Source organism: Streptosporangium sp. NPDC048047, from assembly GCF_040653115.1.
Lineage (GTDB): Bacteria > Actinomycetota > Actinomycetes > Streptosporangiales > Streptosporangiaceae > Streptosporangium.
The window spans coordinates 58151-115821 of the sequence record NZ_JBEZNH010000004.1 but is presented as its reverse complement, the minus strand read 5'-3'; the positions used below and the strand labels follow the sequence as shown (position 1 = coordinate 115821).

The 57671-nt window shown below is 73.3% G+C and carries 52 protein-coding genes, 1 tRNA gene and 1 pseudogene (2 of these 54 running past the window's edge); 42 read left to right on the top strand and 12 right to left on the bottom strand.

Annotation, left to right across the window (positions count from 1 at the left end):
* The 3 genes from AB0D67_RS05125 to AB0D67_RS05115 all read left to right on the top strand — a co-directional run.
* Positions 1-3135 carry the 3' portion of a BTAD domain-containing putative transcriptional regulator gene (locus tag AB0D67_RS05125; protein ID WP_362930074.1) on the top strand. The gene continues 264 nt to the left of window position 1, outside the view, so 3135 of the gene's 3399 nt are visible here — the last part of the coding sequence; its start codon lies beyond the left edge, outside the window; the stop codon is at positions 3133-3135.
* A 411-nt stretch (positions 3136-3546) separates the two neighbouring features.
* The gene (locus tag AB0D67_RS05120; RefSeq protein WP_362930072.1) at positions 3547-4089 is read left to right on the top strand and encodes a VTT domain-containing protein; all 543 of its coding nucleotides are present in this window, start codon (positions 3547-3549) and stop codon (positions 4087-4089) included.
* An 89-nt stretch (positions 4090-4178) separates the two neighbouring features.
* Entirely contained in the window at positions 4179-5150 is a 972-nt protein-coding gene (locus tag AB0D67_RS05115; protein WP_362930070.1) for a D-alanyl-D-alanine carboxypeptidase family protein, read from the top strand.
* 171 nt (positions 5151-5321) lie between these two features.
* Here AB0D67_RS05115 and AB0D67_RS05110 read toward each other — a convergent pair whose 3' ends face one another.
* Complete coding sequence (locus AB0D67_RS05110) at positions 5322-5717, bottom strand: helix-turn-helix transcriptional regulator (protein WP_362930068.1); 396 nt, start codon at positions 5715-5717, stop codon at positions 5322-5324.
* 164 nt (positions 5718-5881) lie between these two features.
* Here AB0D67_RS05110 and AB0D67_RS05105 point away from each other — a divergent pair, with 164 nt between their 5' ends.
* Positions 5882-6988, top strand: coding sequence for an NADH:flavin oxidoreductase/NADH oxidase (locus tag AB0D67_RS05105; protein WP_362930066.1), 1107 nt, complete (start codon positions 5882-5884; stop codon positions 6986-6988).
* A 206-nt stretch (positions 6989-7194) separates the two neighbouring features.
* Positions 7195-7512: a hypothetical protein gene (locus tag AB0D67_RS05100; protein ID WP_362930064.1), complete on the top strand. Its 318-nt coding sequence runs from the start codon at positions 7195-7197 to the stop codon at positions 7510-7512.
* Positions 7513-7676: 164 nt separating this feature from the next.
* Here AB0D67_RS05100 and AB0D67_RS05095 read toward each other — a convergent pair whose 3' ends face one another.
* Positions 7677-8492, bottom strand: coding sequence for an RNA methyltransferase (locus AB0D67_RS05095; protein WP_362930062.1), 816 nt, complete (start codon positions 8490-8492; stop codon positions 7677-7679).
* A 119-nt stretch (positions 8493-8611) separates the two neighbouring features.
* On the opposite strand from AB0D67_RS05095, the gene AB0D67_RS05090 reads away from it, so the two are divergent.
* The 15 genes from AB0D67_RS05090 (at position 8612) to AB0D67_RS05020 (ending at position 28888) form a co-directional block, all read left to right on the top strand.
* Positions 8612-9253: a cation transporter gene (locus AB0D67_RS05090; RefSeq protein WP_362930060.1), complete on the top strand. Its 642-nt coding sequence runs from the start codon at positions 8612-8614 to the stop codon at positions 9251-9253.
* A gap of 196 nt (positions 9254-9449) precedes the next feature.
* Positions 9450-11228 carry a substrate-binding domain-containing protein gene (locus AB0D67_RS05085; protein WP_362930058.1) on the top strand — a complete coding sequence of 593 codons (1779 nt, stop codon included), beginning with the start codon at positions 9450-9452 and terminating at the stop codon, positions 11226-11228.
* Positions 11229-11569: 341 nt separating this feature from the next.
* On the top strand, positions 11570-13348 hold the full coding sequence (locus tag AB0D67_RS05080) for a sigma-70 family RNA polymerase sigma factor (protein WP_362930324.1): 1779 nt from the start codon (positions 11570-11572) through the stop codon (positions 13346-13348).
* Positions 13349-13518: 170 nt separating this feature from the next.
* On the top strand, positions 13519-13890 hold the full coding sequence (locus tag AB0D67_RS05075) for a hypothetical protein (RefSeq protein ID WP_362930056.1): 372 nt from the start codon (positions 13519-13521) through the stop codon (positions 13888-13890).
* An 11-nt stretch (positions 13891-13901) separates the two neighbouring features.
* Positions 13902-15095 (top strand): GNAT family N-acetyltransferase, encoded by a 1194-nt coding sequence (locus AB0D67_RS05070; RefSeq protein ID WP_362930054.1) that lies wholly within the window; start codon positions 13902-13904, stop codon positions 15093-15095.
* Positions 15096-15275: 180 nt separating this feature from the next.
* Positions 15276-16106 carry a glycosyltransferase family 2 protein gene (locus tag AB0D67_RS05065; RefSeq protein WP_362930052.1) on the top strand — a complete coding sequence of 277 codons (831 nt, stop codon included), beginning with the start codon at positions 15276-15278 and terminating at the stop codon, positions 16104-16106.
* Positions 16107-16108: 2 nt separating this feature from the next.
* Positions 16109-17050, top strand: coding sequence for a glycosyltransferase family 2 protein (locus AB0D67_RS05060; protein ID WP_362930050.1), 942 nt, complete (start codon positions 16109-16111; stop codon positions 17048-17050).
* Positions 17047-17871 carry a polysaccharide deacetylase family protein gene (locus AB0D67_RS05055; protein WP_362930048.1) on the top strand — a complete coding sequence of 275 codons (825 nt, stop codon included), beginning with the start codon at positions 17047-17049 and terminating at the stop codon, positions 17869-17871. The genes AB0D67_RS05060 and AB0D67_RS05055 overlap by 4 nt, the downstream gene beginning before the upstream one ends.
* Positions 17864-20011, top strand: a complete 2148-nt coding sequence (locus AB0D67_RS05050; protein WP_362930046.1) for a hypothetical protein — start codon at positions 17864-17866, stop codon at positions 20009-20011. Before AB0D67_RS05055 ends, AB0D67_RS05050 begins: the two co-directional genes overlap by 8 nt.
* A gap of 72 nt (positions 20012-20083) precedes the next feature.
* Positions 20084-20992, top strand: coding sequence for a glycosyltransferase family A protein (locus tag AB0D67_RS05045; protein WP_362930044.1), 909 nt, complete (start codon positions 20084-20086; stop codon positions 20990-20992).
* Positions 20993-21274: 282 nt separating this feature from the next.
* Positions 21275-22399 (top strand): glycosyl hydrolase, encoded by a 1125-nt coding sequence (locus AB0D67_RS05040; protein ID WP_362930042.1) that lies wholly within the window; start codon positions 21275-21277, stop codon positions 22397-22399.
* A 530-nt stretch (positions 22400-22929) separates the two neighbouring features.
* Positions 22930-26586 carry a glycosyltransferase gene (locus AB0D67_RS05035; RefSeq protein ID WP_362930040.1) on the top strand — a complete coding sequence of 1219 codons (3657 nt, stop codon included), beginning with the start codon at positions 22930-22932 and terminating at the stop codon, positions 26584-26586.
* Positions 26583-27008: a hypothetical protein gene (locus AB0D67_RS05030; protein ID WP_362930038.1), complete on the top strand. Its 426-nt coding sequence runs from the start codon at positions 26583-26585 to the stop codon at positions 27006-27008. The genes AB0D67_RS05035 and AB0D67_RS05030 overlap by 4 nt, the downstream gene beginning before the upstream one ends.
* A gap of 201 nt (positions 27009-27209) precedes the next feature.
* Positions 27210-27794, top strand: a complete 585-nt coding sequence (locus tag AB0D67_RS05025) for an RNA polymerase sigma factor (protein WP_362930036.1) — start codon at positions 27210-27212, stop codon at positions 27792-27794.
* A gap of 2 nt (positions 27795-27796) precedes the next feature.
* Positions 27797-28888 carry an LCP family protein gene (locus tag AB0D67_RS05020; RefSeq protein ID WP_362930322.1) on the top strand — a complete coding sequence of 364 codons (1092 nt, stop codon included), beginning with the start codon at positions 27797-27799 and terminating at the stop codon, positions 28886-28888.
* Between the two features lie 201 nt (positions 28889-29089).
* Here AB0D67_RS05020 and AB0D67_RS05015 read toward each other — a convergent pair whose 3' ends face one another.
* Together AB0D67_RS05015 and AB0D67_RS05010 are read right to left on the bottom strand one after the other, a co-directional pair.
* Entirely contained in the window at positions 29090-30160 is a 1071-nt protein-coding gene (locus AB0D67_RS05015; protein ID WP_362930034.1) for a phosphotransferase family protein, read from the bottom strand.
* 44 nt (positions 30161-30204) lie between these two features.
* Positions 30205-31755: a PLP-dependent aminotransferase family protein gene (locus tag AB0D67_RS05010; RefSeq protein WP_362930032.1), complete on the bottom strand. Its 1551-nt coding sequence runs from the start codon at positions 31753-31755 to the stop codon at positions 30205-30207.
* A 34-nt stretch (positions 31756-31789) separates the two neighbouring features.
* On the opposite strand from AB0D67_RS05010, the gene AB0D67_RS05005 reads away from it, so the two are divergent.
* From AB0D67_RS05005 to AB0D67_RS04965, 9 genes and pseudogenes are all read left to right on the top strand, one after another.
* Positions 31790-32437, top strand: a complete 648-nt coding sequence (locus AB0D67_RS05005; RefSeq protein WP_362930030.1) for a pyridoxamine 5'-phosphate oxidase family protein — start codon at positions 31790-31792, stop codon at positions 32435-32437.
* A 246-nt stretch (positions 32438-32683) separates the two neighbouring features.
* Complete coding sequence (locus tag AB0D67_RS05000; RefSeq protein WP_362930028.1) at positions 32684-34453, top strand: protein kinase; 1770 nt, start codon at positions 32684-32686, stop codon at positions 34451-34453.
* A complete protein-coding gene (locus tag AB0D67_RS04995; protein WP_362930026.1) occupies positions 34450-35862 on the top strand; it encodes a hypothetical protein in 1413 nt (470 codons plus the stop codon). The genes AB0D67_RS05000 and AB0D67_RS04995 overlap by 4 nt, the downstream gene beginning before the upstream one ends.
* Positions 35863-35914: 52 nt before the next feature.
* Positions 35915-37132 carry a DUF2510 domain-containing protein gene (locus AB0D67_RS04990; protein WP_362930024.1) on the top strand — a complete coding sequence of 406 codons (1218 nt, stop codon included), beginning with the start codon at positions 35915-35917 and terminating at the stop codon, positions 37130-37132.
* 22 nt (positions 37133-37154) lie between these two features.
* Positions 37155-37757 (top strand): oligoribonuclease, encoded by a 603-nt coding sequence (gene orn, locus AB0D67_RS04985; protein WP_362930022.1) that lies wholly within the window; start codon positions 37155-37157, stop codon positions 37755-37757.
* A 154-nt stretch (positions 37758-37911) separates the two neighbouring features.
* Positions 37912-37987 (top strand) — tRNA-His (locus AB0D67_RS04980).
* A 208-nt stretch (positions 37988-38195) separates the two neighbouring features.
* A pseudogene (locus AB0D67_RS04975) lies at positions 38196-38405 on the top strand (LuxR C-terminal-related transcriptional regulator); the annotation flags it as partial.
* A gap of 4 nt (positions 38406-38409) precedes the next feature.
* Positions 38410-38631, top strand: coding sequence for a hypothetical protein (locus AB0D67_RS04970; RefSeq protein ID WP_362930020.1), 222 nt, complete (start codon positions 38410-38412; stop codon positions 38629-38631).
* 277 nt (positions 38632-38908) lie between these two features.
* Positions 38909-39784, top strand: coding sequence for a metallophosphoesterase (locus AB0D67_RS04965; RefSeq protein WP_362930018.1), 876 nt, complete (start codon positions 38909-38911; stop codon positions 39782-39784).
* Between the two features lie 102 nt (positions 39785-39886).
* Here the strand turns inward: AB0D67_RS04965 and lat are convergent, their stop codons facing one another.
* The 5 genes from lat to AB0D67_RS04940 all read right to left on the bottom strand — a co-directional run bounded on the left by lat (position 39887) and on the right by AB0D67_RS04940 (position 44720).
* The gene (gene lat, locus AB0D67_RS04960; protein ID WP_362930016.1) at positions 39887-41188 is read right to left on the bottom strand and encodes an L-lysine 6-transaminase; all 1302 of its coding nucleotides are present in this window, start codon (positions 41186-41188) and stop codon (positions 39887-39889) included.
* A 189-nt stretch (positions 41189-41377) separates the two neighbouring features.
* On the bottom strand, positions 41378-41938 hold the full coding sequence (locus tag AB0D67_RS04955; RefSeq protein ID WP_362930014.1) for an HdeD family acid-resistance protein: 561 nt from the start codon (positions 41936-41938) through the stop codon (positions 41378-41380).
* Positions 41939-42096: 158 nt separating this feature from the next.
* Positions 42097-42993, bottom strand: coding sequence for a universal stress protein (locus tag AB0D67_RS04950; protein WP_362930012.1), 897 nt, complete (start codon positions 42991-42993; stop codon positions 42097-42099).
* A gap of 153 nt (positions 42994-43146) precedes the next feature.
* Complete coding sequence (locus AB0D67_RS04945) at positions 43147-43746, bottom strand: hypothetical protein (protein ID WP_362930010.1); 600 nt, start codon at positions 43744-43746, stop codon at positions 43147-43149.
* Positions 43747-44045: 299 nt separating this feature from the next.
* Positions 44046-44720 (bottom strand): hemolysin III family protein, encoded by a 675-nt coding sequence (locus AB0D67_RS04940; RefSeq protein ID WP_362930008.1) that lies wholly within the window; start codon positions 44718-44720, stop codon positions 44046-44048.
* Between the two features lie 337 nt (positions 44721-45057).
* Between AB0D67_RS04940 and AB0D67_RS04935 the strand changes: the two genes are divergently transcribed.
* The 7 genes from AB0D67_RS04935 to AB0D67_RS04905 all read left to right on the top strand — a co-directional run bounded on the left by AB0D67_RS04935 (position 45058) and on the right by AB0D67_RS04905 (position 51798).
* A complete protein-coding gene (locus tag AB0D67_RS04935) occupies positions 45058-45621 on the top strand; it encodes a carboxymuconolactone decarboxylase family protein (RefSeq protein ID WP_362930006.1) in 564 nt (187 codons plus the stop codon).
* A 161-nt stretch (positions 45622-45782) separates the two neighbouring features.
* A complete protein-coding gene (locus AB0D67_RS04930; RefSeq protein WP_362930004.1) occupies positions 45783-46631 on the top strand; it encodes a fused MFS/spermidine synthase in 849 nt (282 codons plus the stop codon).
* 149 nt (positions 46632-46780) lie between these two features.
* The gene (locus AB0D67_RS04925) at positions 46781-47101 is read left to right on the top strand and encodes a hypothetical protein (RefSeq protein WP_362930002.1); all 321 of its coding nucleotides are present in this window, start codon (positions 46781-46783) and stop codon (positions 47099-47101) included.
* Positions 47098-48048: a hypothetical protein gene (locus AB0D67_RS04920; protein WP_362930000.1), complete on the top strand. Its 951-nt coding sequence runs from the start codon at positions 47098-47100 to the stop codon at positions 48046-48048. Before AB0D67_RS04925 ends, AB0D67_RS04920 begins: the two co-directional genes overlap by 4 nt.
* 84 nt (positions 48049-48132) lie before the next feature.
* Positions 48133-49104 carry a pirin family protein gene (locus AB0D67_RS04915; RefSeq protein WP_362929998.1) on the top strand — a complete coding sequence of 324 codons (972 nt, stop codon included), beginning with the start codon at positions 48133-48135 and terminating at the stop codon, positions 49102-49104.
* Between the two features lie 209 nt (positions 49105-49313).
* On the top strand, positions 49314-50477 hold the full coding sequence (bioB, locus tag AB0D67_RS04910) for a biotin synthase BioB (protein ID WP_362929996.1): 1164 nt from the start codon (positions 49314-49316) through the stop codon (positions 50475-50477).
* On the top strand, positions 50470-51798 hold the full coding sequence (locus AB0D67_RS04905) for an adenosylmethionine--8-amino-7-oxononanoate transaminase (RefSeq protein WP_362929994.1): 1329 nt from the start codon (positions 50470-50472) through the stop codon (positions 51796-51798). The genes bioB and AB0D67_RS04905 overlap by 8 nt, the downstream gene beginning before the upstream one ends.
* Positions 51799-51864: 66 nt before the next feature.
* On the opposite strand, the gene AB0D67_RS04900 is transcribed toward AB0D67_RS04905, so the two are convergent.
* Entirely contained in the window at positions 51865-52575 is a 711-nt protein-coding gene (locus tag AB0D67_RS04900; protein WP_362929992.1) for a hypothetical protein, read from the bottom strand.
* Between the two features lie 89 nt (positions 52576-52664).
* On the bottom strand, positions 52665-52955 hold the full coding sequence (locus AB0D67_RS04895) for a 4a-hydroxytetrahydrobiopterin dehydratase (protein ID WP_362929990.1): 291 nt from the start codon (positions 52953-52955) through the stop codon (positions 52665-52667).
* A 103-nt stretch (positions 52956-53058) separates the two neighbouring features.
* Between AB0D67_RS04895 and AB0D67_RS04890 the strand changes: the two genes are divergently transcribed.
* From AB0D67_RS04890 to AB0D67_RS04865, 6 genes are all read left to right on the top strand, one after another.
* Entirely contained in the window at positions 53059-53706 is a 648-nt protein-coding gene (locus AB0D67_RS04890) for a class II aldolase/adducin family protein (RefSeq protein WP_362929988.1), read from the top strand.
* Positions 53707-53740: 34 nt separating this feature from the next.
* Positions 53741-54952 carry a DUF4032 domain-containing protein gene (locus tag AB0D67_RS04885; RefSeq protein ID WP_362929986.1) on the top strand — a complete coding sequence of 404 codons (1212 nt, stop codon included), beginning with the start codon at positions 53741-53743 and terminating at the stop codon, positions 54950-54952.
* 163 nt (positions 54953-55115) lie between these two features.
* Positions 55116-55493, top strand: coding sequence for a roadblock/LC7 domain-containing protein (locus AB0D67_RS04880; RefSeq protein WP_362929984.1), 378 nt, complete (start codon positions 55116-55118; stop codon positions 55491-55493).
* 4 nt (positions 55494-55497) lie between these two features.
* Positions 55498-56481, top strand: a complete 984-nt coding sequence (locus AB0D67_RS04875; RefSeq protein WP_362929982.1) for a hypothetical protein — start codon at positions 55498-55500, stop codon at positions 56479-56481.
* Between the two features lie 58 nt (positions 56482-56539).
* Positions 56540-57202, top strand: a complete 663-nt coding sequence (locus AB0D67_RS04870) for a roadblock/LC7 domain-containing protein (RefSeq protein WP_362929980.1) — start codon at positions 56540-56542, stop codon at positions 57200-57202.
* Positions 57203-57214: 12 nt separating this feature from the next.
* Positions 57215-57586 (top strand): hypothetical protein, encoded by a 372-nt coding sequence (locus AB0D67_RS04865; RefSeq protein ID WP_362929978.1) that lies wholly within the window; start codon positions 57215-57217, stop codon positions 57584-57586.
* A gap of 47 nt (positions 57587-57633) precedes the next feature.
* Here AB0D67_RS04865 and AB0D67_RS04860 read toward each other — a convergent pair whose 3' ends face one another.
* A protein-coding gene (locus AB0D67_RS04860) for an alpha/beta fold hydrolase (protein WP_362929976.1) crosses the window boundary here: on the bottom strand, positions 57634-57671 show its end. It continues 820 nt past the right edge of the window; the window shows 38 of its 858 coding nt (coding positions 821-858); its start codon lies off the right edge, out of view — the gene reads right to left on this strand; it ends in the stop codon at positions 57634-57636.

Here is a 57671-nt window from a genome sequence, read left to right as displayed (position 1 = left end):
CGGCTGCTGGTGACCGTCGCCTCGGGGTACGCCCTGCGGGCCGGACCCGACCAGGTGGACGCCCTGCGGTTCGAGGCCCTGGTCCGCACCGCCGGGGAGCAGCTGGAGGGCGACGACCCCGTCTCGGCCCGGGCGCGCCTCACGAAGGCGCTGGCGCTGTGGCGCGGCACGCCCTACTCCGACTTCGCCGACCAGCCGTGGGCCGAGGCCGAGGTCAACCGGCTGGCCGAGCTGCGCCTGGTGGCGCTGGAACGGCACGCCGACAGCGGCCTGCGCCTGGGCATGCCCGCGGAGTCGGTGCCCGACCTGGAGGCGCTGACCGCGCGGCATCCGCTGCGCGAGGAGGGCTGGCGGCTGCTGGCCCTGGGCCTGTACCGCTGCGGGCGGCAGGGCGACGCGCTCGCCGCGCTCCGCCGGGCCCGCGCGATCCTCGCCGACGAGCTGGGCATCGACCCCGGCCCGGCGCTGCGCAAGCTGGAGTCCGACATCCTCGCCCAGGACCCGGGGCTGGAGCTGGCCGTGCCGGTCGTCCGGCAGCGCGCCGCGGTCCCGGCCGACACCTGGCCGCCCAGGCCCGCGGCGGGCGCGGGCGGTACGGCGGGCGCGGTGGAGCCGCCGCCGCTGGAGACCGAGCCGTTCGTCGGCCGGGACGCCGAGCTGGGCCGGTTGACCGCGGCCGCCGCCAGGACCGCCCGCTTCACCGTCTCGCTGGTCGGCGGCGACGCGGGCGCGGGCAAGACCACGCTGGTCCGCCGGCTGGCCGCGCGGCTCACCGCCGACGGCTGGGTCGCCGCCTCCGGCGCCTGCCCCGACAGCAGCGCCACCCCGCCGGGCTGGGCCTGGGTGGAGATCCTGCGGACCCTGGTGGACGCGGCCGGGCCCGGCGAGTACGCCCAGCTGCTCGCCCCGCTGCTGGACGACGCGGCCCCCGAGCCGGACGACGACCAGGCTTCGGGGGGTTTCCGGTTGCACCGGGCGGTGGGCGGTTACATCGCCGCGGCCGCCCGCTCGGCGCCGATCCTGCTGACGCTGGAAGACCTGCACTGGGCCGACGACCAGACCCTGGCGCTGCTGCGCGCGCTGCCGAGCCTGCTGTCCACCAGCCGCGTGCTGCTGGTGGTGACCTGCCGCGACAGCGAGCTGAGCGACCGGCAGGCCGAAGTGCTGGCCGCGCTGGCCCGGCTCGGACCGGTCCGGGTGGGCCTGGACGGCCTCGACGCCGACGCGGTCGCCGAGCTGGTCCGGGCGACCTGTGTGCGGGAGGTCGACGAGGACGCGGTCGGCACCATCGCCGAGCGGACCGGCGGCAACCCCTTCTTCGTCCGGGAGACCGTACGCCTGCTGGACGCCGAGGCGACGCGCGACCGCGCGACGGCCGCCGAGGTGCTCTCCGGCGTGCCGTCCGGGGTCCGCGACGTGCTGCGGCGGCGGATCTCCCGGCTTCCCGCCCCGGCCCAGCAGATCCTGCTGCAGGCCGCGGTGATCGGCCGTGACGTCGACGTGGACGTGCTGGTGGACGTCGCGGGCGACGAGGACGCCGTGGTGGACGCGGTGGAGGCGGCGCTGCTGGCCGGGCTGGTCACCGAGCCGGGGCCGGGCCTGCTGCGGTTCGACCACGACCTGGTCCGCGACACCGTCTACTCCGACGCCTCCCGGCTGCGCCGTTCCCGGCTGCACGCCGCGGTGGCCGCGGTGATCGAACGCAGGAACCCCGGCGACGTGGCGGCCCTGGCACACCACTACGACGCGGCGGGCACCACGGAGACGGCGGGCAAGGCGGTCCACTACGCCCGGCTCGCCGCCGCGCAGGCCGAGCGCCGCTTCGCCCACCGCGAGGCCGCCACGCTGTGGGAGCGGGCCGTGGCCGCCTTCGACCGTTCCGGCGTGACCCACACCCCCGAGACCACCCGCGAGCGGCTGTTGCTCACCCTGAACCTCATCAAGGCGCTGGCCCTGTGCGGGGACATGGCGGCGGCCCGCAGGCGGCGGCGCGAGGCGATGGACGCGGCCCGGCCGCTGGGCGACCTGGAGCTCACCGCTCGGGTCGCGGCCTCGCTGGCCGTACCGCACAAGGGCATGGCCCGCGACTTCACCCGCACCGCGTGGGAGATCGTCGATGTCGCCGAGCAGGCGCTGGTGGAGCTGCCGGCCGCCGAGCAGTCGCTGCGGGCGAGCCTGCTGGCCACGCTCGCGCTGGAGCTGGAGGGGTCGGCCACGCCGCGCGGCGAGCAGGCGTCGCTGGAGGCCGAGGAGCTGGCCCGGCGGACCGGTGACCCGGCGCTGCTGGCGACCGCGCTGAGCGGACGGCTGCGCCAGTCCTACGGCATCACCCCGGTCGGCGAGCGCGAGGTCATCGGCCGGGAGCTGCTGGAGGTCGGCGAGGCGAGCGGGCAGGTCTCGGTCCAGGCCCTGGCGCACCTGGTGCTGATGGAGTGCGCCGCCGCGTCGGGCGCGTTCGCCGACGCCGACGCGCACGTCGCCGCCGCCGAACGGCTGGCCCGACGGTACGGCCTGCCCGCCCCGGCCGCCGTGGGCGCCTGGTACGCCGGGCAGCGCCTGATGATCGCCGGTGACTTCGCGGGCGCGGAGCGCGCCTACCGCGACGCCGCGCGGCTGACCGCGCGGGCCGGGATGCTGGAGGGCCGCCAGGACCTGCCGCTGATCACCGCGTTCTGCCTGCGGCTGGTGAACGGCCGGGCCGCCGAGATGGTGGAGCCCCTGGCCGAGGCCCACCAGCGCGGGGCCAAGTGGACGACCGACGCCTACGCGGTGGCGCTGGCCTCGGCCGGGCACGCCCGCGACGCCGGGGCGGTCATCGCGGTGAAGACGCCGGTGCGGCCCGACTTCCTCTACGAGCTGGCGATGATCTGGCGGGCGCTGGCGGGCATGCTGCTGGACGACCGGGAGCGGATGACCGAGGCGTACGACACGCTCAAGCCGTTCTCCGAGCGGATCGCCGGGGCGGGCACCGGCGTGGTGGCGCTGTGGCCGGTGGCGCTGACGCTCGGCGACCTGGCGCTGCGGCTCGGGCTCACCGACGCGGTGCGGCCGCACTACGAGAAGGCGCTCGCGGTGGCGCGGCGGGTCGGGGTGACCCGGTGGATCGAGGCGGCGCAGCGGTCGCTCGACGGCTGACCCGGCAGAGGGGCTCCGGCCGCTCGTCCGCGGTGAAGACCGCCGCGCTCGGGACGGAGCCGGTGCGGCGGACCGTCGTTCCCGGAGCGGGGCCGGTGTGGCGGGCCGTCACGCCCGGGGCGGAGCCGGCGTGCTCCAGGGTCGTGCCCGCGTAGGCTCCGGCGAAGGCGAGGCTCGCCACGAGCAGTTTCGCGACGTTCGCGGTTCCGCTCGCCAGCACCGTGACCCAACCGCTCCGCGGACCCATGACCGCACACCTTCCTCTCCTCGTATCAGGTGTACGCGGGTACGGTTGATCTCTGCTTGACGTCCGCTTGCAGGGGTTCCGTAGTATCGAACAGGTAAGCCTGACCTAATATCCGACATATCCGTCGTGTGTCGACGATGCGAGCGTGAGGGGGGTGTTCACCGGTGCGATCTCCGGCGGCGGGCATCCCCGATCCCACCTCCGCCGCGCTGTGGGGCCTGCCGCTGTGGCTGTGGGTCGTCCTCGGCGGCATCGGGCTGTTCGGGGTGTTCCAGGTCTACTACTGGGTGGGCCACCGTCTCGGCTCCCGGCTCTACGCCTCCCGCCTGGGCCGCAGGCTCGGCCAGGAGAACATCCGCAGGGTGGAGGACGCCGTCCGGAAATGGGGGGCGCTCGCCGTCTACGGCTGCTTCTGGGTCCCCGGACTGCGGCACACGCTGCCCTGGACGGCCGGGGTGCTGCGGATCTCCTACCCCTGGTACGTCGTGGCCAGCGCGCTCGGCTGCCTGACCTGGGTGCCGGTGACGTCCTTCGGCCTCTACTCGGTGATCTGGGGCTGGCTGCGACTGGCCGCGCGGTCGCCCGCGCTGGCGGCCGTGGCCGCGGTCATGGTGGTCGCCGCCGTCACCGTCCTCGTCATGCGGCGCCGCCGTCGCCGTCGCCGCGAGGCCGAACGGCGGCCCGAGGACACCCTGACCGCCGTCTGACCGGCCTTACGGCGGTCACCGGAAAGACGTCTCACCCGAAAAACGGTCAAGGGTCGTATGCCGGCCGCCGGTTCTGTCACCATGATCCCATGCAGATCGGGGGAATCCGCCTGGGCGCCTGCGCCGCCCTCGCCGCACTGACCGTCCTCGGTGCCGGCGTGACCGCGCCCGCCCACGCCCAGCCGGGGCCCGCGCCCGCCCACGCCCAGCCAGGGCCCATGCGGGCCGGTGGCGCCGCGCCCGCCACCGCGCGGGCCGGTAGCGCCGCGCCGGCGGTCACCGGGAAGGCGGCCTACCTCTTCGACGCGGCCACCGGGACGGCCTACTTCGACAGGCAGGCGAGCAGGCGGCTGCCGGTCGCCAGCCTGACCAAGGTCATGACCGCCTACGTCGTGCTGCGGCAGGCGAGCCTCGACTCCGTCGTCAGGATCGACGCCTCGGACGTGCGGCACGCGCGGACCAACGACGCGACCTCGGCGGGACTGCGGGCCGGTGAGCGCCTGACCGTCAGGGACCTGCTCTACGGCGTGATGCTCCCCTCCGGGGCGGACGCCTCGCACGCCCTGGCCCGCGTCTACGGGCCGGGAGCGACCCGGTTCACGGCCAAGATGAACGCCGCCGCGCGTGCCCTCGGCCTGTCACTGACCCGCTACGCCAACCCGGACGGCCTCCCCAAGCCGGGCGGCGGCTACTCCACCGCCATCGACCAGGCCAAGCTGGCACAGACCGCGCTGAACGACCCGGTGCTGCGGACCATCGCCTCCACCAGGCGTCACGTCGTGCGGGCGTCGAAGCTTCACCGGGCGCACACCTGGACCAACAGCAACAAGCTGCTCGGCAGGACCCCCGGGGCACTGGGCGTCAAGACCGGTTACACCCGGGCCGCCGGGTACTGCCTGTCGTTCGCCGCCGAGCGCGACGGGCACCTGCTGATCGGCGTCGTCCTGGGCGAGCCGAGCTCGGACCGCCGGTTCAGCAGCGCCGGCCGCCTGCTGGACTGGGCGGCCGTACAGGCCGCCGGGTCACCGGACATGGACTCCGGGACCGTCGGGGACCTCTGAGCTCATTGCGACGCTGCGCGTCGCGGCTCGGGGGCTGATAACCGGTGCCTTCCCTCGTCGTTCACTCGCTACGCTCGCTCTCTCCTCAGTCCAGACACCGGCGCCCCCTCGCGGGCTCATGGCGACGCTGCGCGTCGCGGCTCGGGGCTCTTGACCCGATGTCTTCCCTCGTCACTCCGCCGCTCCGCGGCTGCGCTCCTCAGTCCAGACACCGGCGCCCCTCGCGGGCTCACGGCGACGCTGCGCGTCGCTGGCGTGCAGCACGGCGTCGAGCAGGCCGGGGAAGAGCTCGTCGAGGTCATGGCGGCGCAGCGCGTTCATCTTCGCGGTGCCGCGGTAGACCTGGCTGATCACCCCGGCCTCGCGGAGCACCCGGAAGTGGTGGGTGCTGGTCGACTTGCTGACCACCAGGTCGATCGCCGAACACGGGGCGCCCTCGTCGTCCACCCCGGACAGGAAGGCCACCACCCGCAGCCGCATCGGGTCGGACAGCGCGTGCAGCACGGCCTCAAGCCGGATGTCCTCGCGGCGGGGGTGGTCGAGAGCCCTGTCGGACGTGACCCGCATGACGACTCCTTCCCTCGGGATCATCGATTGTACGAGAACCATCATAGTTTGACATTTCTCGTACTACGAGGGTTATCGTACTAGGGTGCCCGGACGGCGAGCTCCGCTTCCGGCACGGAGTGCCCGGAACCGGGCGACCCGTACGACGACGAAGGAGCGAGGCCGTGAGCGCGCTGTTCGAACCACTCACCCTGCGGGGCCTGACGATCCCCAACCGCGCCTGGATGGCGCCGATGTGCCAGTACTCGGCGGAGGCCGACGGTCCGGAGCAGGGCGTTCCGCACGACTGGCACCTCTCACACCTGGCCGCCCGTGCGGTGGGCGGGGCCGGCCTGATCATCACCGAGGCCACGGCCGTCACGCCCGAGGGCCGCATCTCCCCCTTCGACCTCGGCATCTGGAACGACCGCCAGGTGGAGGGATTCGCCCGGATCACCCGCTTCCTGAAGGAGCACGGGGCCGTTCCCGGCATCCAGCTCGCGCACGCCGGCCGCAAGGCGTCCACCGACGTCACCTGGCGCGGCGGCGGCCCCCTCGGCCCCGACCGGTACGGCTGGCAGCCCGTCGCGCCGAGCCCGCTGCCCTTCACCGACCGCCACCCGGTCCCGGCGGAGCCGAGCGTCGAGGAGATCGGGCGGCTCGTCGAGCACTTCGCCGCGGCGGCCCGGCGGGCGCTGGCCGCCGGGTTCCAGGTGGCGGAGGTGCACGGTGCGCACGGCTACCTGATCAACCAGTTCCTGTCGCCGTACACCAACCGCCGCACTGACGCCTACGGCGGCTCGTTCGAGGGCCGCACCCGGTTCGCCCTGGAGGTCGTGGACGCCGTGCGCGCGGTGTGGCCGGAGGAGCTGCCCGTCTTCTTCCGCATCTCGGCCACCGACTGGCTGACCGAGAACCCCGAGGACGACCGCGAGGGCTGGACCGCCGGCGACACCGTGCGGCTGGCCAAGGAGCTGCTCGCCCACGGCGTCGACCTGCTGGACACCTCGACCGGCGGCAACGCCCCGGGGGCGCGCATCCAGACCGGCCCCGGCTACCAGGTGCCGTTCGCCGCGCGGGTGAAGGCCGAGACGGACCTGGCCGTGGCGGCCGTCGGGGAGATCACCGAGCCCCGGCAGGCGGAGGAGATCATCGCCTCCGGCCAGGCCGACGCCGTACTGCTCGGCCGGGAGCTGCTGCGCACGCCGTACTGGCCGAACCTCGCCGCCCGCGAGCTCCACGAACTCGGAGCCGAGCCCCGCTGGCCGGACCAGTACCACCGGGCTGTCTGACCCAGCTTTCCCCATGTTTCGGACATAAGATGATTAATATAGAAATAGGCACTTACGCTTATTTATGTATTATTTATGCACATCCAGTGACTTTTGCCGAACCGTAGGTTCTTTGCGGTGTCATGGTCGATTCCTGTCCGGCAGTGTTGTCCCCTAGGGAAACCCCGAGGACGAATCCTGTCCTCGCCTTCACCCGGAGGGTCACCATGAGGACGAAGATCACCGCCCCTGCCGTCGCCGCGGGGGCGGGGCTGCTCGCGGGCACGCTGTTCGCCACGCCGGCGGGAGCGACCGTGACACCGGTGGCGGCGCCGCAGGCTGCCTCGCAGAGCATCGCGGCCACCACGCAGACCGCCGGCCTGCAGTACCGCCCCTGCCCCCGCCATCGCGGCTGCCACCGCGGCTGGCACCGCTGGCACAGGTGGAACAACTGGGACCGCTGGGACAGGTGGGACCGCTGGGACAACGGCGGACGGTGGAACAACTGGAGCAACTGGAACAGCTGGAACGACTGGGGCTGGTGACCGGGGTGACCGGTTCGTCCGTACGGTGGCCCGCCGGACCACCTGCGGACGAACCCCGGACGAGCGGGGCGCCGCGGGCCCGGAACAGGCTGTCCTTGATCGTGGCGAGACGGGCCCCGGGTGAGCGGGGCGCCGCGGAGGGACCCGCCGCGCCGGCCCGGAACTCACCGCCCGCGCATCAGGCCGTGACAGGCGATGGCCGCCGCGGCGACCACGTTGAGGGAGTCGACGCCGAGGTCCATCGCCTGCGGGCTCATCGGGATGCAGACCGGCTCGTCGGCCTCGCGCAGCCAGCGCGAGGAGAGCCCGTCGCCCTCCGAGCCCAGCAGGAGCGCCACCCGCCCGGTCATGGCGGCCCGGTCCAGGGGCGTGGCCGACTGGTCGGGGGTCAGCGCCAGGGTGCGGAACCCGGCCGCGCGCAGCTCCGCCAGCCCGCCGTACCAGTCGGTCATGCGCGCGTACGGCACCGCGAACACCGCCCCCATCGAGACCTTCACCGACCTGCGGTAGAGCGGGTCGGCGCAGCGGGGTGACAGGATCACCGCCTCGACGCCGAGAGCGGCGGCGCACCGGAAGATCGCGCCGACGTTGCCGTGGTCGACGAGGTCCTCCAGGACCACGACCCGCCGGGGCCCCTCCGGGGACGTGCCGCCCAGGAGCCCGGCCACGGAGGGCAGCGCCCTGCGTTCCATGGCCGCCAGCGCGCCCCGGTGCACCGGGAAGCCGGTGACCTCCTCCATGACGGCGTCGTCCACCACGTGGACCCGGTCGCCGAGACCCTCCAGCACGTCGGAGAGGGAGGCGACCCAGCGGCGGGTCAGCAGCACCGAGCGCACCGGGTAGCCCGCGGCCACGGCCCGGCGGATCACCTTCTCCCCCTCGGCGATGAAGAGCCCGTGCCGGGCCTCCAGGCTCTTGCGCAGCTCGACGTCGCGCAGGTTGGCGTAGTCGGCCAGTCGGGGATCGGAGGCGTCAATCACCTTGGCATACTGCCACGACCACCCCGCGCCGCTTTCCGGCGAAGCCTCGCGTACGCGCCTCGGTAACGCTCCGTGACCTGTATGTTGCTGGGAGCTTCGTCGGGGAGATCGGGGGCGTCGTGGCCGACCGGGTCGTGCTGTCACAGCCGGTGGTGGGGGACGGGTGGCTGCGCGACGCCCGCCGGGCCCGGATCCTGTCGCTGGCGACCCTGGCGTGGCTGGGCGTCGAGAGTGTGCTCGGGCTGGCCGCCGGGCTGGGTGCCCACTCGCTGGCGCTGATCGGCTGGGGGGTGTCGTCTCTGGTGGAGGCGGCGGCCAGTCTCATCGTCGTCTGGCGGTTCACCGGGTCGCGCACCCGCTCGGCCGACGCCGAGGTCAAGGCGCGCAGGGCGGTGGCGGTCAGCTTCTGGGTGCTCGCCCCCTATCTGGTGCTCCATGTGGCGCACGACCTGGACGCGGGGAACCGGGCCGAGCCCAGCCTCCTGGGCGTGGTGGTGACGTCGGTCAGCCTGGCGAGCATGCCGCTGCTCGGGCTGGCCAAGCGGCGGCTCGGCGCGCGGCTGGGCTCGGCCGCCACCTCGGGTGAGGGCACCCAGAACCTGCTGTGCGCGGTGCTGGCCGCCGGGGTGCTCGCGGGGCTGGCGCTGAACGAGACGGCCGGCTGGTGGTGGGCCGATCCCGCCGTGGCGACGCTGCTGGCGGCGGTCGCCGTGCGCGAGGGCCGGCGGGCCTGGCGCGGGCACGCCTGCTGCCATCACTGAGGATCCGCGGGAACCGCAAAGGTCTCGTCCCGGCACACGCGGCGTTCTCCGTACCACGACTGGTGTTTCACCGCACCTGTCATTCCCAGTACAGTTCCGTGCACATTGCGGGACATCTACCTATAAGGTGACCCGCCACGGCGCGTTCCGTGGAGCGTGCGCCGGCTCCAGACTTCGAACCCCTTGAGAAGGCATCGTGGGCGGACGCCACCGGACGGATGAGCTCGACGACGGCCATCCCTCCCCCTCCTCGCCGCCGGCCAGGCAGCGCCGTACCCGGCCCGGAATGGTGCTCGCCCCGCTGGCCGGCGCGGTCGCGCTGGCCGTGCTGCTGGGCGTCGCCGCCTTCGTGGTCGTCAACCGGGACCGGGGATGCACCGGGGGGCAGGTCGCGGTGCGCGTCACCGCCTCACCGGACATCGCGCCGGCCGTGTCCCGGATCGCCGAACGCTTCACCAGGGCCCGGCACGACGTCGGCGGCCGCTGCGTCAGGGTCGCGGTGACGAAGGAGGCCCCGGCGGCCGTGGCCTCCGCGCTGGAGGACGGCGCCGGCATGCCGGGCGCGATGGACGTGTGGATCCCCGACTCGTCGCTGTGGGTGACCGGCCTGCGGGAGAGGAATCCCGGCGTCCCGGCCCCCGGCGCGTCGCTCGCCCGCTCCCCCGTCGTCCTGGCGGCGTCCGAGGCCGTGGTCGGCGACCTGCGGAAGAACCTCGGCGAGGTGAGCTGGCGCGGTGTGGTCGACGCCGCGAACGTCGCCAACGTCGAGGGGCCGGGCCGCAAGGTGCGGGTGCTCGCGCTCGACCCCGTGGCCAACGCGGCCGGGCTGGGCGCGCTGCTGGCCGCCTCCGGAGCGGCCGCTGCCGCCGGGACGAGCCAGGAGCAGCTCGCCGGCGCGCTGAAGACGCTGTCCGGCTCCGCGGTCCGCGACCCGGAGGCGCTGCTGTCGAGCCTCGGCGTGAAGGGCAGCCGCGCCCCCGTGGGCGTCGCCTCCGAGCAGGGCGTGTGGGCGTTCGGCGCCGCGGAGAAACCCGAGGTCCCGGTCGTGCCGCTCTACCCGGCCGAGGGGACCCTCGACCTGGACTACCCGCTGGTGGTCACCGGCGCCGACCCGGCCGTACGGCGGGCGGCGGCGGCCTTCGCCGCCGAGTTCGGCACCGAGGCGGCCCGCGAGGAGCTGCGCCGCCAGGGCTTCCGCACCCCGGACGGTACGGCCGGCGCGGCGCTCTCCCCCGGCGGCGGCTTCCGGGCCGAGGCGCCCCGGCGGCTGAAGACGCCCGGCCCCGCGGAGATCACGCGGATGACGCGGTCGTGGTCGCGGCTGAACCTCGGCACGCGGCTGCTGGCGCTGGTGGACGTCTCCGGCACGATGGCCCTGCCGGTCCCCGGAACCGGGCGCGACCGGATGGAGGTGATCTCCAAGATCGCCATCGAGGGCATGCGGCTGTTCCCGCCCAAGAGCGAGATCGGCGTCTGGGAGTTCTCCACCGACCTCGACGGTCCCGGGGTGGACTTCCGGAAGACGGTCCCGGTCGGCCCGCTGGCCGAGCGCGTCGACGGCGTGCTCCGCAAGGACCTGCTGGCCCGGAAGTTCGCGGCGATCCGGGCCCTGCCCACCGGCGACACCGGGCTGAACGACACGCTCCGGGCCGCTTACGCGCAGATGACCGAGGAGTACCGGGATGACAAGATCAACACGGTTCTGGTCCTGACCGACGGCGCGGGCAACGACGACCCCGGCGGCGGCCTGTCCGACTCGGAGATCCTGAAGTACCTGCGCGACGCCTACGACCCGGACAGGCCGGTCAGCATCCTGCTCATCGCCTTCGGGCCGGACGCCGCCAAGGGCAAGGTCCGGATGGACGCGCTGGCCGAGGCCACCGGCGGCGAGGCGTTCATCGCCAAGGACATCCTCCAGGTCCGCACGTTCTTCCTGGAGGGAATGCGGCGCCGCACCTGCCTGCCGGACTGCTGAGTCCCCGCGGTTCCCCGCGGGGGCGGCCCGGCGCGTCCCCTCCGGCGGCGCCCGTCCCGGCGTCCGTTTCCGGCCGTGAAGGGCCCCGCGGGTCGTCTCCGGTCGTGAACGGCCCCGCGGCGAGCGTCACGAGGCTGTTCACAACAGCCCCATGAATCACAGTTTCCCCAGTTCATACCGTATGCGCATGGCATGGGGCTTTCAGGACAACCTGCCGCCCAGGGGTGGCGTCTCCTACGCGTGTGGGGTCTCGGGCATGGCCCGTGAACGAGCCCGTCCCGCGGGGAGGAACGCACGTGCCCGGATGGCCGGCCACAGGCCGAACCGATGATCGACGATTGGTGGAGGAGCTCCGGCGTGCCGGTGCGGCGGCGCCGGCGACCCTCTACGACTCCTATGCCGACCGTCTCCACGACTACGCCCGCTCGCTGCTGGGCGACCGTGACGGCGCGGCCGGCGACGCGGCCGACGCCGTGCACGACGCCCTGGTCACCGCCCGGGAGCGGGTGGACCTGCTGCGCGACCCGGGACGGCTGCGCCCGTGGCTGTACGCGCTGACCCGGGTGGAGTCCGCCGGGCGGTCCCGGAACCCGCGGGAGCCGGCCCGCACAGCGGTCCTGGATGTCATGGACCCCGAAGACCTCCCCGACGACCCCGGTGAGCGGGAACTGGCCCTCCTGGTGCACGAGACCCTGGCCGAGCTGGACGGGCAGGAGCGTGAGGTCCTGCTGCTGTCGGTCCGGCACGGCCTCGACGCCGCGGAGGCCGGCGCCGTGCTGGGCCTGAGCTCCCGGCAGGTCGCGGCCCGGCTCGCCCGCGCCCGCGACCACCTGGAGAACACCGCCGCCGCGGTGGTGCTGGCCAAGGTCGGCCGGGCGCACTGCCCGGACCTGTCGGCCATGGTGGACTCGCTGGAGGGCCCGCTGCCGGCCATGCTGCGCAGGCGTCTGTCGAGCCACATCGCCCGCTGCGAGGTCTGCGTGGAGCGGCGCGGCCGGCACGTGCCGGCCGAGCGGCTGCTCGACCTGGTGCCGGCGGCCTTCGCGCCGCTGTCCCTGCGCCGCCGGGTCATCGCGACCTGTGTGGATCCGGAGCTGCGTGACGCCCGTGCCGCCGTCGCCGGGCCGGTCGGCCGCTTCGACCGGTCCGGGTTCCCGGTGGGCACCGGGGGGCGCGGGGGGCGGCGCCGTACGGCGGGGGCGCGGCGCGCGAGGACGGACCGGGGGCGCGAGGCCGCGGGCCGGACGGGCGGAGACACGAGCCGGACGGGCGGGAGCGCGGGCCCGGCCGGCGGAGGCGCGGGCCGAGCCGGTGGAGGCGCGGGCCGGACGGGCGGGAGTGCGGGCCGGACGGGCGGGAGTGCCCGGCGTGCCCCGCGGGGGGCGAAGCCGGCGGTCGTGGCGGCGGCCTGCGTGCTGGCGGCGACCGGGGTGATGGTGGCCGTCACCGGAGGCGGTTTCGCCGGGGGTCCGGCACGGGGCGCCGCGCCCGCCGGGGAGCCCGCCGTGATCTCCCTGGGCCCCGGGCCCGAGGCGGACCCCTCCGAGCCCGTGCCCGGCGACCCGGCGGACGCCGGGGAGACCGCGCCGGAGGACCCGGAGCCGACCGGGGACGAGGAGGACGGGTCCGGATCCAGGACGTCCGCCCCGGCCGTCCCCACCCCCTCGCGCGCCGCGGGCCCTGCCCGGCCCGCTCCGCCGCGGCCCGCTCCCCGGCGCGGCCCCTCCCGCCGGGCCACCGCGACCCCGGCGGCCGGGCGGCCGGCCGTCTCGTGTCCCGCGGACCTCGGCAGGGGCGCGGGGCAGGTCAGCCTGACGGCGAGCGGCGGCGCGCTGTCGTGGTCGGCGTCCGCCTCGGGCGGGCTGGACGTCAGCCCCGCCTCGGGACGGCTGGCGGCCGGCGGGAGAGCGGTGATATGGGTCACTGCCGCCGACCCGAGCGAGAGCGGCTCCGGGCGGGTCGCGATCAGAGCCGCCGGCCGCGTCCTCGGCTGTGCCCTTTCTTGGGAAGCGCCTGGTCAGGAGGAGGAAGACCCGCCGGGTGACCCGCTGCCCGTCCCATCATCCGACCCTTCCGCCGCCGCCTCCGCGGAGGTCCCCAGCGCTTCGGAGGCGACCTGAATCACTGACCTCCGGCCGACCGGATTAGGTACTTCTTTTTACGATCCTGTAAACCGGGCACCTCTGCCAGGCGTCGGCATTGACGTGCAGTGGAGTGGTTGGTCACATGAGACTGCGATCAACCGTGTGAAGACGGGTGCTGAAACGAGATCGGATCGGGGAGTCAGGGGATGCCGGGTCACCGCGTGGTGCTCAGGTGGATCCTGGCAGCGACCTGCGCCGCGGGCGCCGTGATCGCGCTGGCGGGGATCGACACCCCGCTGCGGCCGGCTTTGACGGGTCTGTTCGTTTTGCTTACCCCCGGGGTCGCCGTGGTAGGACTGTTGCGGGATCGTGACTCTCTTACGGCAATATCGACAGGGGTAGCGGCAAGTCTGGTCATGAACGTTTCCCTTGCCACCTCGATGCTGATCCTTGACGCATGGTCGCCTCGCGCCGGAGTGGCGACGATCGCGGTGCTCAGCGGCTTCATCTACGTACTACGCCTGCTGCAGCCGAAGAACGCACGCTTGCGGACCGAACAGGGGGCCGGGTCGAAGTGAAGATCACCGTCGTGAGTCCGAGGGATCTCGGGGAGTCCGAGGCGTCACGGTGGCGCGAGCTCCAGAAGGCCTCCCCCAGCCTCGACAGCCCCTTCCTGTCGGTGGAGTTCACCCGGGCCATGGGACGGCTGCGCGACTACGTGCGGGTCGCCGTGATCGAGGACGACGGCGTCATCGCCGGGTTCTTCCCCTACGAGCGGCACGGCCTGGGCGTCGGCAGGCCGCTGGGCGGCTTCCTGACCACCTGCCACGGGCTGATCTCCGTACCGGACCTGCGGCTCGACTCCCGCGAACTGCTGCGCGGCTGCGGGATCTCCGCCCTCGAGTTCGAGTACCTGGTCCCGGGCCAGCCGACGTTCGCCCCGCACGAGACGGACGTGCGGCCGGCGCCGCTCATGGACCTCCGCGGCGGCTTCGACGCCTACGTCGAGCAGGTGCGCGCCCAGTCCTCCAAGAACTACAAGACGGTCCGCTACAAGGAGCGCAAGCTCGGCCGCGAGCAGGGTGAGATCCGCTTCGAGTACGACTCCGCCGACCCCGCGACGCTGCGCACGCTGCTCGGATGGAAGTCCGACCAGTACCGGCGGACCGGCCGCGTGGACCGTTTCTCCCAGCCGTGGATCGTCCGGCTCGTCGAGGAGCTGCACGCCGGGCCGTCCGCCGACTTCGCGGGCGTCCTGACCATGCTCTACGCCGGTGACACGCCCGTCGCCGGGCACTTCGGCCTCCGTACGGAGACCACCCTCGTCGGGTGGTTCCCCGCCTACGACCCCGAGTACGCGCGGTACTCGCCCGGGATCATGCACCACCTGCACATGGCCGAGCACGCCGCCGCGGCGGGTCTCGCGCAGGTGGACATGGGCAAGGGCGGGCGCGAGTACAAGGACTGGCTCAAGACCGGTTCCGTCATGGTCGCCGAGGCGCGCGTCTCGCGGCCGTCCCCCGTCGCGGCCGCCCAGTGGCTGCGCCGGGTGCCCGTCAACCGGCTTCGCGCCGTCGTGGTGGAGAACCCCACGCTGTTCCGCGCGGCCGACCGTGTGCTCAAGGGCTACGGCCGGGCACGGTCGAGCCTCCAGTCGCGCACCACCCCGCGGGAGAACGGCCTCGCGCCGCGGCCCGCCGCGGGGGAACCGCGAGCCGCCGTCCCGGAACGGTCCGCCGTCCCGGAACGGCCCGCCGCTCAGGAGTCGTCGCGGGCGCGCTGACACCCTCAGCCCCTTCAGCCCCCCTCGACGACCCCCGGCCCCCTCTTCCCCTCCAGTCCCTGTCCCTGTCCCCGACGTCCCCGATCGTCCCCAACGCAAGCTCCCTCTACCGAAGTCACGCCGTTCTCATTTCCCGAGTGAGGGCGAGCGGGCGGAAGGACCAAAGGAACATCCGTCATCATGAATCCTGACACCGTCAGACAGAACACCAAGCAGCTCGGCGTGCTGCGCTCGGTGCCGCCCATCGAGCGCTTCACTCCCATCACCCCGCACATGGCCGTCTCCCCGACCGTCAGCGTCGTCGTGCCCGCGATGAACGAGGCGGAGAACCTCCCGCACGTCTTCGCCACGCTGCCGCAGTGGATCGACGAGATCGTCCTCGTGGACGGCAACTCGGTGGACGACACCGTGGCCGTGGCCCGGCGGCTGCGTCCCAACGTGAAGGTCGTCACCCAGCGCGGCAAGGGCAAGGGCGACGCGCTCTCGGCGGGCTTCGCCGCGTGCACGGGCGACATCATCGTGATGATCGACGCCGACGGCTCCACCGACGGCCACGAGATCATCCAGTTCGTGGGCGCCCTGGTCACCGGAGCCGACTTCGTCAAGGGGTCGCGCTACGCCGCGGGCGGCGGCAGCGACGACCTGACCTTCAGCCGCCGGGCCGGCAACACGGTCCTGACCACGCTGGTGAACTGGTTCTACGGCACCCGCTACACCGACCTCTGCTACGGCTACAACGCCTTCTGGGCCCGGCACCTGCCGGCCCTCGACCTCGACTGCGAGGGTTTCGAAGTCGAGACGCTGATGAACATCCGCGCCGCCAAGGCCGGGCTGCGCATCCAGGAGGTGCCCAGCCACGAGCGGTGCCGGATCCACGGCGAGAGCAACCTGCACGTCGTCCGCGACGGCCTGCGCGTGCTGCGCACCATCCTGCGCGAGCGCCGCCGGCGTCCCGCCGCGGCGCTGCCGGAGCCCACTGCCACCCCCGCGGCGGATCAGGGCGCGGCATAGCCATGAAGATCAGTGTCGTCATCTGTGTCTACACCGAGGACCGCTGGGAGGACATCCGGGCGGCCGTCCGGTCCGTGCTGGACCAGCGACGCACGCCGTACGAGGTCATCCTCGTGGTCGACCACAACCCGGACCTGCACCTGAGACTCAAGCAGGAGCATCCGGACGTGGTCGTGGTGGAGAACACGCACCAGAAGGGCCTGTCCGGTGGCAAGAACACCGGCGCGGAGATCGCCACCGGCGATGTCGTGGCCTATCTGGACGACGACGCGGTGGCCGAGCCTGGCTGGCTGGAGGCTTTGGAGGAGGGCTTCCAGACCCCGTCCGTCGTGGGGGTGGGCGGGCTGACCAGGCCGTTGTGGGCCACGGGGCGCCGCCCTCGCTGGTTCCCCGAGGAGTTCGACTGGACCGTGGGCTGCACCTACCGGGGCATGCCCACGGTCCGGGCTCCGATCCGCAACGTCATGGGCGGCAACGCCGCCTTCCGCCGCGAGGTCGTCGGCGAGGTCGGCGGCTTCCACACCGGGATCGGCCGCAGCGTGCAGGGGCGTAAGAGCCGCCCGCTGGGCTGCGAGGAGACCGAGTTCTGCATCCGCCTGTCCCAGCGGCGCCCCGGCTCGGTGATGCTGTTCGAGCCGGGAGCGGTGATCGGCCACAAGGTCCCCGCGCCCCGGATGGGCTTCGCCTACTTCCGGTCGCGCTGCTACGCCGAGGGCCTGTCCAAGGCCCTGGTCGCCTCCAGCGTCGGCGCCCAGGACGGCCTGTCGAGCGAGCGGAGCTACGCCACGAGGACGCTGCCCCTGGGGGTGCTGCGCGGCGTCGGCTCGGCGCTGCGGGGCGACCTCGCCGGCCTCGGCCGGGCCGCGGCGATCGTGGTCGGCCTGGCCTGGACCGCCTGGGGGTACGCGGTGGGCACCGCCCGGCTGAGGCTGGGGCGGTCATGACCGGCGTTCCGATACTGATGTACCACGCGGTGAGCGACACCCCGAACGACGCGACCCGGCCGCTGGCCGTCTCGCCGGGGCGCTTCGCCGAGCAGCTCGGCCTGCTGCACGACCGGGGCTTCACCCCGATGACGCTGTCGGACCTGGTCGCGGGCGTGCACCGGACCGGGAAGCTGCCGGCCAAACCGGTGGCGATCACCTTCGACGACGGCTACGCCGACTTCCACAGCGACGCGCTGCCGATCCTCGACCGGTTCGGCTACCCCGCCACGGTCTTCGTGACCAGCGGCTGGGTCCAAGACGCCGGCCCCCGCGCGGCCGGGCGCAGGCTGGCGCCGATGCTCGCGTGGAGCCAGGTCCGCGAGGCCGTCTCCTGCGGCATCGAGATCGGCGGGCACAGCCACAGCCACCCGCAGCTCGACCAGCTCCCCGACGCCGAGCTCCGCAACGAGCTGCGCACCAACCGGGCCCTGCTGGAGGACCAGATCGACCGCCCGGTGGCCACGATGGCCTACCCCTACGGCTACTCCAGCGCGCGGGTGCGCAGGGAGGTGCGCCGGGCCGGGTACTGGACCGCCTGTGCGGTGGCGAACGACGCCTTCGAGGAAGGCGACGAGATGCTGACGATCCCCCGCCTGACGATCACCGAGCGGACGTCCATGGCGAAGTTCACCAAGGCCGTCGAGGGAGAGGCGCTGCCCCTGCTCTACCTGCGGGAGCGGGCCCTCACCAAGGGTTACGCGCTGGTGCGCCGCACACGCTACGGGTGGCGCCAGGTCTCGACGCTGTACGCGCGGGGGCGGGTAACGGCAGGTGAGTGACACGAGTCTCTCCAGTGGAACGGCGGAGACCCGGGTGACGCGGGACGGGCCGCTGAAGAACCTGTGGAGCCGTCTTCCCAAGGACCTCAACGACCCCCTGCTGCGCAACGCCTACTCGCTGATCGTCAACGCGGGCGCCGCGGGCGCCCTGGGGCTCGCCTACTGGACGGTGGCCGCCCGGTTCTACTCCGAGGGCGACTACGGCCGTTCCTTCGCGCTCATCGCCGCGATGCGCCTGCTCGCGGCGATGACCGCGTTCGGGTTCGTCGGCGCGCTGACCCGCTTCCTGCCCGAGGGCGGGCGGGCGACCGGGCGGCTCGTCGGCGCCGCGTACCTCGTGGGCGGCGGCGCGGCGGCCCTGGCCACCGGCTTCTTCCTGGCCACGCTCGACCTCTGGGGGCCCAACTACGGGAGCCTGCACGGGATCGGCACGGCCGGGTGGTTCCTGTTATCGGTCGTCCTGTGGTCGGTCTTCACCCTCCAGGACGTGGTGCTCACCGCCCTGGGCAAGGCCACCTGGGTGCCGCTGATCGGGGTGGGCGTCGGAATCGCCAAGATCGTCCTGGTGGCGGTGCTGGCCCCGGTCTTCCCCGGCACCGGGATCTTCCTCGCATGGACGATCCCGGTGGCGATCACCGTCGTGCCGATCAGCATCGCGATCTTCGGCAGGCTGTCGCCGATGGCCGCCGCCAGGGGCGCCCACCGCGCCCCGCCCCGCTCGCGCCGCATCGGCCGCTTCCTCGCCGGGGACTTCCCCGGCACGCTGCTCATCCTCATCAGCGTCTACCTCGTGCCGGCGATCGTGTCGGGCGGCGTCGACGCGAAGGTCGCCGGGTACTACGGCGCGGCCGTCACGCTCGTCGGCGTCTTCGACATGCTCGCCCTCAACATGGCCATCTCGCTGACCATCGAGGGCTCCGGCGACCCCTCGCTGCTGGCCGGCAAGTGCCGCCTCGCGCTGCGGCGGACCCTGATGCTGCTGGTCCCGGTGGTCACCGTGGCCGCGCTGAGCGCGCCGCTCGTGCTGCGCCTGGGCTGGGGCCCCGCCTACGCCGATCACGGGGCGGCGGTGCTGCGGCTGCTGGCCCTCGCGTGCCTGCCGCACGCGGTGATCGAGATCTACCTCGGCGTGCTCCGCGCGCGCAGCCGGGTACGGACGCTCCTGATGCTCCAGGCGCTCCTGTGCGTGCTGGTCGTGAGCCTGTCGTTCGTCTTCTTCCGGCTCTACGGCATCACCGGCGTGGGCATCGGCGCGCTGACCGCCCAGCTGGTCGTGGTGGCCGTCATCACGCCCGGCCTGGTCTCCGTGCTGCGCGCGGCGCCGCAGGCCCCGGCCGCGGAGGCCGATCTCTCGCCGGACGAGACCCCGACCCTGGTCATGATGATCGTGGACGCCCAGCCCACCGTGGCGACCGTGGCGTCGTCGGCGGCGCACGGCCCGGACCGGGCCGCCGGGCGGGAGGCCGCACCCGTACGGCCCCGCGTGCCCCTGGCGGTGCGGGCCAGGGCCTGGCTGCCGCCGCTGATCACCGCCGAGGGGCTGGCGGTGGTCGCGCTCGCCGCCGTCTCCGGCGGCGCCCCGTCGTTCCCGTCCACCGCCGCGGCCGTCGCCGGCGCCGGGCTGCTGATCGTGGCCTTCGCCGCCGAGCTGCTGATGAACCGCCGCCGCCCGGTACTGTGGACACAGCTCGTCGCCGTCGCGGTGTGCCTGAACGCCACCGCGGCGCAGGCCGGTCCGGCCGCGGAGCTCGCCGGCCGGGTGCTGCGGATCATGACCACCGGCGAGGCCCCGGGCGGCGACCTGCTGCTGGCGTTGCCGGCCTTCCTGGCGCGTGCCATGGGCCTGACCGACCCGACCTGGCTGCTGGCGTGGGCGCCGGCCGCCTTCGCGGTGGCCGCGCTGGCTCCGGCGGCGCTGGCCGTACGGACGCTCCGTGCCGGTGAGCGGCTGCGCTGGCCCGCGGTGATGCTGGTGACGATCGTCTTCCGGCTCGTCTCGACGGGGTCCCCGCAGGTGGCCCTGGCCGTCCTGCTCGGCCTGTGCGCCGCCGCGCTGGCGCTGACGCCGGCGCGCAGGACACGGCGCGGACCCGAGCCGGCCGTCTCCTCGACGGACGAGCCTCTGAGAACGGCGGCCTGAACCACCTAGACTGCCGCCACGGCGCTCGACCTGCGTCTCCCCACAGCTCAAGCTCCATTGAAAGGACCCATCGTGAACGACTGGCCGGCGGTCACCGCAGTCATTCCCACCCGCAACCGCCCCGACTTGCTCCGTGAGACGATCGACTCGATCCTCGGCCAGGACTACCCGGGCGACGTGACGTGCGTCGCCGTCTTCGACCAGAGCGACACGGACGAGTCGTTCGCGTCCGACGCCCCGGGACGCCGCGTGCTGGTCACCCCGAACAAGCGGCAGCCGGGGATCGCGGGGGCCCGCAACACCGGCAGCCTCATGGCCGACAGCGAGCTGGTCGCCTTCTGCGACGACACCGACCTGTGGCTGCCGCACAAACTCCGCGCCCAGGTGGCCGCGCTCGGCGACGGGCACTTCGTGACCTGCGGGGTGGAGATGTTCAACGACACCTCCTCCTATCCCAGGTCGATCCCCATGACCTCGGTGACCCTGCGCGACCTGCTGAACAAGCAGCTCCCCGCGATGCACCCCTCGACCTACCTGATGCGGCGCGAGGCGCTGGTGGAGGGCTTCGGGCTGGTCAGCGAGGAGCTGCCCGGCGGTTACGGCGAGGACTACGAGCTGCTGCTCCGGGCCGCCAAGCTGGGGCCGATCGCCAACCTCCCCGAGATCGGGGTGCGGCTGCGGATGCACAACTCCTCCTACTTCTCCTTCGTCGACATCAGCGCGACCGTCTCCGAGGCGCTGCGCTGGATACTGGACCGGTACCCGGAGTTCGCCGGGGCGGGCGGCTACGCTCAGCTCAGCGGGAAGATCGCCTTCGCCGAGGCGTCCATGGGCCACTCCTCGCAGGCGCTGCGCTGGATCGGCCGCACCGTGCGCAAGCGCCCCTGGGAGCCGCGCGCCTACCTCGCGCTGGCCGTGACCGCCGGGGTGCCCGCCGACGCGATCGTGAGCCGGCTGCAGCGGATGGGCCGCGGCATCTGACGGACCCAGGCCCCGCCACGGCGGGCCCGGCATCCACGGGGGATCAGAGAAAGCGGCGCCCGGCGGAAACCGATGGAATCCGTGAGTCCACAGATTCACAGGAAACCGTAAGAAACGGCCGGAGCGGCGACCACCTGCGGTTAAGCGCGTCTCCTTATGCTCGCCATAACAGCGGACGGGCATGATCTCATATAAAAATCAATTAAAATTCGAACGACCTGAGAAGACGCGCTCTATGTTGATCGTCACCGTTCTCCCGGCCTCACCCACTCGGACGGACTCATGAGCCAGCCTGGAAACAGAAGGCACGCCAGACCCGCGGGGAAATCCCCGGTCTCACGGTGGCTGCTCGTCGCCCTGGCCGGCGTTCTCGTGGCCGCGGCGGGCATCTACGCGCTCGTCTCCAGAGGCGGCGGCGATGGCGAGGCGGCCGCTCCCCCTCCCCCGACGATCCCGGGGGAGAGCACCTCGCCCACCTCCTGCGCTCCCACCGACAAGCTCGTGCCGCCCTGCGGGGCCTGGTGGGGCATGCACGTGCCGGTGACCAGCGACGCCCAGCTCGTCTCCGGCGTGGGGGCCGTCGAGAAGCAGATCGGCCGCAAGCTGGACATCACTATTAGCTACCACGACATGTCCGACAGCCCGTCCGGGCGGTTCTTCCGGGACGGCGAGGTCGCGCTGAGCTCCGACCGTCTCACCCTCCTCGGCTGGGAGTCGTCGATCTGGAGCGACAACCTCGACATCCCCTGGAAGGAGATCGCGGCCGGATACTACGACCAGGCCATCATCGACCAGGCCGCCCGGGTCAGGGAGTACGGCAAGCCCGTGCTGGTCGGCTTCGACGGCGAGAAGGACCGCGACGAGACCGGCCAGGACCCGAAGGACTACATCGCGGCCTACAAGCACATCGTCGACGGCTTCCGCCAGGAGGGCGCGGACAACGCCGTCTGGGTCTGGGGCGTCACCGGCTACTACCCGTTCCGCGACCGGTGGAAGTCGTACTACCCGGGCGACGACTACGTCGACTGGATCAGCTACGACCCCTACAACTTCGCCTCCTGCCGCAAGGCCCCCTGGCAGGACTTCGAGAAGACGGTGCGGCCCACCTACGACTGGTTCCAGGAGAACGGCTTCGCGGGCAAGCCGATGATGCTGGCCGAGTACGGCACCGAGAGCGACAAGAGCGACTCCTCCGCGCGTGCCGACTGGTACCGCGACATCCCGGACGTGGCGAAGACGATGCCCAACCTCAAGGCGTTCATCCAGTGGAACAACGTCGACGGCGAGTCCTGTGACTTCAGACTGACCGGTTCCGGCGTCATGGAGGCGTTCGCCGAGGCCGGCCGGGACCCCTACTTCAAGCAGCCGGGCGCGGCGCAGGGCGGCAAGGCGCAGGCCACGGGCTGAGCGACGACGCGCCGCCGTCCGGGGGTCATCCGCACGGCGGCGCTTCGGCGACCGGGCGCGGGCGATGACGGCACCGCGCCGGGAAGGGACCCGGCCCCGTACGGCGGCATGCCGGGAATCTGGTGGATCCCGATGGAACACGCCAGGCGGGAGTCCCGGCAGCCAGGCACGGAGGAGAATCCGCGCGGAGTAAAGTCGGGGTCTGGCATTGGCATGACGGGGACCGGGAGAGGGCGAGCGTGGCGGGCAGGAAGGCCGAAGAAGTCAACGAGGAGCCGGCCACCCGAGCGTTCGCGCGACCGCCGTCCACTCCGGCCGCGTCTCCCGGAAGCCCCGGGGAGACCGCGGCGTCCGGGACGCCGGAACGTTCCCGGGGCGACGAGGAGCCCACGGACGAGGCTGGGCCCACGGACGGCGGGAAGTCGCCGGACCGTGTGGAGTCCTCGCACGAGGATCAGTCCACGGACGGCGGGGAGTCACCGGACCGCGGGGAGCCTTCGGACGAGGCTGAACCCTCGGACGGCGGGACCGTGTCCGGAGCGGCCTCGGATCGCACCGTCGCGTCCGGGGAACCCTCGGACGGCATCGCCGCGTCCGGGCACCCCCCGGACGGCGCCACCGGCGACGAGGAGCCCTCGGGCGGCATCGCCGGCCACGGAGCGGCCTCGGACGGCGAGGAGGACGAGCCCTTCTGGCCCGTGTGGCCCGTCCTGCGGACCGAGGACCGGACCGAGGACCAGGACCGGACCGAGAGCCAGGACCGGACTGAGGACGAAACAGGGGACGAGGTCCCCGGTGGTGACGGACCCGCCGACGAGGAGGCCCCCGGCGGGCCCGCCGACAGGGACGGGTCCGCCGAGGAGGACGCGGTCCCCGGCCGGGGCGGACCCGGTGCGGAGGGCGCGACCGTCGTCGTGACCGGCGCCTCGCTCGCGGCGCTCCGCGCCCGCGACGGCGACGGCTACAGCGACAGCGACAGCGACAGCGACAGCGAAGACCGTGGCAGAGCCCGCGACCGCGACGAGGACGAGATCGAGATCCTCATCGCGGAGGAGGACACGGACACGGACGCCTCACCAGGCGGCGAGGACGAAGGCGCCTCACCCGGTGACGGGACCGGCCGGGACGGCGAAAGCGACGCGGACGAGGAGGCGGATGACGACTCACCCCCGGCCTCGTCCCGGACCCCGTCCGGCGACGCCTCACCCGAAGGCGGGAGCGACGAAGGCGGCACACCCGGGGAGGAAGAGGGAGCCGAGGAGCTCGTCGTCCTCGCTCCCCCCGTGGAGGACGACGACGCCACCGTGAGCTGGCGCGTCCCGGCCGACCTCCTGAGCGCGCGGGCCCGCGGGTCCTCCGTACCGTCATCCGTACCGTCCGGCGGATCGTCCGGCGCGGTGTCCGCCGGTTCGGTGCTGACGGCCGGGAGGACGGCGGTGCGGACCGCGGAACCGTCCCTGTCGGTGGTCCTCGCCGCCGACTCCATGGACTCCCGGGCCCGGCTGACCGCCACGGTCGCGGCGCTGCGCGCCCAGGACCCGGCGCCCGAGGAGATCATCCTGGTCGTCGACCAGTGTCCGGAGCTGGCCTCCTGGGCCGAGGCCGAGCTCGCCGGCGTCACGGTGCTGCCGGGGCGTGAGGCGGGCGGCGCGGCCGCGGCGCGCAACCTCGGGCTGGCGAACGCCCGCGGTGACGTGATCGCTTTCCTGGACGAAGGCTCACTGCCCGAGCCCGGATGGTCGGCGTCCCTGCTGGCCGCCTACGCCGACGACGACGTGGTCGCGGTGCGCGGCCGGGTGACGCCGCGCTGGAGCGCCGGCCGTCCCGACTGGTTCCCCACCGAGCTGTCCTGGGTCCTGGGGGTGCCGTGCACCGGCGCGCCCGAGGAGACCGAGGAGATCGACGACCTGTACGGCGGCGCCCTGTCGTTCCGGCGCCGGACGCTGTCCGAGGCGGGCGGCTTCCCCGAGACGCTGGACCGCCGCGCGGGCGACGCCGCCGCCGAGCCCACCGGGGGGACCGCGACCGAGCTCCGCTCCCGCCTGCGGGAGCTCGCGCCCGAGGCGAAGCTGATCCACGAGCCCTCGGCCGCCGTGCGGCTGAACGTCCCGCCGCGCCGGGCCCGCCTGTCCTACTTCCTGGCCCGGTGCTTCGCCGAGGGCCGGTCGCAGGCGGGCGTGCCGCGGCGGGCCAGCGGGCGGGAGGGGGCACTGGCCCACCTGGCGCCCGTCCGGGCCGGGCTGCCCAAGGCGATCTTCCGGGCCGTCACCTTCACCGGCCCGGTGGACGTCAAGGGCTGGAAGGCCCTGCTGGTCATGCTCCTCGGCCTGGCGGCGGTCAACGCCGGCTACGTCGCCCGGCGGCTGCGGACCACGCGCACCGAGGGGACCGCCCGGCAGGTGAGCACCCTGACCTGGTTCGTCTCCCGCACGTCGCTGCCGCTGGCCAGCATCCTGTGGGGGCTGTCGCTCCGCGGCGTCCACCTCGACGGGATGACCGACCTCGGGCTGATCACGGTCATGCCGGTCACGTTCTGGCTGGCGATCGCGGTCATGGTGATCGGGTTCGTCTGCCTGCTGGGCGACCGGGAGGCCCTGGAGTTATGGCACGCGGGCTACGTGCTCGTGCTGATCGCCGTGCTCCACGCGACCCCCGCCCTGCTCTACCCGTCGTTGCGCTACTCCTGGGCGTGGAAGCACGTCTCGGTCATCGACTACCTGATCAGGTACGGCGCGACCGACCACAGTGTCACGCCGCTGTCGGCCTACCACCAGTGGCCGGGATTCTTCTCCTTCTTCGCCCTCATGACGAGGGCCGCGGGGCTGGAGAACGCCCTGGGCATCGCCGTGTGGGGACCGGCCGTCTTCAATGCCGCGCTGCTCCTGCCGCTGCTGCTGCTCTGGCGTACGGTCACCCGCAACCGGCAGCTGGTGTGGGGCGCGGTATGGATCTACTTCTCCTGCTCCTGGGTCGGGCAGGACTACTTCTCCCCCCAGGCCACCACCCTCGTCCTCTACCTGATCGTGCTCTCCGTCGTGGTCAGGCGCTTCCGGCGCGGTCCGATCCGGGCCGGTGAGGATCCCGAGGCGCTGGCCGCCGAGCCTCCGCCCGTCTCCGGCACCCGGACCCGCCTGATCTGGTCCTGCCTGCTGGTCATCGTCGTCCTGGGCATCGCCTCCTCCCACCAGCTCACCCCGCTGGTGCTGACGGCCGCGCTCTTCTCCCTGGTCCTGCTGCGCCGCCACCGCAACTTCGGCATCCTGGCGGTCACCGCGATCGTCGTGGTGGGCTGGGACCTGCTGGCCGCCCGGCAGCTCCTGGAGGACCGTTTCGGGGAGATCCTCGAGTCGCTGGGCGACGCCGGCGGCAACCTCGACGACGGCCTCATCGCCCTCGGTGACGCCTCCCCGGGCCAGGTGGTCGTCGCCTACGCCGACCGCGCGCTGTCCGCCGGGCTGTGGCTGCTGGCGTTCGCCGGGGCCTACAAGCGCCGCCACCTGCTCAGGCGGGCGTGGCTGCCGCTGGTCGCGATCGGGGTGAGCCCGCTGCTGTTCCTCGCCGGCGGAAGCTACGGCGGCGAGATCGTCTTCCGGGTCTACCTGTTCACGCTGCCGCTGACCGCGTTCCTGGCCGCGGCCCTCTTCCTGCCGGCCCGCCGGGAGTGGGTCCGCCTGACGGCGCTGCCGCTCGTCTTCCTGCTGATGGTCACCGGATTCTTCTTCGGCAACTACGGCAAGGAGCAGACGAACTACTTCACCCCCGAGGAGGTCGCGCTCGTCCAGGCGGTCTACAAGGTCGCACCGCCCGGCTCGCAGATCATCGCGCCCACGTTCGTCCTCCCGGGTGCCTATGACTACTACGAGCGCTACGACCGCACCTGGCTGGACGAGCTGCCGCCGTCGCGCACCGCCGTGAAGGACCTGCCCGACAACGTCCCCACCCTGCCGGAGATGATCAAGAATCCGGTACCGTCGCTGACCAGGCTGATGTCCTGGCTTCCGCCGGACGGGAAGGCTTATCTGATCATCAACCGGGCACAGAAGGCCGCCACCGAGACCGCGGGCACCTTCCCCAAGGGGACGGTGGACCGGCTCGACAAGGGCGCCGCCGCGTCGAGCCGTTTCAAGCTGCTCCTGCGCACCCCCGGGGGCGTCGTCTACGAGCTGATCCCGGAGAAGAGCAAGTGACCCCCTCGAACCGGCCGAGCTGGCCGATGCCGCTGCTCGCCCTCACCGGATGGCTGGCCCTGCTGGTGACGCACGTGGCCGACGTCGGCTTCCTGCGGGTCACGGTGACGATCGTCTTCATGCTCACCTGCCCGGGGACCGCCGTGCTGGCCCTGGCGCGCCCGCTGTTCGGACGCCGTGACCACGCCGGGGACGCCACGGAGAGCACGGCGCTCGCCCTGGCCCTCAGCGTGGCCCTCGGGGTGATCGTGAGCGAGGCGTTCTTCATGAGCGGCACGTTCACCACGGACCGGGCGATGATCGCGCTGGCCTCCGTCACCACGGTCGCCGCGCTGGGCGCGCTGCTGACCGGGCGGCTGGCACGGCGTTCCCGTCGCGGTGCCCGCCGCCGCGCCGTGGCGGCCTCCACCGACCCCTCCTGACGCAGGGCGCCGCCCGGCCGCCGCCGTACGCCGGGGACCGTGCGGGTGGGGGGCCGTACGCGTGGGGGGCCGTACGCATGGGGAGAGCCGTGCGGCCGGGAGCGGCGCGGCGGCGGGCGTGAACCCGGGGGCGGCCGTGTGGCGATACATCACCGACCACCCGTCCCACGGAAGGCCGGCCTCGATGCCATGGTGCCCGCGATGACCGCTCCGCCCACCGCCCGGAGCCTCGACTCCGACCTCGTCAGGGAGTCCCTGACGCGGCCGGAGGCGTTCTCCGCGCTGTTCGACCGTTACGCGGCGATGCTCTACCGGTACGTCTCCCGCCGGCTCGGCCCGGAGAGCGCCGAGGACCTCGTCGGCGAGACGTTCCTGGTCGCCTTCGCCCGCCGGAGGAGCTACGACCTGACCTATGACGACGCCCGCCCCTGGCTGTTCGGCATCGTCACCAGGCTGGTCTCCCGGCACCGCCGCGCCGAGGCCGCCCGCTACCGGTCGCTGCTGCGCACCGCCCCCGAGGACGTCGTGGAGTCGCCCGCCGACCGGGTGGCCGCCGGGGTCACCGCCCAGGCGTCCCGGCCCGCGCTCGCCCGCGCCCTGGCCGGGATCGCGGCCCGCGACCGCGACGTCCTGCTGCTGATCGCCTGGAGCGACCTGTCGTACGAGGAGGTGGCGCGGGCCCTGGACATCCCGGTCGGCACCGTACGGTCCCGTCTCAACCGGGCCCGGCGCAAGCTCCGCGCGGCGCTCGGCGACACCAACCCGCTGCACCAGGAGGAGGCGTGACCATGGACGACCTGACGATTCTCCGCGACCTCGGCCGCGACCTGGAGCACGAGCCGCCGGCGACGCTGGCGCACCAGCGGCGGCGTCTCCTCGGCGCCGCGTCCCGCCCTCGGCGGACGTCCCGGATGTTCCCGGCCGCCCGGCCGCTCCGGGTGACGCGCGGCTGGGCGGCGCTCGGCCTGGCCGCCGCGGTCACCGCGGCCGCCGCCGTCGCCGTCCCCGTGGTGCTCCGGGCCTACGGCTTCCAGGCGACCGTCGGGGACCCGTCCGTCACGGCCCCTGAGGGCAGGCGCCCGCCCGCCGCCGACGGAACCCTCGACATCCTGTTCGTCGGCACCGACAGCGAGGCGCTCAACCCCCGCCACCGGGCGGGCACCGGCGCCCGCAGTGACACGATGCTGCTGATCCACCTGCCCGCCGGGCGGAAGAAGGCCACGGTCGTCTCCTTCCCCCGCGACTCGCTCGTCTGGATCCCCTCCTGCGAGACCCCCGGCGGGAAGCCCGTCCCGGCCCGGACCGACATGATCAACTCTGCTTACAGGAAGGGCGGGCTGAGCTGCGCGTGGAAGACGGTGGAGTCCCTGACCGGGATCCGCGTCGACCACGCGATGGAGACCGACTTCTCCGGGTTCGCGAAGCTGGTGGACGCGCTGGGCGGGGTGGAGGTGACGCTGCCGCGGCCGGTGGTCGACCCCAAGGCGAAGGTGCGGCTCCCCGCCGGCCGGCAGATGCTGGACGGCAGGGCCGCGCTGGGCTACGCGCGGGTTCGCTACGCCCTGGGCGACGGCTCGGACCTCATGCGCGTCCAACGCCAGCAGCGGCTGATGGCCGCCCTGGTGAAGAAGGCGGAGAAGCTGACCGGCGATCCGGCGAAGCTGGCGGGCTTCCTCACCGAGGCACGAAAGTGGGTCAGGACCGACCCCGCGTTCGACGCCGAGACGATGTCCGCCGTCGCCGAGAGCCTGCGGACGGTCAGACCCGGTGACGTCGAGTTCGTGATCGTGCCGACGTACCAGCACCCCGCCGACCATAACCGGCTGCAGTGGGACTCCCGCGCCGCCGAGCGGCTGTTCGCCGGGCTCCAGAAGAAGTAGGGCCGCGCGCTCCCCGGCGAGCGGGCCGGGGAGCGCGCTCATGGCGAGCACGCGCCGCGAGGACGCATCCAGAGGGCCGGAGACGTCGCGGGACACATCCGAGGCGGAGTCCCGACGGGGCGTCCTCGCGGCGAGGGCGAAGGCGCCGCGAGGACGGAGCAAGACGGAGGCGAGGGCCGTCGCAACGAGAGGCGCGGCGGGTCAGAGCCCCTCGTCCAGCGCCCGGTGCGCCCGGGCGACCAGCAGCGGCACCGCGGCCCCGATCTCGTCGAACCCCTCCCCGACCGTCTTGCCCTGGACGAAGCGGGCGTGGATGCCCTCCACGATGACCGCCAGCTTGTAGTTGCCGAACGCCAGGTAGAAGTCCAGGTCGCCCAGGTCGGCGCCGGACACCCGGGCGTAGTGCTCGGCGAACCCCCGGCTGTCGAGGAAGCCGGGGGTGAGGGTGATGTCGCCGGCGACCGGCAGGGCGGCGCGTTCGTCGTCGCCGGGGTCGTGCCAGTAGGTCAGGGTCAGGCCGAGGTCCGCGATCGGATCGCCCAGGGTGGACATCTCCCAGTCGACGACCGCCCGGATGTCGGGGGCCGCGCCGGGGGCGAGCCGTACCAGCGTGTTGTCCAGGCGGTAGTCGCCGTGCACGAGGGCGGCGCGGGAGGTGCCGGGCAGGCGGTCGCGCAGCCGCGCGGCGAGCCGGTCGTACTCGGGCAGCTCGCGGGTCTTCGAGCGCTCCCACTGCTGCCCCCAGCGTTCGAGCTGGCGGACCATGTACCCGTCGGGGCGGCCGAACCCGGCCAGGCCGACGGCCTCGTAGTCGACGGCGTGGATGGCCGCCAGGATCTCGGCGAGCCGTTCCGAGAGCGCCCTGGCGTCCCCGGGCGACAGCTCGGCGTCCTGCCGCCCCCTGACGGCCTGCCCCTCGACGTGTCCCATCAGGTAGAACGGCGCGCCGATGACGTCCTCGTCGACGCAGAGGGCGATCGGCTCGGGCACCGGCACCGCCGTCCCGGCCAGCGCCGAGATGACCCGCCACTCCCGGCGCATGTCGTGCGCGGTGGGCAGGACGTGGCCGAGCGGGGGACGGCGCAGGACCAGGGCGCGGTCCTCGGCGCCGGTCGGGGTGCCGGCCCGGGTGTCGATGCGGGTGTCGATCCGATACGTCAGGTTGGACTTCCCGCCCGAGATGAGGGAGACCCCGGTGGGCTCCCCCAGGTCGGGGACGTTGCTCGCCATCCAGGCGACCAGGCGGGACCAGTTGATGCCGGGCGTGCTCATGACCAAACATTAGAACGCCATTCGGCGCTCATCCGCCAGACGGGTCACCGCCGTGTGTCCCCGATCAGCTCGGCGATCACCGCGGCGCCCCGCCTGACCTCGGTCAGTGAGGCGGCGCCGTACCCGAGCACCAGCCCGTGCCGGCGCGGCCGGTCGCTGCGGCGCGGGCTCTCGGTCCAGTCGACGAGCACGCCCCGCTCCGCGGCGCGGGCGACGACGGAGGGGACGGCGGAGGGCGGGATCTCGATCATCACGTGCAGCCCCGCGGTGTCGCCGCTGACCAGCGGGCCCAGCGCGTCGACGACGGCGGCGCGCCGGCGGGCGTACTCCAGCCGCATGCGCCGCAGGTGCCGGTCCAGGTCTCCCCTCTCCAGCAGTACGGCGACCGCCTGCTGGACCGGGCCGCCGGTACGGTCGGCCAGGTCGTGGCGGGTCCGGGCGACGGCGGCGAGCAGGCCGGGCGCGGCCACCAGCCAGCCGACCCCCACGTCCGGGGACAGGGACTTCGACAGCGTGCCGAGCAGGACGACGCGTTCGGAGTCCAGGCAGTGCAGCGCGGGCAGCGGGGCGACGTCGTAGCGGAACTCGGCGTCGTAGTCGTCCTCCACAACAATCGCGCCGGTACGGCGGGCCCAGGCCAGCAGGCGCTCCCGCCGCGGGATCGGCAGGCGTCCGCCGAGCGGGTACTGGTGGGCGGGGGTGGTGTAGAGGACGCGCAGGTCGTCGGGGAGCTCCTCGACGACGACGCCGTCCCGGTCCACCGGGCAGGGCACGATCTCGGCGCCCCGGGCGGCGAAGACGTTGCCGGCGACCCGGTAGCCGGGGTCCTCGACGCCCGCCCGGTCGCCGGGACGCAGCAGCGTGGCGGCGATGAGGTCGAGGCCGTTGCCGGTACCCCGGGTGACCATGATGTCCTCCGGGCCCACGGCGACCGTCCGGGTCCTGCGCAGATGCTCGGCCAGCGCCTCGCGCAGGCGGGGCAGGCCGTAGGGGTCGGGGTCGTCCCCCGGCGGCAGGTCGGCGGCGGCCCGCCAGGCCCGGCGCCAGGCGGCCCGGTCGAGGTCGCGGACCCAGGGCCGGCCGGGACGCAGGTCGATCACGTGCTTCGTGGGAGGCCCGCCGGGACCGGCGGAAGCGGCGCTCCTCACGGCGGGAACGGAACCGGCGGGAACGGGACCGTTGGGAACGGAACCGGCGGGAACGGAACCGGTGGCTCCGGCGGCCCCCGCCGCTCCGGCCGACGCGACGGGAGCGGGCGCGGGCGCGACGGCGGGGGCGACCGGTTGGGAGGGCGCGTGGACGACCACGTCGGCCACGTAGGTGCCCGAGCCGTGGCGGCCGTCCAGCCAGCCCTCGGCGTACAACTGCTGGTACGCCTCGGTGACGACGGTGCGGCTGACCGCGAGCTGCCGGGCGAGGGCGCGGGTGGAGGGCAGGCGCTCGCCGGACTTGATGGTGCCGTCGCGCATGGCGGAGCGGAGCCGGTTCCCGAGCTGGACGGTGAGCGGGACGAGGGCGTCGCGGTCCACCGAGACGGGCAGGTCGACGGAGGTACGCGGCAAAGTGGTCTCCCGGAAGCACAGAAAAGTGGCCATGTTCCCCATGTCCACTTCTTCATAGGTTAGAGGCATGCTTTCCACGACTCCGCGCACCCGTCCCGGCCGCATGGGGGAACGGGCCAGGACCGGCCGTGAGGACCTGTACGAGGTGCTGGACGCCGGGCTGGTCTGCCATCTGGGCGTGGTGCGGGCCGACGGGGCGCCGATGGTGCTCCCCACCTGCTACGGCCGCATCGGCGACACCCTCTACCTGCACGGCTCGACCGGCTCCTCGTCGCTGCGGGCGGAGGGCGAGGTGTGCGTCACGGTGACCCACCTGGACGGGATCGTGCTGGCCCGCTCGGTCTTCAACCACTCGGTGAACTACCGCTCCGCCGTGGTCTACGGCCGTCCCCGCGTCGTGACGGACCCGGAGGAGCGGATGGAGGGACTGCGCGCGATCACCGAGCAGCTCGCGCCCGGTCAGTGGGACGCCGTCCGCCCGCCGACGCGGAAGGAGCTCGCCGCCACCGCCGTGGTGGCCCTCTCCCTGGCGGAGGCGTCGGTGAAGGTACGGCAAGGCCCGCCGGGTGACGAGGAGGAGGACTACGCGCTGCCCGTCTGGGCCGGGGTGCTGCCGCTGCACGCCTCCTGGGGCGAGCCGGAGGCCGATCCCGCCCTGGCCGCGGGGGTGGACGTCCCGGGGCACGTCGTCTCCCGCGCCGCGCCGGGCCGATAAGGCACGCCGTCCCCGCGCCGGGCCGACAGGGCACGCCGGTCCCCCGCGCCAGACCGGTAGGGCACATCGTCCCCCCGCGCCGGACCGGTCACCGCCGCCACCGCCGGAAGGGTTTCCCGCGGGCCGTACGCCCCCGCTTTTACAGGCGTTCTGATGATTTGTGGTTAATCACCGGAAACCGAGGTTCTGTCGCTAAGCTACGGTCCGTCTTTCATGGGTGGGGGCCCAGTCAACTGAGGAGACCGCATGTACGGCACGTCATCGGCCTGGCGAGTCCCCGGCTATACGGAGATCCGCGAGCTGGGCGCCGGTGCCGCCGGCCGGGTGATGATGGCCCGGCACGACGCCGACGACGTCCTCGTGGCGATCAAATACCTGTCCGACAGGCTCAGGGGCGACGTCGGCTTCGTCGCGCGCTTCCGGCACGAGGCCCGGGTGCTCTACACCCTCGACAGCCCCCACGCCGTCCGGCTCTACGACTACGTCGAGACCGGCGAGGGCGCCGCGATCGTCATGGAGCTGGTCAACGGCGTCCCGCTGCGGGCCGTCCTCCGTTCGGAGGGGCCGACCGGCCCGGAGGCCGCGCTGACGGTGCTCAAGGGGGCGCTCACCGGCCTGGCCGCCGCCCACAAGATCAACGTCGTGCACCGCGACTTCAAGCCCGAGAACGTCCTGATCGAGCCCGACGGCACGAGCCGGCTGGTCGACTTCGGCATCGCCGTCCGCTCCGGCGAGGGGGACGTCCCGGCGGGCACGCCGCCCTACATGGCGCCGGAGCAGTGGTCCGGAGGCCCGGCCTCCCCCGCCACCGACGTCTACGCGGCCACCGCCGTGTTCTTCGAGTGCCTGACGGGCGCCCGCCCGTTCCGCGGGACGAACATCGCCGCGCTGGCCCGGCAGCACCAGAGCATGGCCCCTCCGACGGAGGAGGTGCCCTCGGCCCTGCGGGGCCTGGTGGAGCGGGGCCTGGCCAAGCACGAGACCGACCGCCCGCCGACCGCCATCGCCTTCCTCACCGAGCTGGAGGCGGTGGCCGCCGACGCCTACGGCCCCGACTGGGAGGAGCGGGGGCGCCGCCGCCTGGCGGCGCTCGCCGGGATCATGGCGTCGCTCCTTCCCTTCCCGCGCAAGCCGGCGACCTCGGAGGCGCACACCTCGCTCGCCGAGACCGACCTGGGCGACCCGGTGCCGGGAGGGACCGGGTCGGACGGGTATGAGGACCTGGACCTGGACGACCACGGCTGGCGGGCGGTGATGTCCAGGCGGCGCTCCAAGATCCTGGTCGGCGTCGGGTGCGTCGCGCTGATCGGCGTCATCGGGATGGTGCTGGTCAACTCCTCCGGCTCCAGCGAGATCCAGGCCCGCAGCTCGGCCGCCACCGCGAGCGCGACCCCCTCGGAGCCGGTGGAGTCGATCACCCCCGGGGAGACCGACGAGCCGCAGGAGGAGACGTCGGAGGAGCCCACGGCGAAGGCCACGCCCAGCCCGTCGGCGACCGACGAGCCCCCGGCGGCGACCTCCGCGGCCAGCCCGCCGCCGGTGCCGCCCGCGCGCCGGCCCACCGCCCGGCCTTCCAGGGCCACCGCGAAACCGTCGGCCACCCCGACGCGGACCCGCCGCCCGCACCGGCCCGCTCCCAGCCGGAAGCCCTCACCGAGCGCGACCGCGACCGATGAGGAGACCTCCGACATCGGCGGTCCGGGCGAGCAGCCGACGCGGACCTCACCGCCCCGGGCCACCTCCACGCCGCAGACCTCCGCCCCGCAGGCGACGCGGCCGCCGAGGCCGCCGAAGACCGAGAGCCCCTCCCCCACCGAGGGGGGCGGCGAGACCAATCCCTCTCCGACACGCTCCGGCGGGGCGGGCCTCACCTTCTCACCCACCCCGTCCGGCGAGACCGCGTCCACCGCGTTCCTCGCCCTCGGTGCGCTGACCGGCGGCGCCGTCCCGTTCGCCGCCGGACGGGGCACGGCCGGACGGCGCCGCGGGCGCCCGGACGGCCGGACCCGGCGGTGAGCCCGGACCCGGAGGGCCTCGCCGGATTCCGGCCGGCCCACCGGACACGCACCGGGGAACTGGGCGACTGGTGGTCGGCGGTGGCGGCCGACGGACGGCCGGGCGGCGCCCTGCGCTTCTCCCCGGAGCTGGTCGCCGACCCGGCGGCGCGGCGACGGCTGGCCGGGACCGTGACCTCCGACCTGAATCTCGCCCGGGGCGGCCGGATCGGGCTGCTCCCGATCGCCGACCTGGTCGCGGCCGGGGACGACGTCTGGCTGCTCACCTCGGAGCCCGCCGGCCCCACGCTGGCCGACCTGCTGTCCGAACCGCCCGCCGCCCAGGGGCCCGGTGCGGGCGGCGCGGCCGCGGTCCTGGTGGAGACCGCGCAGACGCTCCTGGCACTGCACGCGGCGGGCCTGGCCCACGGCGCGCTGCACCCGGGCACGGTGGTGATCGCCGCCGACGGGTCGGCGTTGCTCGCCGAGCGCGGGCTGGCCGGGGCGCTGCGCGACCGTCCCGCGGCCCCGGAGCACGACGTCACGGCGTGGGCCTCGCTCGCCATGGACCTGGCCGCCCGCTGGGCGGCGCCGTACCCGGAGGCGGCCGGGCTCCTGGAGCGGGCGGCGGCGACCGCCTCCGCCCGGGGCCTCCCCCAGGCCCGTGACGTCCTGCTGGCCGGACGCGACCTGCTGCCGGAGGGGTTCGCCGGGCGCGACCGGCTGGCGGAGGCCGCGCGCCGGCGACAGGCGGAGGCCGCCCTTGCTCCGGGCCCTCCGGGCCTCCCGGGGCCCGTTCCCGGGACCCCACTGCCGGACGAGGGGGGGATCGCCACGCTGCTGCCCGCCGCCGCGGGCGGCGAACACGCGGGAGGCGACGAGAGCACGGTCCTGCGGTTCGGGCCCGGGGTGCCGGCGGAGACCGACGCCGCGCGGATCTGGCGGAGCGGCCGTGACGGGTCTTCCGGCGCGGCCTCCCGCGGGCGGCGGGCCTCCGGCGGCCGGGTCCGGCGCGGCCGTACGGCTCTCGCCTCGGTGATCATCGCGCTGATGGTGGCCGCCGGGGTGCTGGCCTGGCTGTTCCGCGGGCCGGAAGACCCGGGGACGCCGCTGGCGGTGACCGGGGTGCGGGTGATCCCGCCGAAGAAACCGAAGGACTGCTCCGTGCTCGTCAGGATCACCGGCGTGCTCTCCACCAACGGCTCCGCCGGGAAGGTCCGCTACCGGTGGCGGCAGAGCGACCGCAGGACACCGGTCGAGAAGACCGAAGTGGTCGAGGCCGGGAAGACCTCGCACGAGGTGACCCTGCGGTGGAGTATCAACGGCAATGGGGACTTCCGGGGGACCGCCACCCTGCAGGTCCTCTCGCCCCTGCCCAAGGGGAAGAAACTCCAGGACAAGGCCACTTTCACCTACCGATGCACGTCATGATCCGGATAAGCCGATAATGCGGGATAAATAGGTTCTTACTACTCTGGCGGCCATGACCACGCAGACCCCCGCCGGCTGGTACCCGGATCCCTACGGCTCACCGCAGCTGCGATGGTGGGACGGGAACCAGTGGACCGACGCCACCCATCCGGTGGAGACCCCCGCCGGACCGGCGTCCCCGCCCCCGACCGGGCAGCATCCCGGCCAGCCGGGCCCCGCCGGGCCGCTCCCCGGCCAGGCGGGCCGGACCGGTCCGCACGACCATCCGGCCCCGGCGGGCCCGCCCGTCCAGCCGGGACAACCGGGACAACCGGGACAGTACGGCCCGCACGAGCATCACGACCGGCCCGGACAACAGGGCCGGCACGGCCAGTCCGGTCAGTACGGCCAGCCTGGACAGTACGGCCAGCCTGGACGGTCCGGGCAGCCTGGACAGTCCGGGCAGCCGCCGTGGGGCGGCCCGCCGAACGTCACGGCGCAACTGCCCGCGGGCGCGTACGGCCCGCCGCAGCCGCGCCGGAACGCCTCCCTGCCCTGGATCCTCGGCGTCGGCGGCGCGGTGGTCCTGGTCGTGGCGATCGTCGCCGCCGCGTTCCTCATCAACCCCGGGGGCCGTGAGCGCGCGGACGACCGCCCCCCGTCTCCTTCGGCTGCGACCACGGAACCGACGCCCTCGCCGTCGGACCCGGGGACGCCGGAGCCGCTCCCCTCGGACGGCCCCGAGCTGCCCCAGCCGGAGGACGGACGCATCTCCGACTCCACCTCCGGCCTGTCCTACGACTTCCCCGGTGAGCCCTGGAAGGTGCCGCCCGGCACCCGTACGGACGGCACGAGCTTCCTGGGCGGCAGCAGGGTCGAGGCGATCTCCCAGAAGGACTTCGACGGCGAGGGCCACGACTGGGTCGGCAACGTCTTCACCGGCGAGCTGCCGGACAGGTTCGGCTACGACGGCGTCCCCGGGATGCGGGCCACCCTCGCGTCGCTGCTGCTGGGCATCGAACCGGTCTTCTACAGCCCCCCGCACGACAAGAAGATCATCGAGAACAAGGCGATCAAGGTGAGCGGCAGGGACGCCTGGCTCCTCGTCTTCGACATGGACTTCTCCAAGGAGGCCAAGGCCAACGGCTGGAAGTTCAAGAAGGAACGCGGCGCCATGGTGCTCGTGGACCGCGGCGCGGGCAGACGCCCGGCGCTGATGTACATGTCCGTGCCCGACAACCTCGGTCTCCAGGTGGTCGACCGGGTGGTCGACTCCCTCAAGCTCTCCTGAAGGTGGGACTACGCTGAAGGCTATGAGTGACCTGCTGGTCTGGATCGACTGTGAGATGACCGGGCTCGATCTCGGCCGAGACGCCCTTGTCGAGGTGGCCTGCGTGGTCACGGACAGTGAGCTGAACCAGCTCGACGAGGGCATGGACGTGGTGATCAAGCCCCCGCCGGAGGCGGTGGAGCAGATGTCGGACGTCGTCCGGGAGATGCACACCGCGTCCGGGCTGCTGGAGTCCCTTGAGGGCGGGGTGACCCTGGCCGAGGCCGAGGCCATGGTCCTGTCCTACATCAGGGGCCACGTCCCCGAGGCGAAGCGGGCGCCGCTGTGCGGCAACTCCATCGCCACCGACCGCTCCTTCATCGCGCGCGACATGCCGGGGGTGGACGCCTTCCTGCACTACCGGATGGTCGACGTGTCCTCGGTCAAGGAGCTGGCCCGGCGGTGGTATCCGCGGGTGTACTTCTCCGCGCCGGAGAAGCAGGGCGGGCACCGGGCGCTGGCCGACATCACCGAGAGCATCCGGGAGCTGCGCTACTACCGCGCGGCGGTCTTCGTGGCCCAGCCGGGACCCGACTCCGCCACGGCACGCGAGCTGGCCGAGGGCGTCTCGGCGGAGCCGGCCTGACGGCGCGGGACGCCCGCGGACGGGGCACGGACCAGGCCGCGGGCACGGCACGGAACGGGCGTACGGGCCGGGAGCGGAACGCGTTCGCGAAACGCGGTACGAAACGACTCCCGGGAACCGCTACACTTTTCCATGTGCTGCCACGGCAGACGCGGTGGGTGTAGCTCAGTTGGCAGAGCGCCAGGTTGTGGTCCTGGATGTCGAGGGTTCAAGTCCCTTCACTCACCCCACGGGGAACGGCCGGTCCTACGGGACCGGCCGTTCCGCTTTCCATCCGCGACTGGATCACCAAATCCAGATATAACCGGTTATGCTCACTTCATCGCCTCGCCGTAAGACCGGGGGGTTTCGGCGACCTGACCGTGTAGCCGCCACGGAGGCCGGATGAGATCCGACGACGCCCCCCACTCCCCCCATCCCGCCGACCCGCGGGTCGCGACGGGCCTGAGCAGACGCGAGGCGGAGGTCATGGAACTGATAGCCACGGGCCGCTCCAACGGGCAGATCGCCCAGCACCTCTTCCTCAGCGAGAAGACCGTGAAGAACCACGTGAACCGGATCTACGCCAAGCTCGGCGCCGACTGCCGGATGACCGCGATCGGCCTGTGGAGGCAGCGGGAGGCCTCGAACGAGGGCCGAATACGATGATCATGTGATCAAGAGTCGCGACATATCGTCAAACAGGTCACCTCTGCGGTTCGTCGTACTGCTCATCGGGTTGTCCGTGCCCTTCTGGCTGCTCGGCGCCCTGGGCGGGAACCTGGCGGAGTCGCTGGGCGCCGATCTCCCGGTGAGCGCGTTCATGGCGGTCTGCCCGCTGCCGGCGGCGGTGCTGCTCGTCCGCGGGGAAGGCCGGCGGCTGCACGCGGGCTGAAGGCAGTGAGCACCCGGGAAGGCGTCGAGATCGGGCGGGCCGGCCCGCCGGCCGCGCACGGTGTCGACGTCCGGATGGAGAACGACCCGCGAGTTGGACCGGTCATCCGGCACGGAACCGGATCTTACCCGTGGTCCGGTCGCCGTCGTAGGTTCGTGTTCACCAGTCCGCCCGTGCTCACGGGCCCGCGGGACCCGCGTACGTCGCGCGGACGTGCGGCCCGCGGCGTCCCGCCGTCCCCTTCCGCCGGGACACCACGTGAAAAGGAGATCCACCGGTGATCGTCATCGCCCACCTCAGCGACATCCACATCGACGACGGACAGCGCAGCGCCGACCGCGCCCGCGCGGTCATGGACCATCTGGAGGGGCTGCCCTGGGACCTGGACGCCGTCGTGGTCACCGGTGACATCGCCGACCACGGTCTGGCCGGCGAGTACGAGCTGGCCCGGCGGATCCTCACGTCCCGCCACCCGGTGCTGACCTGCCCCGGCAACCACGACGAGCGCGCCGCGTTCCGCCGCGTCCTGCTCGGACGGCCCGCGGAGGCGGGGCGGACGGCGGCGGAGACAGGACGGACGGAGACGGAGGCGGAACCGGCGGCGGAAGCGCCCGGGACGACCGCGACGGGGGAACCCGGAGCCGCGGACGCGGTGGACGAGGTCGCGGCGCCGGTCAACCAGGTCCACCGGGGGAACGGGTTCGTCCTCGCCCTGTGCGACTCCTCGGTGCCCGGCAAGGACCACGGCCACCTGGAGGAGGAGACGCTGGCCTGGCTGGCGGACGTCCTCGACGGCACCCCGGACACCGTGCCGGTGCTGGTCGGCTTCCACCACCCGCCGGTCCCGCTGGCCATCCCCTACGTCGACGAGATCCGCCAGTTCGGCGAGCGGCGCCTGGCCGAACTGGCGGACCGCCACCCGAACCTCCTCGCCTTCCTGAGCGGGCACGCCCACACCCCCGCGGCGACGACCTTCGCCGGCCGGCCCCTCCTGGTGGCCCCCGGGGTGGTGTCCACGCTCCGGCTGCCCTGGGACCACCGGGCCCATGCCGACGACCACGCCGACCTGACCCACCCGCCCGCCCTCGCCTTCCACGTCCTGGACGACGAGGGGAGGCTGACGACCCACTACCGGTGGGTCCCCGGCGCCTGACCTCCGCCCCGCCGTACGGCGCCCCGCCCAACGGAGCGGCTTCGTACGGCGGAGCGGCTTCGTACGGCGGGCCGCTTCGTACGGCGGGGCGGCCCCGTACGGCTAGGCCGGCGGGGGCGCGTCCCGCAGGGCGGTCAGGGCGCGGGAGACGGCCTCCGTCCCCTCCTCCAGCTCCTCGCGGGTGATCGACAGGGCCGGGCGCAGCCGTACCGACCGCTCGCCGCAGGGCAGTACGAGCACGCCCTCGTCCTGCCGGAGCAGGGTGACCAGCCGGTCGCGCGCGGCCGGGTCCGGCAGGTCGAAGGCGCACATGAGGCCGCGCCCCCTGGCGTTGCCGACCAGCTCGGGGAAGCCGGCCTGGATCTTCTGCAGCGCGGCGAGGAGCTCGGCTCCGAGCTCGCCGGCCCGGGCGATGAGCCCGTCGCGCTCGATGATCTCCAGGATCCGGCGGGAGCGGACCATGTCCACCAGCCCGCCGCCCCAGGTGGAGTTGATCCGCCCGCTCACCCGGAAGACGTTGTCGGGCACCAGGCCCACCCGGCGGCCCGCCATGATCCCGCCGACCTGGACCTTCTTGGCGAAGGCCACGATGTCGGGGCGCAGGCCGAGCTGCTGGTGGGCCCAGGGGGTGCCGGTGGTGCCCGCGCCGGTCTGCACCTCGTCCACGACGAACAGGGCGTCGTGCTCGTGGCAGAGCCGTTCCATCGCCTGGAGGAACTCCGCCCGCATGTGGTTGTCGCCGCCCTCGCCCTGGATGGGCTCGGCGATGAAGCAGGCGATGTCGTGCGGGTGCCGTTCGAAGGCCGCCCTGGCCTGGGCCAGGGCCCGCTCCTCGGCCGCCTCGACGTCGCCGAGGTGGACGGCGGGCACCTCGATCCGCGGCCAGTCGAACTTCGGGAAGCGGTCGGTCTTGACCGGGTCGGTGTTGGTCAGCGAGAGGGTGTAGCCGCTGCGGCCGTGGAAGGCCCGGGTGAGGTGGAGGACCCGGGTGCCGAGTCCGGGAGAGCGGCCCTCGGCCTCGTTGCGGCGGCTCTTCCAGTCGAAGGCGCACTTCAGCGCGTTCTCGACGGCCAGCGCGCCGCCCTCGACGAAGAAGAGGTGCGGCAGCTCGGGGTCGCCCAGCACCCGGACGAAGGTCTCGGTGAAGTCGGCGAGGTGGACGGTGTAGAGGTCGGGGTTGGCCGGCTTGTTCGCGGCGATCCTGCCGAGGAGGGCCAGGAAGGCGGGGTCGTCGTCGAACGGGTTCACACCCAGCGGCGCGGAGGCGAAGAAGGTGTAGAAGTCCAGGTAGGTCCGGCCGGTGCGGGCGTCGACCAGCCGGGAGCCCCGGCTGCGTTCCAGATCCAGCACCAGGCGGTAGCCGTCGACGAGCAGATGACGAGAGAGCCGGCCGTGAACGTCCATGTCGCCTCCACAGGGTGTGGGAAGATGATTCCCCGTTGAACGGTCATCCCTATGGAGACGTTACGCAGAAGAGGCTGTTTTTATAAATATTCTTCGGTGTCTCCCCGTGGTGACCTTTTCGGGCGCCCGGTACGGCGGAGCCGCCTCCCCGATGCCGGGAAGGCGGCTCCGGGCCCGGTGACCCCCGGGTCAGGCGGGGGTGGGAGCGGCCCCCGCGGGACCGGCCCTGCGGGAGTGGAGCGCCCGCACCCGGAAGGCGAGCGCCACCAGGGCGACGCCGTAGACGATCGCCATCGTGCCGATGAGCCAGACGACCGCCAGCGCGCCGGCGGCCGGCCAGGCGAACAGCAGGACGCCGAACAGGACCGCCAGCACCCCGCTGAGGATGAAGGCCCACTCCCCCGTGGCGGCCCTGCGCAGGCGGATCCCCGCCATGATCTCCGTGATGCCGACGACGACGGCCCAGGCCGCGATCAGGAGCAGCAGGGCGAGCGCGGTGATCCCCGGCCAGACGAGGGCCGCGACGCCGGCCAGGACGCTCAGCACGCCGTAGGCGATCATCCAGGCCCGGGAGCCGCTCTCCCGCGAACCGAACAGGGCGAACACGCCGTTGACGACGGCGTAGACGCCGAAGACGACGACCAGGGCGAAGACCGTGATGCCCGGCCAGAGGATCGCCAGCAGGCCGAACAGGATCGCGCAGGCTCCGCGAACGAGATAGACCCACCATGTACGGGTCAGCTCTTCCATGACCCACCTCCCCTTTTGACCGATTTATGCCCAGAAATCCCCCGGCAGCAGGCCACGGATCGGTCAAAAGGGTCTTATCTTCCCGAGATCCACCGGCTCAGCGGCTCGCCCCGCGCCCCCGCCCTCCTCACCGGCCCGCCCCGCGCTCCCCACCCTCCTCACCGGTCCGCTCCACGCTCCCGGCCCACCTCGTCCTCCTCGCGGGGCCGCACGACCGCGACCGGGCAGTGCGCGTGGTGCAGCACGCCATGGCTGACCGAGCCCAGTACGGCCGAGCCGAACCCGCCCAGCCCCCGCGCCCCGACGACGACCAGGTCGGCGCTCCGCGACTCCTCCGCCAGGAGGGGCACCGGGTGCGCCGGAACGGCCGACTCCGCCACCTCGACGTCGGCGTACTTCTCCCGCCAGGGCTCCAGGCGCTGCCGGGCCGTACGGACCTCCGCCTGGAACGACTCCTCCAGCAGGGAGGCGTGGTCGAGGGCGCGGACGGGGAGCACCGGGTTCCGCCGCCCGTGGACCACGCGCAATCGGGCCCCGCGCAGCCGGGCCTGGGCGAACGCGTGGCCGAGGGCGGCCTCGGAGTGCTCGGAGCCGTCGAAGCCGACGACGACCGTCCCGTGGACGGTCCGGGCGGGGGCGCGGACCACGACGACCGGGCCGGGGGCCCGTCCGGCCAGGCCCAGCCCCACCGACCCGAGCAGCAGCTCGGCGAAACCGCCCGCCCCCCTGCTGCCGATCACGACCTCGTCCGCCCGTTCGGCCTCGTCCCGCAGCCTCTCGACCACCGCGCCGGTCACCACGGCGCCGGTGACCTCGATCTCCGGCGCGCACTCGCGGGCCCGCCGTACCGCCGCGTCCAGCACGTCCTCGCAGTAGCGGGTCCGCACGTCCTCGTTCGCGCCGGTCCCGGCCGGCGGGAACGCGGCGGCCCACGGCTCACGCACGTGCACGACCCTCAGCGCCGCGCCGCCGCGCGCGGCGTCCAGCGCGGCCCACTCCACCGCGGCCGTCGCGGACTCGGAGCCGTCGGCCCCGACGACGATCGATCCGGTCATCGTTCTCCTCCTCGATGGTCTTCGCTCGCGTCCCGCACGCTCCTGCCGGACGTACCCGCGCCGTCCCGATCCTCCCGCTTCCCGGCACGCGCCCGTCCGGACATGCCGACGCCCGCCCCGGGGGCGGGGGCGGGCGCCGGACGGGGACGGGTCTCACCTCAGGATCGGCAGGCGGCGGACCAGGGCGGTGGCGCCCCACCACCGTCCCAGACCCAGGGTCCCGCCCGCGCCGGCCAGGGCCAGCCCGATGAGGACGGCGGCGTAGACCAGGTGCTCGTCCAGGAAGGGGTTGTTGGCCAGCGGCAGCTCGGCGGCCCACATCAGCACCAGCATCAGGGTGCCGGCGGCGGCGGCGATCCGCATGCCCACGCCGAGGACGAGCGCGACGCCGATGCCCAGCAGGCCGGTCATGAACAGCCAGTCGACCCAGGCGTGCCCCGCCAGGGCGCCGAACAGGCCGCCGAGGGCGTTGTCGCCGGCGCCCTTGAGGAAGCCGGTGGTGGGGCTGCCGCCGTTGAGCCAGGCGCGGTCGGCGGGGGTGGCGAAGCCCCAGCCGAAGACCTTGTCGAGGAAGGCCCACAGGAAGATCCAGCCGATGCCGATCCGGGCCGCGGCCCAGGCGTAGGCGGCCGGCCGCGCCGTGGCCGGGGTCTCCCCGGCGGTGGTGACGGCGTCGTCCCGGGTCGGGGTGGCCACGGCGGCGGGCCGGTGGGTGAGCTTGCGGTTGGTGTGGTGGTGCGCGGTGGCTGCCATGGGGGGCTCCTTCGTCGCCGGCCGCTGCCGGTGTTCCCTGCTCTCCTGGTACGTCTCCATCAAATCCTTTGCATCGCCTTTGCCGGAGGTGCCATACGGCTCACTCCGGGGCGGCGGAGGTCCCGTCCATCCGGGACCTTGGTCACTCACCGCCCACACGGGCCGTCCGCCGCCTGGCGCTCGCCGCGGGCCGAGCCCTGGAAGCGGGCGGGAGGGGGCGGGAGGGGGCGGGAGCGGGCGAACGGGCCGATCGGACCGGGAGGCCGCCCGGCGCGAAGGCTCCGTGGACGGCCGGCACGTCAGGAGGCTCCGTAGACCACCAGCGAGACGGCGACGTACTGGACGACGTAGGCCGCGACGGTGAAGGCGTGGAAGACCTCGTGGAAGCCGAACCATCGGGGCGAGGGGTCGGGACGGCGCAGGCCGTACACCACACCGCCCGCGGTGTAGAGCAGCCCGCCCGCGATCACCAGGGCCACCGCGGCCACCCCGGCGCCGGACAGGAGCTGGGGCAGCACGAACACCGCCGTCCAGCCCAGCGCGATGTAGAGGGCGGTGGACAGCAGGCGCGGGGCGGAGATCCACAGCACCCGGAACAGCACCCCGGCGATCGCGCCGGCCCAGATCACGGCCAGCACCACGACACGGGCCGGACCGTCGAGGGCGAGCAGCGCGAACGGGGTGTAGGTGCCCGCGATGATCAGATAGATGTTGGCGTGGTCCAGGCGGCGCAGCACCCTCTCCAGCCGCGGGGAGAGCGTGCCGCGATGGTAGGTGGCCGAGACGCCGAAGAGCAGGCCCGAGGTGATCGCGTAGACCGCGGCGGCGAGCCGCGCCTGCAGGGTGGGGCCCAGGGCGACGAGGACGTACCCGGCGATGATCGCGACGGGAAGCGCCCCGGCGTGCAGCCAGCCGCGCAGCCGCGGCTTGATCGACATGGAGATGGACGGTCTCTGGGTGCCGGTCGAGCTCATGAACCTACGGTAGCGTAAGTTACGTAGCCGTAGGTTGTGACCTTCCCTACACCGCCGAAGCCTCCCCCGGCCGCCCGCGCCGAACCATCAGGCGTCGGCCCCGTCGCCATCCCCGGCCATCCGCGCGGAACCGCCTTGCCCATAAAGACAACCTGGTTTACCATATGGACAACCTGATTGACCTTCGGATCCGGCGCATCGGTCACCCGTGCCCGGAGCCGCCCGGTCGTCCCCGCGCGGCCCTCCCGGCCGCCGGCCCCGTCCCGCCCCCGTCTCCACTCCGCGACCCGCTCACCGGGCCCGGAGGGAACCCCCGACACCGGAAGAGAGCCATCCCGTGACCAACGACCTCTTCGTCCCCCACACCCTCGAAAGCGCCCCCGCCGAGGCCCGCCCCACCATGGAGGCCACCATTCGCAAGTTCGGCCACCTCCCCGCGGCGGTGGCGCTGATGTCCGAGGCCCCGCACCTGCTCAAGGGATTCCTCGCGGCCAACGCCGCCTTCGAGCAGACCTCCCTGACCCCGCTCGACCGCGAGGTCGTCGTCATGACGGTCGCCACCCGCAACGCCTGCCACCTCTGCGTGGCGATGCACACCGCCGCGCTGGCCGGGCAGGAGGCGCCCGCCGAGCTCGTCGAGAGCCTGCGGGAGCGCAAGCCTCTCTCCGAACCCCGACTGGAGTCGCTGCGGCTGTTCACCCTCGCGGTCATGGACCGCCTCGGCGCGGTCACCGACGAGGAGATGCGCGCCTTCCTCGACGCCGGCCACACCCCCAGGAACGCCCTGGAGGTCGTCCTCGGGGTCGGCGCCTACACGATCTCCACCTTCGCCAACCGGATGACCGCCGCACCCCTCGACCCCTCGCTGCGGCCCTTCGCCTGGAAGGGCGAGCCGAGCTGACGGGACGCCCGTTCAGCCCGAAGCGCGAGCCCGGCCGGGACGCCCGTTCACCCCGGGAACGCGAGCCGCCCGGCGGGACGCCCGTTCACCCGGAAGGGCGAGCGGACCTGGAAGGATGGACGGCCGGGAGACGATGCACCAGGAGAGGCGGGCCGCGGGCCATGAGCAGGCGGGAACCACGGGAGCCGATGCCGGGCCGCTACCCGGTCACCTTCGGCGAGGTAGAGCTCCTGGCCGACCTCGACCGGCCCACCGGGTGGGTGATCTCCTCCGGGGGCGTGCCCCAGTCCTACGTGGACCTGGACGACCCCACGTACCTCGACTTCGAGTACGTCCAGCTCATGGCCATCGTGATCGACCTCCTCGCGGAGGGGCCGGTGGACGCCGTGCACGTGGGCGGCTGCGCCTGCACGCTCCCCCGCTACGTCGCCGCGACCCGTCCGGGGTCGCGGCAGATCGTCGTCGAGCCGGACGGCGGTCTCGTCCAGCTCGTCAGGGACCAGCTCCGCCTGAAGTCGGTGCCCCGGCTCAAGGTCAGGATCCTCGACGGCCGCACCGCGACCGCCGCGCTGCCGGACGCCTCGGCCGACCTGTTCGTGCTCGACGCCTTCAGCGGCGCCACGATGCCGCTCGACCTGGCCACCCGCGAGTACATGGACGACGTCGTCCGCGTCCTGCGCCCCGGCGGCACCCTGCTCGTCAACGTCGCCGACGGCAAGGGCCTGGCCTTCGCCCGCCGGCTGCTCGCCACCGTCGGCGGCGTCTTCCCGCACACCGCCCTGCTCGCCGAGCCGGGCGTGCTGCGGGGACGCCGCTTCGGCAACCTCATCGTCGCCGCGTCCCGCGCCGAGCTGCCCACCGACGGCCTGACCCGCCGGAGCGCGGGAGGTCTCACCCAGGCCAGGTGCGTGTACGGCAGGGCGCTGACCGACTTCGTCGCCGGAGCGCCACCGCTGCGTGACGGCGACCCGGTGGTCACCCCGGTCCCGCCTCCGGGCGTGTTCGGCTGAGGGCGGGGCGCGGCGAACGGCCGAACCCCTGAGGGCGGAGCGCGGCGGACGGCCGGACCCCGGCCACCGGCCACCGCCGGGGAGGCGTCACGGTGATCGCAATATACTATTTTCATATGGGTAAAGAGGGTTTTGTACCGTACATGATCATGTCTCCCGACGCCGTGAAGCAGTCCGTCGCGAGACCCTTCACGACGGAGGGCGCCGAGCTGACCGAGGCGGCCGTCGCCGAGGCGAACGAGCTGTACGCGGTGGGGAACTTCTGGGGCGACGACCAGGCAGGGAGGATCTTCTACCACGGCGACTCCGGATCACCGGGCTACCGGCATATGGCCGAGGGGGTCATGGGCGAGGCGCACGCGCTCGGGGGCCTCTGCGTCCGGATCGGGGACCGCATCTTCACCATGGGAGCGAACGTCGAGGCCGCCGAGTGGGAGGCCATCTCCCACGTGCCGCGGATGCCGTGGTGAGGCTCGGGCGCCCGGCGCTGTACCCGCTGGGCCTCACCGGGATGGCGGCCCTCGTCGCCTATGACGTGTACGAGCACTGGCCGGAGGGCGACCCGGAGGGGGCGCGCGCCGCGGCGGCCGTCTGGAGGTCGCTCGGCGAGCGGGTCCGGAGAGCGGCGAACGCCCTCGACCCGGTGGCGGCGCGGATGTGGCGGGACCACCCCGGCGAGGGCAGCACGGCGTTCCGGCGGTTCTGGCAGGGCGGCCTGCTGGCCGTCGCCGCGCGCCCCGCCGGCGGCGGGGACGAGGGCGTCCGCCTCTCCTTCGAGGAGTACGCGGGGGCCGTCGCCGCCCACTGCGAGATGACGGCCGAGGCGTGCGAGGGGTACGCGGAGGCGGTCGAGGCGACCCGGCACGCCCTGGAGGTCCTGGCCGCGACGAGCATGGCGCAGCTGGCGTTCGCCGGATCCTGGCCGTGGCTGGGCGGGCCCGGCACGGCCGCCGTCAAGTGGGCCGCCGAACGCCTGTACCGGCGGATGCGGGCCCGGCTCATCGGGCAGCTCCTCGAACGGCACGTCGCGCAGATCGTGCGGGAGAAGGCGGCGACGTACGTCGCGGGGAGCGCCTTCTTCGCGCTCGGCGACACCGCCCTGTCGATCGGCACGAAGGCGGCCTTCGGCGACGGCCCCGGCTCCTTCGAGGACAACGCGGTGGCGACCATGAAGGACTTCGCCTCCTGCCTGGTCTTCTTCGGCGTCTGGGACCTCACCAAGGCCGGCCCCCTGTCCCGGGTGTTCCGGAACAACGACCTGGGGGACTTCGCCTCCTACTACACCGGGTCGACCTCCTACACCGTCACCTACAACGCGCTGAGCGGAAAAACCGGGACCGACCTGGCGCCCACCCCGGAGCAGCTCGCCGGCAAGCTCTTCATCGGTACGGCACAGCGCGGCAAGGCCCCCGGATGACCCGGTGACCCGCGCCTGTCCGGCACGGAATAGTTGAAGTATCAACTGAGTTGACGTCAACGAGTTCTTTGGAAGGAGCCGTAAATGCCCGCCGTGACCGTCGAGAACCCGCTGACCCTGCCGCGCGTGGCCGCGCCGGCGGACGCCGTGCCGCGCCCCGTGATCGGCGTGACGACCGCACCGAGCGGTTTCGAAGGTGAGGGCTTCCCCGTCCGCCGGGCGTTCGCGGGGATCCATCACCGCCATCTGGACCCGTTCATCATGATGGACCAGATGGGCGAGGTGGAGTACCGGCCCGGGGAGCCGAAGGGAACCCCGTGGCACCCGCACCGCGGCTTCGAGACCGTCACCTACATCATCGACGGCGTCTTCGACCACCAGGACTCCCACGGCGGTGGCGGCACGATCACCAACGGCGACACCCAGTGGATGACGGCCGGCTCCGGCCTGCTCCACATCGAGGCTCCGCCGGAGCACCTGGTCATGTCCGGCGGGCTCTTCCACGGCCTCCAGCTGTGGGTGAACCTCCCGGCCAGGGACAAGATGATGACCCCCCGCTACCAGGACATCCGCGGCGGCAGCGTCCAGCTGCTCACCTCCCCGGACGGAGGCGCGCTCCTGCGCGTCATCGCGGGCGAACTGGACGGCCACGAGGGCCCCGGCGTCACGCACACGCCGATCACCATGATCCACGCGACGCTGGCGCCGGGTGCGGAGATCACGCTGCCGTGGCGGGAGGACTTCAACGGCCTCGCGTACGTCCTGGCGGGCCGCGGGGCGGCCGGCGCCGAGCGCCGGCCGATCCACCTGGGCCAGACCGCGGTCTTCGGCGGCGGCGGCTCGCTGACCGTCCGCGCGGACGAGAAGCAGGACTCCCACACGCCCGACCTGGAGGTCGTGCTGCTGGGCGGGCGGCCGATCCGGGAGCCGATCGCTCACTACGGCCCGTTCGTCATGAACACCCGGCAAGAGCTTCAGCAGGCGTTCGAGGACTTCCAGAGAGGCCGGCTGGGCACGATCCCGGCCGTGCACGGAATGTCCGGGGGCGGCCTGTAGGGCACACCGGGCCGCGCGGGGACGGGTCCGGCCAGGCCATGGGCGGCTCGTGGAGCGAGGTCTGCCCGCCCCGCTCCGGCCGGTCCCCGCCGGCCGTCTCCGAGGCCCGATACCTCCCCGCCCCGCACAGCGCCCTACAAACTTCACGGCCGGACCTTTGTCCGGTCCGGCCATTGGGCTGACCGGCGCCGGGTCCGAAGATCGGTTCCATGGATCTGCTGACCCGGCTGGTGGACAAGGGCATGCGCGGCGAGTCCGCGACACGCGAGGAGGCGCTGGCGGTGCTGGCGACCTCCGACGACGACCTGCTGGCGGTGGTCGCCGCGGCGGGGCGCGTGCGGAGGCGGTGGTTCGGGAACCGCGTCAAGCTCAACTACCTCGTCAACCTCAAGTCCGGCCTGTGCCCGGAGGACTGCTCCTACTGCTCCCAGCGGCTCGGCTCGACCGCGGGCATCCTGAAGTACAGCTGGCTCAAACCGCAGGAGGCGGCGGAGGCCGCCGAGGCGGGCGTGGCGGGCGGCGCCAAGCGCGTGTGCCTGGTGGCCAGCGGGCGCGGGCCCACCGACCGCGACGTCGAGCGGGTGGCCGACACCATCGCGGCGATCAAGGACCGTGCCCCGGACGTGGAGATCTGCGCCTGCCTGGGACTCCTGTCGGACCGGCAGGCCACCCGGCTCCGCGAGGCCGGAGTGGACGCCTACAACCACAACCTCAACACCTCCGAGGAGGTCTACGGCGAGATCTGCACCACGCACACCTTCGCCGACCGCGTCCGGACGGTGCGCAGCTCCCACGAGGCGGGCCTGTCGGCCTGCTCGGGGCTGATCGCGGGCATGGGAGAGACCCCCGGGGACCTGGTGGACACCGTCCTCGCGCTGCGCGAGCTGGCCGTGGACTCGGTGCCGGTGAACTTCCTGATCCCCTTCGAGGGCACCCCGCTGTCGGAGAACTGGACGCTGACCCCGCAGCACTGCCTGCGGATCCTGGCGATGACCCGGTTCGTCTGCCCCGACGTGGAGGTACGGCTCGCCGGCGGCCGGGAGATCCACCTGCGAACCCTCCAGCCGCTCGCCCTGCACGTGGTGAACTCCATCTTCCTGGGCGACTACCTCACCAGCGAGGGGCAGCCGGGCGCGGCCGACCTCGACATGATCGCCGACGCGGGCTTCGAGGTCGAGCAGGCCGGTGAGCCGTCGCTTCCCGAGCACCGCCGTACCCGGGACGGCGACACGGCCCCCGCCCCCGCCGCCGATCGGGAGGGCACGGCCGCCGACGCGTCCACCGGCGCCGCCGGTTCCCCGGCGCCCGCCCGCACCGACCTGGTCGCGCTGCGCCGTCGCGGCGCGGGCACCGGCCTGCCGCCCAATGCCTGAGCCCGGTACGCCCGCCCGGGGCGACGTCGCGCGGCTGCTGGAGCTGGACCGGGCGCACGTCTGGCACCCGTACGGGCCGATGCCGGGGCAGGAGGCCCCGCTGCTGGTGGAGTCCGCCTCCGGGGTACGGCTGCGCCTGGCCGAGCCCGTCGAGGGCCGGACCGAGCTGATCGACGCCATGTCGTCGTGGTGGGCCGCCATCCACGGATACGGCCACCCGGCGCTGGACGCCGCCGTCCGCGACCAGCTGGGCCGGATGAGCCACGTGATGTTCGGCGGGCTCACCCACGAGCCGGCGATCCGGCTGGCCGCCCGGCTGGTGGAGCTCACCCCCGATCCGCTGGAGCACGTCTTCCTGGCCGACTCCGGCTCGGTGTCGGTCGAGGTGGCCGTCAAGATGTGCCTGCAGTACTGGCGCTCGCTCGGGCGGCCCGCCAAGCACCGCCTGCTGACCTGGCGCGGCGGCTACCACGGCGACACCTTCCTGCCGATGTCGGTGTGCGACCCCGAGGGCGGGATGCACGCCCTGTGGACCGGGGTGCTGCCGCGGCAGGTCTTCGCCGACGCGCCGCCCCAGGGGTTCGACGCCGAACCCGACCCCGCCTATCTCGCCCACCTGGCCGATCTGATCGGACGGCACGCGCACGAGCTGGCGGCGGTCGTCGTCGAGCCGGTGGCGCAGAACGCCGGCGGCATGCGCTTCCACTCCCCCGGCTACCTGCGGGCGCTGCGCGAGCTGTGCGACGCCCACGACGTGCTGCTGGTCTTCGACGAGATCGCCACCGGCTTCGGCCGCACCGGCGCCTTCTTCGCCGCGGACCACGCGGCCGTCTCGCCCGACGTGATGTGCGTGGGCAAGGCCCTCACCGGCGGCTACCTCACCATGGCCGCCGCCCTGTGCACCTCGGAGGTGGCGTACGGCATCGGCCGCGGGGAATATCCCGTGCTCGCCCACGGGCCCACCTTCATGGCCAACCCGCTGGCCGCCGCCGTGGCCTGCGCCTCCCTCGACCTGCTCGGCGACGGGGCGTGGGAGGCGCGGGTCAAGCGGGTCGAGGCCGGGCTGCGGGCGGGGCTGGCCCCGGCCCGTGAGCTGGACGGCGTCCGCGACGTGCGGGTCCTCGGCGCGATCGGGGTGATCCAGCTCGACCGGGAGGCGGACCGGGCCGCGGCGACCCGCGCCGCCGTACGGCACGGGGTGTGGATCCGGCCGTTCCGCGACCTGATCTACACCATGCCGCCCTACGTCACCGATGACGCCGATCTGGCCCGGATCACGGCCGCGCTCGTGGCGGCCGCCGGCGCGGTCGGCTCGGCATGAGGGTGACGCGGGCGACGTACGGCGGTCGGCTCGGCATGAGGGTGACGCGGGCGAGGCGCGGCTCGGTCAGCTCGGCATGAGGGTGACGCAGGCGACGCGGGCGCCGGCCGCGCCGGCGTCGGGGCCGGACGCCTTGGTGGGCTCGGCGTGGATGACGAGGGAGCGGGGCCGATGGGCCGGGGTGAACGCCCAGTCCTGCCGGGAGGTGGCCGTGGCCGCCCCGGTGGCGTCGGTGGTGAAGTCGAGCCAGAACTCGGTGGCGGCGCTCGCCCCGGCGGTCTCGTGCCCGTGCCCCGCGTCGGCACGCGGGTGACCGCCCTTCGCGTCATGCCCGTGACCGGCCTTCGCCCCGGGCCCGTGGCCCGTGCCGGGATGTGAGTGGCCGGGGCCACCGGGTCGCCGGAAGTGCGGGCCGGCGGCGGCGGGCTTCTTCCCGCAGGGATCGACGTGCAGGTGCGCGCCGTACGTCCGGCCGGGGAGGAAGCCGCTGACCGTGGCCGTGGTGACGGCGAACACCGACCCCGACTCGGCGGTCACCTGGACCGAGGCGCCGGGCGGCGCCAGTGCGGCGTCGTAGACGATCGCCGTGGCCTTGGGGGCGGCCGCGGTGAGCACTCCGCCTCCGGAGAGACGGACCGCGGCCGGGGGCGGGTCCTGGGCCGGGATGGGGTCCTGGGCGGGGATGTGGCCCACCGGGTGGGACGCCACCTCCCGCTGCTCCCCGCAGGCCGCGCAGAGCAGCCCGGCGGCGGCGAGGACGACGACGGCGGCACGCATACGGCATCTCCTTCGGCGGATACGGCGTGGGCGGCCACTCTATTGAGTGACCGCATGATCACGCATGGTATTCGCCGTTCCCGTCGCCGTCAGGCGTGGGAGGCGGCGATCTCGTCGATCCGCGCGGCCAGGGTGAAGTCCAGCTCGGTCAGGCCGCCCGCGTCGTGGGTGGTCAGGGCGAAGCTGAGCTTGCGCCAGCGGATGTCGATGTCGGGGTGGTGGTTGAGCTTCTCCGCCTCGACGGCGATCTCGTCGACGATGCGGATCGCGGTGGGGAAGTCGCGGGCCTCGATCACGCGGCAGATCTCATGGCCCTCCAGCCACCATTCGGGTACGTCGTTCATCTTCCGGGTCACGGCGGAGTCGTCAAGCGGGTCCATCGGGCCATGACATCACACCGGGGACGGCCGCGCGGGTACGGCCCGGCGTCCGGTGCGTGGACCGGGTTTGCCGCCTTTCGCCGCGAACGCCTACTTTGATCGCATGTTGCTGGCGGAGCAGCGGCGCCTGCTGTGTGAGTACGGCCGCCGGGTGGTCGAGACCGGACTTGTGCTCGGGACGTCCGGGAACCTCAGCGTACGCGCGGGCGACCTGGTCGCGGTCACCCCGGCCGGGGGCGCCCTGGACCGGCTGGAGCCGGAGTCGTGCCCGGTGGTCGACGTCGGGGGCCGCCTGGTCGACGGGGACCTCCAGCCGTCCTCGGAGACCCCGATGCACCTGGCGGTGTACGCCTCCGCCGACGTCCGGGCCGTGGTGCACACCCACTCCACCTTCGGCACCGTGATCGCCACGACCATGACCGAGCTGCCGCCGATCCACTACAACACCCTGCTGCTGGGCGGCGTCGTCCGGGTGGCCGGATACGCCACCTACGGCACGCCCGAGCTGGCCGCCAACGTCCGGGCCGCGCTCGACGGCAGGCGCGCCGCGCTGCTGGCCAACCACGGCGGGGTCACCGTCGGCGACGACCTGGAGGCCGCCTTCGAGGCGGCCCGGCTGCTGGAGTGGCTCTGCGAGGTCTACGTCCGCGCCAGGTCCATGGGCGAGCCCCGGGTGCTCACCGAGGAGCAGCTCGCCGCGGTGACCCACCGTTCCCGGAATCCCCCGGAGTTCCCGCGCCGCGGCGATTGACCGGCCCGCCCCACCCCCGTCGGAGGTTCGACCCATGCCCCTGCAGCTCACCGGCACCCCCGGCGATCCCGACCTGATCCGGCTGCCCTGGGACCGGCCGCTCGCCGAGTGGCCCGAGCACCACCTCGTCTCGCTCCCGCGGGGCATCTCGCGGCACGTCGTGCGCTTCGCCCGCCTGTCGGGCCGGGTCTACGCGATCAAGGAGATCAGCGAGTACTACGCCAAGCGGGAGTACCGCCTGCTGTGGGACCTGCACCGGATGGACACCCCGGCGGTGGAGCCGGTGGCCGTGGTCACCGGGCGGACCGGCCCGGACGGGGAGCCGCTGGACTCCGCGCTCATCACCCGTCACCTGCAGTTCTCGCTGCCCTACCGCGCGGTCATGTCGGGCACGCTCCGGCCCGAGACGCTCAACCGGCTGCTGGACGCGCTCGCCGTACTGCTCGTGCGGCTGCACCTGACCGGGTTCTACTGGGGCGACTGCTCGCTGTCGAACGTGCTGTTCCGCCGGGACGCGGGCTCGTTCGCCGCCTACCTGGTGGACGCCGAGACCGGCGAGCTGCACCCGATGATCAGCGAGGGGCAGCGCCTGTACGACATCGACGTGGCGCACGTCAACATCTTCGGGGAGATGCTGGACCTCCAGGCGGGCGGCCTGCTGCACCCCTCCATCGACCCCGAGGAGGTCGCCGGCTCGGCCCGCGACCGCTACCACGGCCTGTGGGACGAGCTCACCTCCGACGCCATCATCGAGGAGGTGGACTGGCACGTCATCGACCAGCGCATCCGCCGGCTGAACTCCCTGGGCTTCGACGTCGCCGAGATGATGGTCCGCCGCAAGGCGGGCACCGGGCGGCTGATCGTCCGTCCCAAGGTCGTGGACGCCGGCCACCACCAGCGCCGGCTCCTGCGCCTGACCGGCCTGGACGTGGAGGAGAACCAGGCCAGGCGGCTGCTCAACGATCTCGACTCCTTCCGTGTGTCGCACGGCCTGCGCCACGAGGACGAGGCGATCGTGGCGCACCGCTGGCTCGCGGAGGTCTTCCTGCCGACGGTGGACGCGGTCCCCGGGGAGCTGCGCGGCAAGCTGGAGCCGGCCCAGTTCTTCCACGAGGTGCTGGACCACCGCTGGTTCCTGTCGGAGGAGGCCGGCGGCGACGTCGGGCTGACCGCCGCGGTGGAGTCGTACGTGAAGCACGTTCTCGTTCACAAGCCGGATGAGGAGGCGCTCATCTCCGATGAATGAGCCGGGGTGGATGATGTTTCCCCCCTAGGGATGAACATCCTTATCCTCGGATGGGAAATATCACCTCCTGACATATCTATCTTTCACATAGAAAGCTTCCTTCCTCAGGAATGTCCCTACGCTGACCGGGCGACGTCTTGGAGTCGTCGGCGAGGGAGATCCCGTGCTCGGAATCGAAGACTGTGTGACGGAGGCCATGGCCATCCCCGGCGCGCTGGACGCGCTGCTGATCGACCAGACCAGCGGGATGGCGGTGGCGGTGGGCGGCGGCCGCGACGAGGACGTCGACGGGGCGGCCGCCGCGCTGAGCGAGACCCTGCGGGCCGCGATGGACGGCCTCGCCCTGAATTCACCCGGCGGAACGATCCGAATAAACGACATGATCGTAACCGCGGATAACGGACATCATTTACTCCGGCCGATGGAAACGGCCTTCGACGGCCCGCTGGTGATTTATGTCCGCCTTGACCCTGAACGCTCGAATCTCGCTCTCGCCCGCCACCGCCTGCGGTCCATTTCCGGCCGACTCGTCACGACGTGACGCCATGCCGACGATGGAGAGCGTTCTCAGCGACCTGGCCGAGGACCGCGTCACCGGCGCACTGCGCCTGGACGAGGCGGGGACGGTCTACCTGACCGACGGCCGGGTGACCTACGCCGAGACCCCGGCCGTCCCGAGGCTGGAGGACCTGCTGACCGCGGGCGACAGGATCCCGGCGCAGGCCGTACGGCAGGCCAGGCAGGCGGCCACCGAGGACCGGCCGGGCGGTGAACGGCTGGTCGGGCAGGGCGTGCTGACCCGCGGCGAGCTGGAGTTCTGCGTGCTGAGCGCGGTGCTCGACGCCGCGTACTTCCTGTCCGGCTCGGCCGCGCACCGGAAGGGGTTCCGTTCCGGGGACCGGCACTGGCTCGGACCCCAGTGGTACTTCGACGTCGCCGGGCTGTCCCGGGAGTGCGAGCGGAGGAGGGCCCAGTTGGACCGTGCCTGGCCGTCCGGCGAGCTGGACACGCTCCCGGTCGTCCCCTTGGCCCGCATCCCCGCCCAGCGGGTGGTGCTGACCTCACTGCAGTGGGAGGTCCTGGTCGCGGCCGACTCCGCCGCCACCCCCGCGGAACTGGCGCGCAGACTCGGCCGGCCCGCCTACTCGGTGCTGCTCGCCGTACGGCGGCTGGCCGCGGCGGGGCTGCTCCGCGTCCCGGAACCGGGCGAACGGCCCGGGGTCGCGCCCGTCTCCGGGACGGGGGCACCGGCGTCCCGGATCCCGCAGGCGCCGTCACCCCCGCAGACGCCGCGGGCTTCACAGGCGCCGTCACCCCCGCAGACGCCGCAGACGCCGCAGACGCCGTCGGCCCCGCCGGCGCTGCCGCGGCGCCCGAAGACCACCGGGGAGCCCCGGGCGGGCGGGGAACCCCGGGACGGCGCCGCGGGGGGCACCGCGTCCGCGCGGTGGCTCCCCGCGGCGACCGGGGACCCCGCCGACGTGAACCTGCTCATCCGGCTGAGGAACGCACTGGAGGCACTGACATGAGCTCGTCCCGATGCCGCTGAGGTTGCGGACGTTGAAGCTGATCGGAAGGAGACCGCCGGTGGAGGCGCGTGACCGGGAACCGCAGGCGACGCTGCCGACGCGCGACCGGCCGTACCCGGATCCCGCCGCGTCCCGCGACCGGGACGTCGTGCCGTTCCGCGAGTCCGGCGCCGAGTCTCCCGGACCCGCCGCCGGAGCGTCCGGACCGTCCGGACCGTCCGGAGCGGACACGCCGGGCACGCCGGGCACGCCGGGCACCGTACCGGCGTCCCCCGCGCAGGCCCCTTCCGCGCCGGACGGGGAGGGGGTGTCGCGCCGCGAGCGGGCCCGGCGGGAGCTGGCCCTGCTGCGCGACCGGTTGCACGAGGAGATGGCGCTGCTGCGCGAGCGCGTGCCGGAGGTGAACGGAAGCATCGCCTGCAGCGTGGACGGCCTGACGCTGGCGAGCGACCTGCGAGGTGAGACCGAGCAGATCGGCGCGCTGTCCTCCGCGGTGCTCGCGCTCAGCAGCCGGCTGACGGCCATGGCCGACAAGGGCTCCTTCGAGGAGACGCTGATCTCCGGTGACAACGGCTACGCGGCCTTCTACGCCGCCGGCCCCACGATCGTCCTCACGGTGCTCGCCCGGCCCGGGACCAACCTCGGGCTGCTGCGCCTGGAGGGCCGCAAGACGGCGGTGAGAATGGCCGCCCTCACGTCCCGCACATCGACACCCCACTGATCGGAGTCAGACATGGGCAACATGGATATCTCTCTCAAGGAAATGATGGGCATCGACGGCGCGGTCGGCGCGGTCGTCGTCGACTACAACAGCGGCATGGCGCTGGGCGCGCTCGGCGGCTCCAAGGACCTGGACCTCCAGGTGGCCGCGGCGGGCAACACCGAGGTCGTCAAGGCCAAGCTGCGGACGATGGACTCCCTCGGCCTCAAGGACACCATCGAGGACATCCTCATCACGCTCAGCGCGCAGTACCACATCATCCGCCCGGTCACCGGCCGGAGCGGCAAGGGTCTCTTCCTGTACCTGGCGCTGGACCGCAACCGGGGCAACCTGGCGCTGGCCCGGCACACCCTGCGGATGATCGAGGAGAGACTCGAGGTCTGATCCTCCGGTACGGCTCCGCGCACCGGGAGCGCGGGCCGTACCGGAGCTCACCGCTCGGCGGAGGCGGTGAGCTCACCGATCGCGT

Coding starts and splice junctions, on each gene's coding strand:
- AB0D67_RS05115 (WP_362930070.1), top strand. CDS start 4,179: ATGCAGATCGGGGGAATCCGCCTGGGCGCCTGCGCCGCCCTCGCCGCA.
- AB0D67_RS05110 (WP_362930068.1), bottom strand. CDS start 5,717: ATGCGGGTCACGTCCGACAGGGCTCTCGACCACCCCCGCCGCGAGGAC.
- AB0D67_RS05100 (WP_362930064.1), top strand. CDS start 7,195: ATGAGGACGAAGATCACCGCCCCTGCCGTCGCCGCGGGGGCGGGGCTG.
- AB0D67_RS05075 (WP_362930056.1), top strand. CDS start 13,519: ATGCCGGGTCACCGCGTGGTGCTCAGGTGGATCCTGGCAGCGACCTGC.
- AB0D67_RS05065 (WP_362930052.1), top strand. CDS start 15,276: ATGAATCCTGACACCGTCAGACAGAACACCAAGCAGCTCGGCGTGCTG.
- AB0D67_RS05060 (WP_362930050.1), top strand. CDS start 16,109: ATGAAGATCAGTGTCGTCATCTGTGTCTACACCGAGGACCGCTGGGAG.
- AB0D67_RS05055 (WP_362930048.1), top strand. CDS start 17,047: ATGACCGGCGTTCCGATACTGATGTACCACGCGGTGAGCGACACCCCG.
- AB0D67_RS05040 (WP_362930042.1), top strand. CDS start 21,275: ATGAGCCAGCCTGGAAACAGAAGGCACGCCAGACCCGCGGGGAAATCC.
- AB0D67_RS05025 (WP_362930036.1), top strand. CDS start 27,210: ATGACCGCTCCGCCCACCGCCCGGAGCCTCGACTCCGACCTCGTCAGG.
- AB0D67_RS05020 (WP_362930322.1), top strand. CDS start 27,797: ATGGACGACCTGACGATTCTCCGCGACCTCGGCCGCGACCTGGAGCAC.
- AB0D67_RS05015 (WP_362930034.1), bottom strand. CDS start 30,160: ATGAGCACGCCCGGCATCAACTGGTCCCGCCTGGTCGCCTGGATGGCG.
- AB0D67_RS05010 (WP_362930032.1), bottom strand. CDS start 31,755: ATGGCCACTTTTCTGTGCTTCCGGGAGACCACTTTGCCGCGTACCTCC.
- AB0D67_RS05005 (WP_362930030.1), top strand. CDS start 31,790: ATGCTTTCCACGACTCCGCGCACCCGTCCCGGCCGCATGGGGGAACGG.
- AB0D67_RS05000 (WP_362930028.1), top strand. CDS start 32,684: ATGTACGGCACGTCATCGGCCTGGCGAGTCCCCGGCTATACGGAGATC.
- AB0D67_RS04990 (WP_362930024.1), top strand. CDS start 35,915: ATGACCACGCAGACCCCCGCCGGCTGGTACCCGGATCCCTACGGCTCA.
- orn (WP_362930022.1), top strand. CDS start 37,155: ATGAGTGACCTGCTGGTCTGGATCGACTGTGAGATGACCGGGCTCGAT.
- lat (WP_362930016.1), bottom strand. CDS start 41,188: ATGGACGTTCACGGCCGGCTCTCTCGTCATCTGCTCGTCGACGGCTAC.
- AB0D67_RS04955 (WP_362930014.1), bottom strand. CDS start 41,938: ATGGAAGAGCTGACCCGTACATGGTGGGTCTATCTCGTTCGCGGAGCC.
- AB0D67_RS04950 (WP_362930012.1), bottom strand. CDS start 42,993: ATGACCGGATCGATCGTCGTCGGGGCCGACGGCTCCGAGTCCGCGACG.
- AB0D67_RS04945 (WP_362930010.1), bottom strand. CDS start 43,746: ATGGCAGCCACCGCGCACCACCACACCAACCGCAAGCTCACCCACCGG.
- AB0D67_RS04940 (WP_362930008.1), bottom strand. CDS start 44,720: ATGAGCTCGACCGGCACCCAGAGACCGTCCATCTCCATGTCGATCAAG.
- AB0D67_RS04930 (WP_362930004.1), top strand. CDS start 45,783: ATGAGCAGGCGGGAACCACGGGAGCCGATGCCGGGCCGCTACCCGGTC.
- AB0D67_RS04925 (WP_362930002.1), top strand. CDS start 46,781: ATGTCTCCCGACGCCGTGAAGCAGTCCGTCGCGAGACCCTTCACGACG.
- AB0D67_RS04915 (WP_362929998.1), top strand. CDS start 48,133: ATGCCCGCCGTGACCGTCGAGAACCCGCTGACCCTGCCGCGCGTGGCC.
- bioB (WP_362929996.1), top strand. CDS start 49,314: ATGGATCTGCTGACCCGGCTGGTGGACAAGGGCATGCGCGGCGAGTCC.
- AB0D67_RS04905 (WP_362929994.1), top strand. CDS start 50,470: ATGCCTGAGCCCGGTACGCCCGCCCGGGGCGACGTCGCGCGGCTGCTG.
- AB0D67_RS04900 (WP_362929992.1), bottom strand. CDS start 52,575: ATGCGTGCCGCCGTCGTCGTCCTCGCCGCCGCCGGGCTGCTCTGCGCG.
- AB0D67_RS04895 (WP_362929990.1), bottom strand. CDS start 52,955: ATGGACCCGCTTGACGACTCCGCCGTGACCCGGAAGATGAACGACGTA.
- AB0D67_RS04890 (WP_362929988.1), top strand. CDS start 53,059: ATGTTGCTGGCGGAGCAGCGGCGCCTGCTGTGTGAGTACGGCCGCCGG.
- AB0D67_RS04885 (WP_362929986.1), top strand. CDS start 53,741: ATGCCCCTGCAGCTCACCGGCACCCCCGGCGATCCCGACCTGATCCGG.
- AB0D67_RS04875 (WP_362929982.1), top strand. CDS start 55,498: ATGCCGACGATGGAGAGCGTTCTCAGCGACCTGGCCGAGGACCGCGTC.
- AB0D67_RS04865 (WP_362929978.1), top strand. CDS start 57,215: ATGGGCAACATGGATATCTCTCTCAAGGAAATGATGGGCATCGACGGC.